Source organism: Sphingomonas sp. BLHR8 (assembly GCF_056821725.1).
Window position 1 is genome coordinate 167,180 of record NZ_JBPDIM010000002.1, and the last position, 56,720, is coordinate 223,899.

The 56,720-nt window shown below is 70.0% G+C and carries 53 protein-coding genes and 1 pseudogene (2 of these 54 running past the window's edge); 30 read left to right on the plus strand and 24 right to left on the minus strand.

Going from position 1 to position 56,720, the window contains the following annotated elements:
* The 4 genes in view from holA to ACRYJK_RS10830 are tightly spaced (at most 18 nt apart) and all read right to left on the minus strand, a layout consistent with a single transcriptional unit that may run on beyond the window.
* Positions 1-956, minus strand: the 5' portion of a protein-coding gene (holA, locus tag ACRYJK_RS10815; RefSeq protein ID WP_482667595.1) for a DNA polymerase III subunit delta. Its footprint begins 64 nt before the window's first position; only the first 956 of its 1,020 coding nucleotides appear in the window; it begins with the start codon at positions 954-956; its stop codon lies off the left edge, out of view.
* 8 nt (positions 957-964) lie between these two features.
* Positions 965-1,486 carry an LPS assembly lipoprotein LptE gene (gene lptE, locus ACRYJK_RS10820; protein WP_482667596.1) on the minus strand — a complete coding sequence of 174 codons (522 nt, stop codon included), beginning with the start codon at positions 1,484-1,486 and terminating at the stop codon, positions 965-967.
* Positions 1,483-4,080, minus strand: coding sequence for a leucine--tRNA ligase (gene leuS, locus ACRYJK_RS10825; protein WP_482667597.1), 2,598 nt, complete (start codon positions 4,078-4,080; stop codon positions 1,483-1,485). Before leuS ends, lptE begins: the two co-directional genes overlap by 4 nt.
* A gap of 18 nt (positions 4,081-4,098) precedes the next feature.
* On the minus strand, positions 4,099-4,545 hold the full coding sequence (locus tag ACRYJK_RS10830; RefSeq protein ID WP_482667598.1) for a DUF3576 domain-containing protein: 447 nt from the start codon (positions 4,543-4,545) through the stop codon (positions 4,099-4,101).
* A 263-nt stretch (positions 4,546-4,808) separates the two neighbouring features.
* Between ACRYJK_RS10830 and ACRYJK_RS10835 the strand changes: the two genes are divergently transcribed.
* Complete coding sequence (locus ACRYJK_RS10835) at positions 4,809-5,522, plus strand: hypothetical protein (protein ID WP_482667599.1); 714 nt, start codon at positions 4,809-4,811, stop codon at positions 5,520-5,522.
* A 57-nt stretch (positions 5,523-5,579) separates the two neighbouring features.
* Here ACRYJK_RS10835 and ACRYJK_RS10840 read toward each other — a convergent pair whose 3' ends face one another.
* The 5 genes from ACRYJK_RS10840 to ACRYJK_RS10860 are packed head-to-tail and all read right to left on the minus strand — an operon-like array spanning position 5,580 to position 9,854.
* Positions 5,580-6,104 (minus strand): DUF4402 domain-containing protein, encoded by a 525-nt coding sequence (locus tag ACRYJK_RS10840; protein ID WP_482667600.1) that lies wholly within the window; start codon positions 6,102-6,104, stop codon positions 5,580-5,582.
* 34 nt (positions 6,105-6,138) lie between these two features.
* Positions 6,139-6,558, minus strand: a complete 420-nt coding sequence (rbfA, locus tag ACRYJK_RS10845; RefSeq protein WP_482667601.1) for a 30S ribosome-binding factor RbfA — start codon at positions 6,556-6,558, stop codon at positions 6,139-6,141.
* Positions 6,555-7,436, minus strand: a complete 882-nt coding sequence (gene nudC, locus ACRYJK_RS10850; protein WP_482667602.1) for an NAD(+) diphosphatase — start codon at positions 7,434-7,436, stop codon at positions 6,555-6,557. Before nudC ends, rbfA begins: the two co-directional genes overlap by 4 nt.
* Before the next feature lie 5 nt (positions 7,437-7,441).
* Positions 7,442-8,797 carry a serine hydrolase domain-containing protein gene (locus tag ACRYJK_RS10855; protein ID WP_482667603.1) on the minus strand — a complete coding sequence of 452 codons (1,356 nt, stop codon included), beginning with the start codon at positions 8,795-8,797 and terminating at the stop codon, positions 7,442-7,444.
* Positions 8,790-9,854, minus strand: coding sequence for an A/G-specific adenine glycosylase (locus ACRYJK_RS10860; RefSeq protein ID WP_482667604.1), 1,065 nt, complete (start codon positions 9,852-9,854; stop codon positions 8,790-8,792). Before ACRYJK_RS10860 ends, ACRYJK_RS10855 begins: the two co-directional genes overlap by 8 nt.
* A 26-nt stretch (positions 9,855-9,880) precedes the next feature.
* On the opposite strand from ACRYJK_RS10860, the gene ACRYJK_RS10865 reads away from it, so the two are divergent.
* From ACRYJK_RS10865 to ACRYJK_RS10880, 4 genes are read left to right on the plus strand one after another with little or no spacing between them, the layout of a single operon-like run.
* Positions 9,881-10,471, plus strand: coding sequence for a DUF721 domain-containing protein (locus tag ACRYJK_RS10865; protein WP_482667605.1), 591 nt, complete (start codon positions 9,881-9,883; stop codon positions 10,469-10,471).
* A gap of 2 nt (positions 10,472-10,473) precedes the next feature.
* Positions 10,474-11,193 (plus strand): DsbA family protein, encoded by a 720-nt coding sequence (locus ACRYJK_RS10870; RefSeq protein ID WP_482667606.1) that lies wholly within the window; start codon positions 10,474-10,476, stop codon positions 11,191-11,193.
* 30 nt (positions 11,194-11,223) lie between these two features.
* Positions 11,224-11,973: a thioredoxin domain-containing protein gene (locus tag ACRYJK_RS10875; RefSeq protein WP_482667607.1), complete on the plus strand. Its 750-nt coding sequence runs from the start codon at positions 11,224-11,226 to the stop codon at positions 11,971-11,973.
* Positions 11,974-12,014: 41 nt separating this feature from the next.
* Positions 12,015-15,452, plus strand: a complete 3,438-nt coding sequence (locus ACRYJK_RS10880; protein WP_482667608.1) for a chromosome segregation SMC family protein — start codon at positions 12,015-12,017, stop codon at positions 15,450-15,452.
* Positions 15,453-15,637: 185 nt separating this feature from the next.
* Here ACRYJK_RS10880 and pnp read toward each other — a convergent pair whose 3' ends face one another.
* The 7 genes from pnp to ACRYJK_RS10915 form a co-directional block, all read right to left on the minus strand.
* Positions 15,638-18,052, minus strand: a complete 2,415-nt coding sequence (pnp, locus tag ACRYJK_RS10885; protein ID WP_482667609.1) for a polyribonucleotide nucleotidyltransferase — start codon at positions 18,050-18,052, stop codon at positions 15,638-15,640.
* A gap of 191 nt (positions 18,053-18,243) precedes the next feature.
* A complete protein-coding gene (gene rpsO, locus ACRYJK_RS10890) occupies positions 18,244-18,513 on the minus strand; it encodes a 30S ribosomal protein S15 (RefSeq protein WP_482667610.1) in 270 nt (89 codons plus the stop codon).
* A gap of 21 nt (positions 18,514-18,534) precedes the next feature.
* A complete protein-coding gene (gene truB / locus ACRYJK_RS10895) occupies positions 18,535-19,551 on the minus strand; it encodes a tRNA pseudouridine(55) synthase TruB (RefSeq protein WP_482667611.1) in 1,017 nt (338 codons plus the stop codon).
* Positions 19,548-20,084 (minus strand): GNAT family N-acetyltransferase, encoded by a 537-nt coding sequence (locus tag ACRYJK_RS10900; protein ID WP_482667612.1) that lies wholly within the window; start codon positions 20,082-20,084, stop codon positions 19,548-19,550. Before ACRYJK_RS10900 ends, truB begins: the two co-directional genes overlap by 4 nt.
* Entirely contained in the window at positions 20,074-20,652 is a 579-nt protein-coding gene (locus ACRYJK_RS10905) for a thymidine kinase (RefSeq protein WP_482667613.1), read from the minus strand. Before ACRYJK_RS10905 ends, ACRYJK_RS10900 begins: the two co-directional genes overlap by 11 nt.
* Before the next feature lie 63 nt (positions 20,653-20,715).
* Positions 20,716-21,249: an inorganic diphosphatase gene (ppa, locus tag ACRYJK_RS10910; protein ID WP_482667614.1), complete on the minus strand. Its 534-nt coding sequence runs from the start codon at positions 21,247-21,249 to the stop codon at positions 20,716-20,718.
* A 55-nt stretch (positions 21,250-21,304) separates the two neighbouring features.
* Positions 21,305-23,314 (minus strand): M61 family metallopeptidase, encoded by a 2,010-nt coding sequence (locus ACRYJK_RS10915; protein WP_482667615.1) that lies wholly within the window; start codon positions 23,312-23,314, stop codon positions 21,305-21,307.
* Between the two features lie 84 nt (positions 23,315-23,398).
* Here ACRYJK_RS10915 and hisS point away from each other — a divergent pair, with 84 nt between their 5' ends.
* From hisS to ACRYJK_RS10950, 7 genes and pseudogenes are all read left to right on the plus strand, one after another.
* Positions 23,399-24,628 carry a histidine--tRNA ligase gene (gene hisS, locus ACRYJK_RS10920; protein WP_482667616.1) on the plus strand — a complete coding sequence of 410 codons (1,230 nt, stop codon included), beginning with the start codon at positions 23,399-23,401 and terminating at the stop codon, positions 24,626-24,628.
* A 6-nt stretch (positions 24,629-24,634) separates the two neighbouring features.
* Positions 24,635-24,727 (plus strand): annotated as a pseudogene (locus tag ACRYJK_RS10925) (type II toxin-antitoxin system HicA family toxin); the annotation flags it as partial.
* A 96-nt stretch (positions 24,728-24,823) separates the two neighbouring features.
* Positions 24,824-25,225 (plus strand): type II toxin-antitoxin system HicB family antitoxin, encoded by a 402-nt coding sequence (locus ACRYJK_RS10930; protein ID WP_482667752.1) that lies wholly within the window; start codon positions 24,824-24,826, stop codon positions 25,223-25,225.
* Positions 25,222-26,295, plus strand: a complete 1,074-nt coding sequence (prfA, locus tag ACRYJK_RS10935; RefSeq protein WP_482667617.1) for a peptide chain release factor 1 — start codon at positions 25,222-25,224, stop codon at positions 26,293-26,295. The genes ACRYJK_RS10930 and prfA overlap by 4 nt, the downstream gene beginning before the upstream one ends.
* Positions 26,292-27,122, plus strand: a complete 831-nt coding sequence (prmC, locus tag ACRYJK_RS10940; RefSeq protein WP_482667618.1) for a peptide chain release factor N(5)-glutamine methyltransferase — start codon at positions 26,292-26,294, stop codon at positions 27,120-27,122. Before prfA ends, prmC begins: the two co-directional genes overlap by 4 nt.
* 304 nt (positions 27,123-27,426) lie before the next feature.
* Positions 27,427-28,362 (plus strand): DUF4167 domain-containing protein, encoded by a 936-nt coding sequence (locus ACRYJK_RS10945; protein ID WP_482667619.1) that lies wholly within the window; start codon positions 27,427-27,429, stop codon positions 28,360-28,362.
* A 119-nt stretch (positions 28,363-28,481) separates the two neighbouring features.
* Positions 28,482-29,732, plus strand: a complete 1,251-nt coding sequence (locus tag ACRYJK_RS10950; protein WP_482667620.1) for a GumC domain-containing protein — start codon at positions 28,482-28,484, stop codon at positions 29,730-29,732.
* Here the strand turns inward: ACRYJK_RS10950 and ACRYJK_RS10955 are convergent.
* Positions 29,642-30,319: a TetR/AcrR family transcriptional regulator gene (locus tag ACRYJK_RS10955; RefSeq protein ID WP_482667621.1), complete on the minus strand. Its 678-nt coding sequence runs from the start codon at positions 30,317-30,319 to the stop codon at positions 29,642-29,644. The genes ACRYJK_RS10950 and ACRYJK_RS10955 overlap by 91 nt on opposite strands.
* 135 nt (positions 30,320-30,454) lie before the next feature.
* On the opposite strand from ACRYJK_RS10955, the gene ACRYJK_RS10960 reads away from it, so the two are divergent.
* A complete protein-coding gene (locus ACRYJK_RS10960; RefSeq protein ID WP_482667622.1) occupies positions 30,455-32,818 on the plus strand; it encodes a TonB-dependent receptor in 2,364 nt (787 codons plus the stop codon).
* A gap of 159 nt (positions 32,819-32,977) precedes the next feature.
* Here ACRYJK_RS10960 and ACRYJK_RS10965 read toward each other — a convergent pair whose 3' ends face one another.
* Complete coding sequence (locus ACRYJK_RS10965; RefSeq protein ID WP_482667753.1) at positions 32,978-34,537, minus strand: peptide chain release factor 3; 1,560 nt, start codon at positions 34,535-34,537, stop codon at positions 32,978-32,980.
* A gap of 240 nt (positions 34,538-34,777) precedes the next feature.
* On the opposite strand from ACRYJK_RS10965, the gene ACRYJK_RS10970 reads away from it, so the two are divergent.
* From ACRYJK_RS10970 to ACRYJK_RS11010, 9 genes are all read left to right on the plus strand, one after another.
* Entirely contained in the window at positions 34,778-35,608 is an 831-nt protein-coding gene (locus ACRYJK_RS10970) for a shikimate dehydrogenase family protein (RefSeq protein ID WP_482667623.1), read from the plus strand.
* Positions 35,605-36,225: a dephospho-CoA kinase gene (gene coaE / locus ACRYJK_RS10975; protein WP_482667624.1), complete on the plus strand. Its 621-nt coding sequence runs from the start codon at positions 35,605-35,607 to the stop codon at positions 36,223-36,225. The genes ACRYJK_RS10970 and coaE overlap by 4 nt, the downstream gene beginning before the upstream one ends.
* 11 nt (positions 36,226-36,236) lie before the next feature.
* Positions 36,237-36,926, plus strand: coding sequence for a DNA polymerase III subunit epsilon (gene dnaQ / locus ACRYJK_RS10980; RefSeq protein WP_482667625.1), 690 nt, complete (start codon positions 36,237-36,239; stop codon positions 36,924-36,926).
* Positions 36,927-36,998: 72 nt separating this feature from the next.
* Positions 36,999-37,577, plus strand: coding sequence for a ribosome hibernation-promoting factor, HPF/YfiA family (gene hpf / locus ACRYJK_RS10985; protein ID WP_482667626.1), 579 nt, complete (start codon positions 36,999-37,001; stop codon positions 37,575-37,577).
* 141 nt (positions 37,578-37,718) lie between these two features.
* Positions 37,719-38,186: a PTS sugar transporter subunit IIA gene (locus tag ACRYJK_RS10990; RefSeq protein WP_482667627.1), complete on the plus strand. Its 468-nt coding sequence runs from the start codon at positions 37,719-37,721 to the stop codon at positions 38,184-38,186.
* 15 nt (positions 38,187-38,201) lie between these two features.
* Entirely contained in the window at positions 38,202-38,663 is a 462-nt protein-coding gene (locus tag ACRYJK_RS10995; RefSeq protein WP_482667628.1) for a PaaI family thioesterase, read from the plus strand.
* Positions 38,660-39,004, plus strand: coding sequence for a DUF1491 family protein (locus ACRYJK_RS11000; protein ID WP_482667629.1), 345 nt, complete (start codon positions 38,660-38,662; stop codon positions 39,002-39,004). The genes ACRYJK_RS10995 and ACRYJK_RS11000 overlap by 4 nt, the downstream gene beginning before the upstream one ends.
* Positions 39,005-39,289: 285 nt before the next feature.
* Positions 39,290-39,943, plus strand: a complete 654-nt coding sequence (locus tag ACRYJK_RS11005) for a cell wall hydrolase (protein WP_482667630.1) — start codon at positions 39,290-39,292, stop codon at positions 39,941-39,943.
* 76 nt (positions 39,944-40,019) lie between these two features.
* A complete protein-coding gene (locus ACRYJK_RS11010; RefSeq protein WP_482667631.1) occupies positions 40,020-40,529 on the plus strand; it encodes an MmcB family DNA repair protein in 510 nt (169 codons plus the stop codon).
* A gap of 30 nt (positions 40,530-40,559) precedes the next feature.
* Here the strand turns inward: ACRYJK_RS11010 and ACRYJK_RS11015 are convergent, their stop codons facing one another.
* Positions 40,560-41,186, minus strand: a complete 627-nt coding sequence (locus ACRYJK_RS11015; protein WP_482667632.1) for an ankyrin repeat domain-containing protein — start codon at positions 41,184-41,186, stop codon at positions 40,560-40,562.
* Positions 41,187-41,263: 77 nt separating this feature from the next.
* On the opposite strand from ACRYJK_RS11015, the gene ACRYJK_RS11020 reads away from it, so the two are divergent.
* From ACRYJK_RS11020 to ACRYJK_RS11030, 3 genes are read left to right on the plus strand one after another with little or no spacing between them, the layout of a single operon-like run.
* Entirely contained in the window at positions 41,264-41,893 is a 630-nt protein-coding gene (locus ACRYJK_RS11020; RefSeq protein ID WP_482667633.1) for an SCO family protein, read from the plus strand.
* A gap of 11 nt (positions 41,894-41,904) precedes the next feature.
* The gene (locus ACRYJK_RS11025) at positions 41,905-42,351 is read left to right on the plus strand and encodes a YcgN family cysteine cluster protein (RefSeq protein ID WP_482667634.1); all 447 of its coding nucleotides are present in this window, start codon (positions 41,905-41,907) and stop codon (positions 42,349-42,351) included.
* Positions 42,348-43,061 (plus strand): M48 family metallopeptidase, encoded by a 714-nt coding sequence (locus ACRYJK_RS11030; RefSeq protein ID WP_482667635.1) that lies wholly within the window; start codon positions 42,348-42,350, stop codon positions 43,059-43,061. The genes ACRYJK_RS11025 and ACRYJK_RS11030 overlap by 4 nt, the downstream gene beginning before the upstream one ends.
* 330 nt (positions 43,062-43,391) lie before the next feature.
* On the opposite strand, the gene ACRYJK_RS11035 is transcribed toward ACRYJK_RS11030, so the two are convergent.
* Together ACRYJK_RS11035 and msrB are read right to left on the minus strand one after the other, a co-directional pair.
* On the minus strand, positions 43,392-45,560 hold the full coding sequence (locus tag ACRYJK_RS11035) for a transglycosylase domain-containing protein (RefSeq protein ID WP_482667636.1): 2,169 nt from the start codon (positions 45,558-45,560) through the stop codon (positions 43,392-43,394).
* A 13-nt stretch (positions 45,561-45,573) separates the two neighbouring features.
* Positions 45,574-45,996 carry a peptide-methionine (R)-S-oxide reductase MsrB gene (gene msrB, locus ACRYJK_RS11040; RefSeq protein WP_482667637.1) on the minus strand — a complete coding sequence of 141 codons (423 nt, stop codon included), beginning with the start codon at positions 45,994-45,996 and terminating at the stop codon, positions 45,574-45,576.
* Positions 45,997-46,142: 146 nt separating this feature from the next.
* Here msrB and ACRYJK_RS11045 point away from each other — a divergent pair, with 146 nt between their 5' ends.
* Both ACRYJK_RS11045 and ACRYJK_RS11050 read left to right on the plus strand, forming a co-directional pair.
* Positions 46,143-47,324: an acetyl-CoA C-acyltransferase gene (locus ACRYJK_RS11045; protein WP_482667638.1), complete on the plus strand. Its 1,182-nt coding sequence runs from the start codon at positions 46,143-46,145 to the stop codon at positions 47,322-47,324.
* A 367-nt stretch (positions 47,325-47,691) separates the two neighbouring features.
* Positions 47,692-48,984: an adenylosuccinate synthase gene (locus ACRYJK_RS11050; RefSeq protein WP_482667754.1), complete on the plus strand. Its 1,293-nt coding sequence runs from the start codon at positions 47,692-47,694 to the stop codon at positions 48,982-48,984.
* Here the strand turns inward: ACRYJK_RS11050 and ACRYJK_RS11055 are convergent.
* Together ACRYJK_RS11055 and trmB are read right to left on the minus strand one after the other, a co-directional pair.
* Positions 48,981-50,291 carry a spinster family MFS transporter gene (locus tag ACRYJK_RS11055; RefSeq protein WP_482667639.1) on the minus strand — a complete coding sequence of 437 codons (1,311 nt, stop codon included), beginning with the start codon at positions 50,289-50,291 and terminating at the stop codon, positions 48,981-48,983. The genes ACRYJK_RS11050 and ACRYJK_RS11055 overlap by 4 nt on opposite strands.
* Positions 50,292-50,360: 69 nt before the next feature.
* Positions 50,361-51,092, minus strand: coding sequence for a tRNA (guanine(46)-N(7))-methyltransferase TrmB (trmB, locus tag ACRYJK_RS11060; RefSeq protein ID WP_482667640.1), 732 nt, complete (start codon positions 51,090-51,092; stop codon positions 50,361-50,363).
* Positions 51,093-51,219: 127 nt separating this feature from the next.
* Here trmB and ACRYJK_RS11065 point away from each other — a divergent pair, with 127 nt between their 5' ends.
* The 3 genes from ACRYJK_RS11065 to ACRYJK_RS11075 all read left to right on the plus strand — a co-directional run bounded on the left by ACRYJK_RS11065 (position 51,220) and on the right by ACRYJK_RS11075 (position 55,713).
* The gene (locus ACRYJK_RS11065) at positions 51,220-53,478 is read left to right on the plus strand and encodes a catalase (protein WP_482667641.1); all 2,259 of its coding nucleotides are present in this window, start codon (positions 51,220-51,222) and stop codon (positions 53,476-53,478) included.
* A 101-nt stretch (positions 53,479-53,579) separates the two neighbouring features.
* On the plus strand, positions 53,580-54,551 hold the full coding sequence (locus ACRYJK_RS11070; RefSeq protein WP_482667642.1) for an NAD(P)/FAD-dependent oxidoreductase: 972 nt from the start codon (positions 53,580-53,582) through the stop codon (positions 54,549-54,551).
* Positions 54,552-54,936: 385 nt separating this feature from the next.
* A complete protein-coding gene (locus ACRYJK_RS11075; RefSeq protein ID WP_482667643.1) occupies positions 54,937-55,713 on the plus strand; it encodes a hypothetical protein in 777 nt (258 codons plus the stop codon).
* Positions 55,714-55,812: 99 nt separating this feature from the next.
* Here ACRYJK_RS11075 and ACRYJK_RS11080 read toward each other — a convergent pair whose 3' ends face one another.
* A protein-coding gene (locus ACRYJK_RS11080) for a beta-ketoacyl-ACP synthase III (RefSeq protein ID WP_482667644.1) crosses the window boundary here: on the minus strand, positions 55,813-56,720 show its 3' portion. It continues 232 nt past the right edge of the window; only the last 908 of its 1,140 coding nucleotides appear in the window; its start codon lies off the right edge, out of view; its stop codon occupies positions 55,813-55,815.

Sequence of the window (56,720 nt, forward strand, 5' to 3'; positions counted from 1 at the left end):
AGGCGGCTGTCGGCTTTCATCGCATGTTCGGTATCGAGCACTCGCTCGACCAGCCGGGCCAGCGACGCCGCGTCCCAGCGACCGATCTGGCGTTCGAGCCCGCGTTTCATCGCCGGGGGCAGGCGGATGTCGCGCACCGCGCGTTCGGGGTCGGCGCCGCGCTCGACCGCCACGCGCGCCTCCGCCAACAGCATCGCGCGTCGCCCGAGCGCGCGCAGCAGGCCGATGCCGAGCTCCCCCGTCGCGTCGGCGGCGGCGAGCGCGGCGGGGAGGCGCTTGACCTCACCGCCCATCACCGCGTCGACCAGCGCATCCCCCGCCGCGCCGGGCGTCTCCGCACCGATCGCCTCCCAGTCGGCGAGCGTCACCTCGCCGCCGTCGCCGAGATACAGCGCCACTTTCTCGAGCTCGCGCGCCATCACGTCGCGGTCGCCGCGGCTCGCCGCGATCAACGCCTGCGCGACGCCGGAGCCGAGTCGCACGCCGCAGTCGCGCGCCACATCGTCGAGCGCGCGGCGGGCGTTGCCGCCTTCGGGCACGAAGCTGATGATCGCCAGCGCTGCCGGATGCGCGTCGGCGAGCTTCACCAGTGCCGATTTGGCGGTCAGCCCGCCGCCCACGACCATCACCGGATGCTCCGCCGCGGGCAGTTCGAGGAGCGCGGTCGCCGCCGCCACCAGATCATCGCCCCCGCCAGAGGTGAGGTGCACGCGGATCCAGCGCGGGCCGCCGCCGAACAGCGACAGCGCGGCTGCCTCGTCGCCAAGTCGCGCCGGGTCGTCCTTGAGCTGCGCCGGCGACAGGTCGACGCACTCCGCCCCGTCGCCGAGCGCGGCGACGCGCGTCGCCATGAGCTTGCGAGACCCCGCTTCGTCGGGGCCGGCGAAGACATAGAGCCGCACCTTGGGGTCGGGGCGGGTCAGCTGATCCTTGAGCTCGTAGGATTTGAGCGCCACGCCGCGCCTCAGCGGGCCGGTGTGGCCGCGGCGTAGGCGGCGACGCGCGCCACCACCTGTCCGGCGAGCACCTCCGCCAGCCGTTCGAGCGCCGTGCGTTCGGCAGCGATGGTGGCATATTCGCTGCCGACCACGTCGATGCCCGCGTCCGACCCGCTTGTCGCATCGAGCAACGTTTCGCCGGTCGCCGCGTCGACCAGTTGGTAGCGCGCGCGCAGCGTGCGGCGTTCACGGCTGACCGTGTCGTCGAGCCGGACGCCGAAGCCGGTGATGCGGTCGTCGAGCCGCACGACGAGGCGATATTGCGCGCCGCTGTCGCGCACCCCCGCCCCCGCCGCGGCGAGCCGCTGGCGCAGCGCATCGCGCACGATCCACCCGGATTCGCCCTCGATCGGATCGACCGAAATGCTCCGCAGCGTCGACGCGATCCGCCCGCCCGTGCCGCCCGCATAAAGCGGCGTCAGCCCGCACCCACCCAGCGGCAGCGCGGGGATCGCGAAAGCAAGGACGAGGGCGAAACGGCGGGTCACAGGACGATGTTCACCAGGCGGCCGGGGACAGCGATGACCCGCTGCGGCACCTTGCCCTCGAGCAGGCGCTGCACCTTCTCCGACGCAAGCGCCGCCGCTTCCATCGCTGCCTTGTCGGCGTCGCGCGGGAGGGCAATCGTGTCCCTGAGCTTGCCCATCACCTGCACCGCGATCGTCACCTGATCGTCGACCAGCAGCGCGGGGTCGTAAGTTGGCCAAAAAGCGTCGGCGATCAGCCCTTCGCCGCCGAGCAGTTCCCACCCGGCTTCAGCAAGGTGCGGCGCCATCGGCGCGACCAGCGGCAGCATCGCGCGCACCGCAGCGGCCTTGGCCGGGCCGTCGGGCGCCTTCTCGACGCGATTGGCGAGGTCGTGGAGGCGGGCGATCGCCTTGTTGAACGACAACGCCTCGATGTCCTCGGCGACGCCATGGGTGGCGCGCGCGATGGCCTTGGCGAGATCGACGTCGGCAATGTCGGTCGCGCCGGGGTGCGCCGCTGCGCCCTCGATCAGCCGCCACAGCCGCCGCATGAAGCGGCCTGCGCCCTCGATTCCCGCCTCCGACCAGACGAGGTCGCGTTCGGGGGGCGAATCGCTCAGCACGAACCAGCGCACCGCGTCGGCGCCATAGCGGGTGATGATCGCGTCCGGGTCGACGACATTCTTCTTCGACTTGGACATTTTGACGACGCGGCCGACCTCGACCGGGGCGCCGGTTTCGCGATGCGTCGCGCTGCTGCCGGTCCGCTCGACTTCCTCGGGCGACAGCCACAGCGGCAGCGCATCGGGGCTCTCCCGCAGCGCGTAGGTCTCGTGGGTGACCATCCCCTGCGTGAACAGCTGGCGGAACGGCTCCTTGAGCTCGATCCGGCCGACGCGGGCGAGCGCGCGGGTCCAGAAGCGCGCGTAGAGGAGGTGGAGGATCGCATGCTCCACCCCGCCGATATATTGATCGACGGGCAGCCAACGCGCGATTTCCGCCGGGTCGAACGGCTTGTCCGCGGGCTGGCTGGCAAAGCGCAGGAAATACCAGGACGAATCGACGAAGGTGTCGAGCGTGTCGGTCTCGCGACTCGCGGCCGCGCCGCATGTCGGGCAATCGACGTCGCGCCAGGTCGGATGGCGGTCGAGCGGGTTGCCCGGGCGGTCGAAACTGACGTCCTCGGGCAGCACCACGGGCAGCGATTCGCGCGGCACCGGCACGATGCCGCAGCGTTCGCAGCGGATCATCGGGATCGGCGTGCCCCAATAACGCTGGCGCGAAACGCCCCAGTCGCGCAGCCGCCAGACGGTGCGCCCTTCGCCCCAGCCCTCGGCCTCCGCCTTGGCGATGACCGCGGCCTTGGCGCCGTCGATGCTCATCCCGTCGAGGAAGCGCGAGTTGACGATGACGCCCCCGCCGGTGAACGCCTCGTCCCCGTCGAAGCGGGCGGCGGTCTCGTCACCATCGGCGACCACGCGCACCACCGGCAGTTCGTAGGCGCGCGCGAAATCGAGGTCGCGCTGGTCGTGCGCCGGGCAGCCAAAGATCGCGCCGGTGCCGTAATCCATCAGCACATAGTTGACGACCCAGACCGGCAGATGATGGTCGGGGTCGAGCGGATGCTGAACGGTGAGGCCGGTATCGAACCCGCGCTTCTCCGCCGTATCGAGCTCCGCCTGCGCGGTCCCCATCGCGCGGCATTCGGCGATGAAGTCGGCGAGCCGCGGCGAGTTCGCCGCCATCGCCTCGGCAATCGGATGATCGGGCGCCACCGCGACGAAGCTTGCGCCGAACAGCGTGTCGGGGCGCGTCGTGAACACCGCCACGCCATCCTCGCCCGCAATCGGCGCCGAGCCGGCGGGGAAGGCGAAGCGGAATTCGAGTCCCTGGCTCTTGCCGATCCAGTTTTCCTGCATCAGCCGCACCTTGTCCGGCCAATGCTCGAGGCTACCCAGCCCCTCCAGCAGCTCGTCGGCGAAATCGGTGATCTTGAGGAACCACTGGCTGAGCTTGCGCCGCTCGACCGGCGCGCCCGAGCGCCAGCCCTTGCCATCGATCACCTGCTCGTTGGCGAGCACGGTCATGTCGACGGGGTCCCAGTTGACGTAGCTTTCGCGCCGCGTGACCAGCCCCGCCTCATAGAGGTCGAGGAACAGCGCCTGTTCGTGCCCGTAATATTCAGGCTCGCAGGTGGCGAACTCGCGGCTCCAGTCGATCGCGAGACCGAGCCGTTTGAGCTGCGCGCGCATCGCCGCGATATTGTCGCGGGTCCAGCCGCCGGGGTGAACGCCCTTTTCCATCGCCGCGTTTTCGGCGGGCATGCCGAACGCGTCCCAGCCCATCGGGTGCAGCACCGCGTGGCCGCTCGCCGCCTTGTAGCGCGCGAGCACGTCGCCCATCGCATAGTTGCGGACGTGGCCGACGTGGATGCGCCCCGATGGGTAGGGGAACATCTCGAGGATATAGGCCTTGGGCCGGTCGGGGTGGCGGTCGGCGTTGAAGCAGTCCGCTGCGGCCCACTTGGCCTGCGCCGCGGCGTCGATGCGCGCGGGGTCGAAGCCGGACGCGGCGTGGCTGGCGCCGCCGTCCGCGCTCATGTCAGCGCTGGTCATGGCGGAGGGGCTCCCGCGTCAGCGACCGGTGCCGGCGACGCGACGCAGGTCGCGCGCCTTGGTGAGGATGATCTCCTCCACCCGCTGCACCGTCGCCGCGGCGAGCGGGGCATCGACCCACGCGCCATTCTGCGCCACCTGCCGCGCCCCCGACACGCGCAGCGCATCCGCGCGCAAATCGCGGTCGAGGATGGCGACGGTCAGCTTGACGCGCTCGCCCGGGTTGGCGGGGTTGGCATACCAGTCGGTGACGATCACGCCGCCGTTGGCATCGGCCTGCACCAACGGCGCAAACGACAGCGCATCGAGGCTCGCGCGCCAGAGATAGGCGTTGACGCCGATCGTGGTCACCTGGCTCGCGGCGAGGTCGGCGCGCGACGGGCCGCGGCGTCCGGCGCAACCGGGCAGGACGGCCAGCGAAACCGCGGCGAGCGTGAGCGAAAGGGCCGGGATCGGACGGGTCATGGACATCCTCGAAAAATCGGCGATCAGTTCAATCGAAGCGCCGCTTTAGGAGCGAGTGAGGAGGCGGGCAAGCCGACGCGAAACCGCCATGCGCGCTATCGTCTGCGCGTCGCGGCGACCGCTGCCGATGCAAGCGCGCAACAGTGGCGGGCTAAACGACTCTGGCACGCTGGAAAAAGGGGTCGAAAGCGCGATATGACGTGCATCGAAATTCGGAGTCGGAGCGTTCCCGCCGCATGATTTCTGCCCGTGCCTGGACCTTGATGGGTGCGACCGCCCTGACGGCCGCGGCGCTGGTGGTCGTGCCGGCCGCCGCTGCCGGCGCCAGCGCGCGCGATTCGATCAGCCGGGACGCGGCCATCGCAGCGCTCGCCGGGCGCTTCACGCCGGCCAAGGGCGAGCCGGCCCTGCTCGCGCGCTATGCCGCCATCTCCAACGAAGCGCGGCGCAGTTTCAGCTTCACGCCGGCGCTGTCGCGCGTTCCCAATCGCGAAGTGACGCTGGTCAGCCGCGCCATCCCGATGCGGTCGGCGGCAAGCACGATGCCCGCCGTCGCCGCGACCGCGCGCGTTACCGCCCCGTCCTCCCCGGCGATCAACATCGCGCCGGTCAGCTATCGTCTCGGCAGCGCGGTCGGCTTCACCCGCTTCACCGCGCCGGACATCGACCGCACGACCAACGTCGACATCGCGACCCTGCCGCAGGTGCGCCGCCCGGTCGATCCGACGCAGCGCCCGTCGCGCTTCGGTGGCGATCTCGACGTGACGCAGCCCGCCGCAACGCGCTCGCGGCCCGGTCGCACGCTCGACGCCGAGCGCCCCGTCGAGGTGGACGTCACCGGCAGCTATCGCCTGACGCGCAACATCGACCTTACCGCCGGGGTCCGTCTGCGGCGCGAGGATGAGCGGCTGGCGCCGATTACCGACACCCGCCAGGACAGCCAGGCGGTGTTCGTGGGGACGCAGTTCCGCTTCTGACACCAGCGCACGGGTGGCGCCGCGCCGTCATTGCTCCGGCCAATCGGCGCTCGCCCGCTATTCGTAGCTGACGTTGATGCGGATGTTGCCGCGAAACGCGCCTTCGACCCCCGGTTCGATACGCAGTCGGCCGCCTAGCGCGAAATCGAGCCGCCCGTCCGAGCCGAGTCGCGTCACCAGCGGCACCGATGAAGCGAGCTCGCTCACTTCCGCCTCGCGTCCGCTGGGGGATCGCAGCGCGATGCGTTCGGGGAGTTCGATGCGGACGATCCGCCCCGGCGTTCCGCTGACCGCCACCCGCGCGGTGAAGCCCCCCGCTCCGATCGGGCGCACGTCGCCCTCCACCGTGCCGCCGCCGTCTGCGCGCAGGTGCAGCGCCCCGCCGCGCCCCGCCGCCAGCACGCGGGCAAAGTCGAGGTCGGTGACTATGTCGATCCGCAGCGGCTGCTCGCGCCGCTCTTCGCGCGCGTCTCCATCGCCCCCCGCCCGCGGCGCCGCGCAGAGCAGGCACGTGTTCGCCTGTGCCTCGGCACGACCGCCGAGCAACACGAGCAGGAGGGCGAAGAGCGCGCGGTAAGCCACGCTCCCGCCTTAACCCGTCATGGTAAATCGCGCGTTAGCGTTCGCCGGCCTCGTCCGTTTCGTCGGCATCGTGCGCCAGATCCTGCGCGACGTGCGGCGCGCGCAGCAGCGTGTCGATATGCCCGGCCTCATCGAAACTTTCGTCGACGAGGAATTTGAGCTTGGCCGCATATTTCTGCCGCACGCGGTGCGCGACCTCGCGTTGGAGGAAGGCGGTGTTTTGCCTCAGCGCGGTCAGTACCTCGCCCTCGTCGCGGCCGAGCAGCGATTTGACGAACACCGTTGCGTGGCGGAGGTCGGGCGACATGCGCACTTCGGTCACGCTCACCGGGTGGCTGGCGAGCACCGGGTCGTGCACCTCGCCGCGCTGCAACAGTTCGGCGAGCACGTGGCGCACCTGTTCGCCCACGCGCAGCAGCCGCACCGACGGGCCTTCATTCTTGTGCCTGTTCAATCGTCTTCGCCCGTCCAGTGGATCAGCAGATGATGCGCGATGGCCATCGGCGGCGGGGCGATGAAGCGCGCGGTTGCCTCCCCCGCCAGCGCCGCCCGCACATCGTCGCGCGTCACCCACATAGCATGTTCGAGCTCGGTCGTGTCGATGGTCAGCTCGCGCGCGTCCACCTCGGCCATGCAGGCGATCATCAGTTGCGAGGGGAAGGGCCAGGGCTGGCTCGCGACGTAACGCACGCTGCTGGCGCGCACCCCCGCTTCTTCGAACAGCTCGCGCGCGACCGCGTCCTCGATCGATTCGCCCGGCTCGACGTATCCGGCGAGCGCCGAATAACGCCCGCGCGGCCAGCCCGGCTGGCGCCCGACCAGCACCGCATCGCCATGCTGCGCGAGCATGATCACCACCGGGTCGGTGCGGGGGAAATGCTGCGCCGCGCAGGCCGTGCAGTCACGCTGCCAGCCGCCCTTCGCGAGCTGCGTCGGCCCGCCGCACATGGCGCAGTGACGGTGCCGCGCGTGCCAGTCGACCAGGCTGCGCGCGGTGGCGTAGGTCGCGGCCTGACCGGGGGCGAGCGCGGCGAGCGTGGTCATTGCCATGCGCGATCGCGCATCGACCGGCACCCCCGCGGGCGGCACCGCGACGAAGCGCGGCTTGCCATCCTCCAGCCCTAGAAAGATGAGCTCGGCGCCGGGCTCGGCCTCCGCCAGCGACCCCCACGCGAGCGCGCCGAAGCCGTCGTCGACCGGATCGAGGAAGTGTTCGAGCCGCAGCAGCCGCGCCGACAGCGACGCCATCGCCTCGTCCAATCGCGCAGGGTCGGTGCGCCACGGGTCTGCGCGGTCGATGCGCGACCCGGTCAGCGCGGCGGGCGGAGCCATGACGCTCAGCGGCGCGCCGCAGCGGCCGGCGTCGCGACCGGGCGTCCGGCGAGGTCGGCGAGCAGCATCTCCGGCGCGCGGCGCTGGAAATCATAGGCTTCGGCGGGGAGATAGTTGGCGTAGGCGCCGAACCGCAGCCCGCGGTTGGGATCGACAAAGGCGATCGTTCCCGCCGCGCCGGCCCAGCCGAACACGCCCGCCCCCTCCGGCGCGCCCGCCCGGCTGACGCGTCCGCCCGCGCCAAAGCCTTGCCCCGCAACGAAGGTCGCGCGCGTGTCGGTGCCTTCGGCCAGCAGGTCGGACATGGCCAGCCGCGCGGTACGGTCGCTGAGGATGCGCGTGCGACCGATTGCGCCGTGCCCCGCCAGCATCATCAGGAAACGGTCATAGTCGCGTGCGCTCGACACCAGCCCCGCCCCGCCAAAGGGGAAGGACGGCGCGTCCGAATAGATACTGTCGCTCGCCGGATCGACCGGCATCAGCACGCCGCCGAGCGGGGCATAGGCGGTGACGAATCGCGCACGGTCAGCGGGCGCGACGCGGAACGACGTGCTGCGCATGCCCAGTGGGCCAAAGATTTCGTCGGCGAGGAAGCGGTCGAACGCGCGCCCGCTCACCACCTCGATCACCCGCCCGAGCAGGTCGAGCGAGGCGGAATAGCTCCACCGCGTGCCGGGCTGCGCCAGCAGCGGCAGCTTCGCGACCTCATCCGCCCAGCGCGCCAGCGGGCCGATGGTGCGGATATTGGGCCGCCCCGGCAGGCTGAGCTTCGACACCTGCGCCGGCACGAGCCCACGCTCCTGCCAGGCGCGATCGATCGGCCGCGCGCCCGCAATGCCGTAGCCAAGCCCGGCGGTGTGGGTGAGGAGATGGCGCACCGTGATCGGCCGAGCCAGCGGGACCGTCCGGTCGAGCGGCGCATCCGCGCTCGCCAGCACGCGCATGTCGCGAAACGCCGGCAGGACGTCCGCGATCGGCGTGTCCAGAGTGAGCCGCCCGCGGTCGATCAACATCATCGCAGCGATGCCGGTAACCGGCTTCGTCATCGAATACAGCCGCCACAGCGTGTCGCCATCGACGGCCACGCGGCTGTCCATCGCGGCGCGCCCGTGCGCGAGGATGCGCGGCGGCGCGACCCCTGCGCCGATGCTCGCGACGACGCCCGGCAAGCGGTTGGAGCGCACGAACTGCGCCAGAAATTGATCGAGGTTGGGGAAGCTCGCCGGCAGCGGCAGCGCTTGCGATGCGCGCGGCGCTTCGGTCATCGCCGCCGCGCAGCCGGGCAGCAGGCCGACCGCGCCGCCCGCCAGCGCCATCTGCAGGAAACGGCGGCGATCGGCGATGAGTGCTGCGTCAGGCATCGGGGGAATCTCCATGGCGCAGGGCGAGCGCCACCGCCCGGCGATAGAGCGTCGGCAGCCCGGCCGCGTCAAGCTCCGCGAGCGGCCACCACACCCCCTCGCCCGGCGGCGGCGCGTCCACCCCGACGATGTGGAGGTCGAGCGCGATGTGCGTGAACAGATGCGTCACCACCCCCAGCGGCCGCGCTTCGGCAGGGAGCGCCGGCATCGTCGCCTCCCACCCGCTCCCCGGCAGCGCGCGCATGCCGCCGAGCAAGCCCTTCTCCGGACGCGTGACCAGCCACAGCGCATCGTCCCGCAATGCCACCGCGGCCCAGCCGGTCAGCACGCGACGGGGGCGCTTGGCGGGCTTCACCGGCAGCTGTTCGGCCACGCCCAGCGCGGCGGCGCGGCAGCCGGGCCGCAGCGGGCAGAGGAGGCAACGGGGGCCACGCACGGTGCAGATCTGCGAGCCCACGTCCATCAGCGCCTGCGCCACGTCGCCGCCCCGTGCCGCCGGCCACCAGCGCGCATAGCCTTCGCGGATGACGCGCATCGCGCCGGGCATCGGCTCCGCGATCACGTCGAGCCGCGCGCCGACGCGGGCGAGGTTGGCGTCGAGCGGGATCGCTCCCGGCGCCTCGAAGGCGATCGCCGCGATCGCCGCTGCGGTGTAGTCGCCCAAGCCCGGCAGCGCGCGCAGGCTCGCATAGTCCTGCGGGAATGCGCCGCCATGTTCCGCCACCACCGCCCGCGCGCAGGCGATGAGGTTGCGCGCCCGCGCATAATAGCCGAGCCCCGCCCATTCGGAGAGCACGTCGGCCTCGTCCGCCGCGGCGAGATCGGCGAGCGTCGGCCAGCGCGCCAGGAACCGCTCGAAGCGCGGCCGCACCGCCGCGACCGTCGTCTGCTGCAGCATCACCTCCGACAGCCACACGGCGTAGGGGTCGGGATGCGCGCCCCCGCCGGGTGCGGCGCGCCAGGGCAGCGCGCGGGCATGCGCGTCATACCAGTCGAGCAGCGCCTGCGCGCGGTCGAACGCCGCGGCGTCGGAGTCATGAAGCGGCTCGACGGCCATCGCCGCGCTATGGCATGGGAGCCGCCGTGCGCAAGCTCGATACGCCTCCCCCCGCGACCCCGCGCCGCCGCGCCCCGCGCAAGCGCGCCGATGCGGCCGCGGCGCCCCCGCCCGAACGCCCGCGCGGCGGCGAGGCGCGCGCGATCGTCGACCTGCTTCCCGCGGTCAGCGGCACCGCCTTTCGCAAGTTCGGCTTCGTCCAGAGCGCGCTCGTCACCCGCTGGGACGAGATCGTCGGCGCCCGCCTCGCCCGCGTCACCCGCCCGCAATCGCTGCGCTTCCCGGTGGGGGAGAAGCGCGACGGTACGCTGACGCTGGCGGTGATGGGGGCGCACGGCCCGATGGTCCAGCATCTCCTCCCCGACATCGTCGATCGGGCCAACCGCTTTTTCGGCTATGCCGCCGTCGCGCGGGTCAAGATCGTCGCCGCAGCGCACCTCCCCGCCGGGGCCGCCCCGCAGCGCGCCGCGCCGCCCGCGCCCCGCACCACCGCCGCTCCGGCGCCGAGCGCGCCCAAGCCCGAACTTTCGCGCATCGCCGACCCCGAACTGCGCGCCGTGCTGGAGGCGTTGGGGGCGAGCCTTGCCAAGCGCGCCGACGTACCTAAAATCCGCTGACGATGAGCAAGCTGTCCTCCTCCATCCTCTACGCCGCAGCGGCAGCGCTCGGGTCGAGCGCACCCGCCGCGGCGCAGGCCCCCGCCAGCGCGCCGACCGCGAGCGCGCCGTCGCTGCCCGCGCACCTCCCCGGCCACCGGCAGGGCCGTGCGGAGGCGCCGGTCACGCTGACCGAATATGTCAGCTACACCTGCGGGCACTGCCAGATGTTCGCGCGCGAAACGTCGCCGCTCATCAAATCGGGCTATGTGACGCCCGGTCGCGTCGCGGTCGAGGTGCAGCATGTGGTGCGCGATCCGGTCGATTTCGCGATGGTCATCGCCACCAACTGCGGCCCGCCGACCGGCTTTGCCGCACGCCACGAAGCGATGATGGGGGAGGCGCCGGCGGTGCTCACCCGCCTGCGCGCGCTGCCCGCGGCGACGCTCGAGGCCTGGCGCGCGACGCCGGCCGAAGCGCGGCTGAAGCGCATCGCCGACGACACCGGCATCACCGCCTGGCTGCGCGCGCGGGGGACACCCCCGGCGGCGATCGAGCGCTGCTATGCCGACCGCGCCTTTCAGGAACGCGTCGTCGCGCTGTCGGCGGCGACCGCGGACGCGGGCGTCACCTCGACGCCGATGTTTGCGATCAATCGCAGCGTCCTTCCCGGCGTGCATGACTGGAGCGCGTTGCGCCCAGCGCTCGACCGCACGCTCGCCGCGCCCGAACGTCGCCGCTGACGCCACGCATTTTCCATCGAAAGGTTATCTGTGAACCGCACCGCCGCCACCCTCTCGCTCATCGCCGCCACCTTCGCGCTGACCGCGTGCAAGGAGGGGGCGAGCAACACGACGACAACCAGCACCACCACCGCAAACGTCAACGGCGGCGCGGCGGCTGCGCCCGCAGGTAATGCGCTGTCGTCGCGTGTGACGGCGACTCGCGACGGGTTCCTGATTGGCGATCCCAACGCGCGACTAAAGGTGGTGGAATTTGCGTCGCCGACGTGCAGCCACTGCGCGGAGTTCTCGATGCAGGGCTCGGAGCCGTTTAAGCGCGAATTCATCGACACCGGCAAGGCCAGTTGGGAAATTCGGCCGTTCGCGCTGAACGGCCCGGACATGCTGATCGCTACCGTCGTCGACTGCGTGGGTCCGCAACGCGGCGTGGCACTGCTCGAGAACATCTTTGCCTCGCAAGGGGAGCTGATCGAGGGGCTGCAGGCGGGCGGAGCCAATGCGCAGGCGGCGATGGCCCGGCCCGAGGGCGAGCGGATGGCGGCGCTCGCCAGTGCGCTCGGCATCGACCGATTCTTTGCGGCACGCGGCATCCCGGCGCAGCAAGTCAACCAGTGCCTCAGCGATCAGGCCAAGGTCGAACGCTGGCAGGAAGCGACCAGCCGCGGTGCCCAGCAGTATCAGATTCAGGGTACGCCGACGTTCGTCCTCGACGGCGAGACGCTGCAAGGCGTCGGCACCTGGGACAAGCTGCGCGAGGCGCTCGTCGCCGCGTCGAGCTGACCGTCGCGACGGCGGGCGCATAGCGGGCGGGGCGGGCGTCGATGCGGATCGAACGCCTGCGCCTAGCGGGCTTCAAGAGCTTCGTCGAACCCGTCGAGCTGCTGATCGAACCGGGGTTGACCGGCATCGTCGGCCCCAACGGCTGCGGCAAATCCAACCTCACCGAAGCGCTGCGCTGGGTGATGGGGGAGGGGAGCGCCAAGTCGCTGCGCGGCGGCGGCATGGACGATGTCATCTTCGCCGGTACCGACCGCCGCCCGGCGCGCGACTTCGCCGAAGTGACGCTGTCGGGCGATAGCGAAGGCGCGCGCATTCCCGGCACCGACGACATCGGCGCGCTGGAGGTCGTCCGCCGGATCGGGCGCGGCGCGGGGAGCGCCTATCGCCTCAACGGTCGCGACGTGCGCGCGCGCGACGTGGCGCTGCTGTTCGCGGACGCCGCCACCGGCGCGCACAGCCCGGCGATGGTCGGCCAGGGCCGCGTCGCCGCCATCGTCAACGCCAAGCCCGCCGAACGCCGCGCGCTGCTCGAGGAAGCGGCGGGCATCGCCGGGCTGCACGTCCGCCGGCGCGAGGCGGAGATCAAGCTGCGCGCCACCGCCGCCAACCTCGATCGTCTGCGTGAGGTGGCGGGCGATCTCGACCGTCGTGCGCAGGCGCTGCGGCGTCAGGCGCGCGCCGCCGAACGCTACCGCACGCTCTCCAACGCGATCCGGCAGGCGGAGGCGGTGATGCTCTACGCCCGCTGGCGCGACGCCGCGGTTGAAGCGGACGCGACTCAGGCGACCGCCCGCGACGCCGAGGCCCGGGTGACGGAGACACAGGCGACGCTCGAAGCCGCAGTCGCTGCGCAGGGTGAGGCGGCGGGCGACAGCGCGGCGGCGCGCGACCGGCTGGCAACGCTCCGCGCCGAGGAGCAGGGTCATGCATTGGCGCTCACCCGGCTGCGCAGCGAGCGCGAGGCGCTGGCGCGGCAGCTCGACGCACTGACGGCGGAGGCGGGGCGCATCGCTGCCGAACGCGCCGCGGAAGATGCGTTGACGCAGGAGGCCGCGAGCGCGCTCGCGCGGCTCGATCCCGCCATCGCGCAGGAGGAACGCGCGCTGGCCGATCATCGCACCGCGCTCGCCCCGGCGCAGGCGGCGGTGCAGACGAGCGTGGAGGCGCAGCGGGCGGCGGAGCTGCGGCTTGCCGAGGCGCGCGCCGCCGCGGCGCAGATCGACGCCGACCAGCGCATTGCCGACGCTGCAATCGCCGCCGCCCGCACCGAGCACGACCGCATCGCCCGCGAACGCGCGTCGCTCGCCGATACGCTTGCGGCGCTGCCCGACCCGGCGCGGGTCGCAGTCGAAGCGCGGGGGGCCCGCGATGCGCTCGAAGCCGCGCAGCGTGACGCGACCGATTGCGAAGCTGCGCTGCAACAGGCGGATGCGGCGGCCGACGCGGCGGCACTCGTTCATGCGGAGGCGGCTCAGTCCGAAGCCGCAATCCGCGCGACGCTCGCCGCGCTGGAGGCTGAGGCGCAGACGCTGGCGCAGGCGGATCGCGGCCCCGCACGCGCCGCGCCGCCGATCAGCGCCGCGCTGCGCGTCGACGCGGGCTATGAGCGTGCGCTGGCGGCGGCGCTCGGTTCCGATCTCGACACGCCGGCCGCGGCGGGGGAGGGCGATGGCTGGCACGGCGCCGCGCCCCGCCCGGGTGACCCCGCGCTCCCGCCCGGCGCCACCCCGCTCGCCAACCATGCGCGCGGGGCGAAGGCGCTGGCGCGACGGCTGGCACAGATCGGACTGGTCGACCGCCACGACGATACCCCGCTCGCGCCGGGGCAGATGCTCGTCACCCGCCATGGGCGCGTGCGGCGATGGGACGGGCTGGTGCGCGGGGCGGGCAGCGCCGCCGCCGCAACCGCCGCCGCGCTGCAACGCGCACGGCGCCGCGATGAACTCGGCGGCGAGGTGGAACGCGTACGCCGCGACCGCGATGCTGCCAGGCAGACGCTCGGCGAAACGCGCGCGAGTGAACAGGCGGCGCAGGATGCGCGTCGCCTCGCGCGCGCGGCGATGGCAGGCGCGGGCGATACGCTGCGCGCCGCGCAACGCGCGCTCGATCGCGCGGAGGGGGAGGCCGAGCGGGCAGACGCGCGGCGCCGCGACGATGCCGCACGGCTCGACGCCCTGACACAGCGCGCGGCACAGGCCGAAGCGGCGCTGGCCGAGGCGGAGCAGGCGCGCGCTGCGCTCGCGCCGGCGGACGATGCCCGCGCGGCGCTCTACGACGCCGAGCGCGCGGCCGAAGCGGCGCGCGGCGACGCGGTCCGCGCCCACGATGCGCTTGCGGCGGTTGAGCGCGAGGGCGCGGCGGCGCGCGAACGACTCGCCACCGCGAAGGCAGAGAGGAGCGGCTGGCAATCCCGCGCGGGGGAGGCCGCGCGCCGGCTCGCAGCGGCTGCGGCGCGCTCCAGCGCCATCGCCGACGAACGCGCCCAGCTAGCCGAGCGCCCGATCGCACTCGACACCGCCATCGCCCAAGCCGAGGGCGCGGGCGGCACGACCGCTGCGGCGTTGGCGGAGGCCATCGCCGCCGAACGCGATGCCGCCGCTCGGCTCGCCGCCGCGGACCGCGCGCGTGAGCAGGCGGGGGAAGCGATGTCGGCAGCCCGCGAGGCGCGCGCGGGCGCGGTCGCGCGCGCGGAAGCGGCGGAGGCGCGGCGCATCGAAACCTCGCGCATTGCCGGCGAACGGTTCCAGGCACCGCCACCACTGCTCCCGACCAAGTTCGCGTTCGAGGAGGCCCGCGTCGGCACCGCGGCGGAGGCATCGGCGGCGCACGACCGCCTGCTTGGCGAGCGCGAGCGGCTCGGCCCCGTCAACCTGATCGCCGCGGCCGAGCTTGAGGAGGTTGTCGCCGAACACGCCCGGCTGGTGAGCGAGGTCGACGAGCTCGACACCGCGGTCGCCAAGCTGCGCGGTTCGATCGGCCATCTCAACCGCGAGGGGCGCGCGCGGCTGTTGAGCGCGTTCGAAGAGGTCGACCGCCACTTCCGCGCGCTGTTCGCGCGATTGTTCGAGGGCGGCGCCGCGCATCTCGCGCTCACCGAAAGCGACGATCCGCTCGAGGCGGGGCTGGAGATCATGGCGCAGCCGCCAGGCAAGAAGCTCGCGTCGTTGAGCCTGTTGTCGGGGGGCGAACAGGCATTGACCGCGCTGGCGCTGGTGTTCGCGCTGTTCCTCACCGCGCCGGCACCGATCTGCGTGCTGGACGAGGTCGACGCCCCGCTCGACGACGCCAATGTCGAACGCTTCTGCGACCTCCTCGACGCGATGAGCGCGGAGACCGCGACCCGCTACCTTATCGTCACCCACAACGCGGTGACGATGAGCCGCATGCACCGCCTGTTCGGCGTCACCATGATCGAGCGCGGGGTCAGCCGGCTGGTGTCGGTCGACCTGCAAACCGCGGAGAGTTACGCGGCGGCGTAGGGCCGCACTCCCGACCGCTCATTTCGTCACCCTGAACTTGTTCAGGGTCCATGCGGCGCGTGCCACCTCTAGATGCTGCAACGAGTTCAGTATAACCGGGAGGGGGACGAGGACCGGACGGCGCGGATGCGAAAAGGGCAGCGGGTTGCCCCGCCGCCCTCGTCATTTCAGCCTGCGCTGGAGCGTCACTCGCCGGTGATGAAGCCCGGCAGCGCGTCGCCGCCGGTGGGTTCGCCACCGTCGCGGTCTTCGCGCGGGCGACGTTCACCACGCTCGCCGCCGCGATCCCCACCACGATCATCGTCGCGGTCGCGGCGCGGGCCGCGGTCGCCACCGCGATCACCACGCTCGCCACCCCGGTCCGAGCCCGGACGGCGGCGCGGGCCGCGGTCGTCGCGGTCGCGGCCGCCACGGTCGCCGCGACCTTCACCACGGTCGCCGCGCGGGCCCCGGTCGCCGCCTTCACGCGGTTCGCGCGGGGGGCGGGTGTCGGGCAGCTCTTCGCCGGTTTCCTGGTCGACCACGCGCATCGACAGCCGCACCTTGCCGCGCGGATCGATCTCGAGCACCTTGACCTTCACGTCCTGGCCTTCGCTGACGACGTCGGCTACCTTCTCGACGCGCTCGTTGCGCATTTCCGAGACGTGGACGAGCCCGTCCTTGCCGCCCATGAAGTTCACGAACGCGCCGAAGTCGACGATGTTGACAACCTTGCCGTTGTAGATCTTGCCGATCTCCGGCTCCTCGACGATGCCCTTGATCCAGTTCATCGCCGCTTCGATCTGTTTGAGATCGGACGAGGAGACCTTGATCAGACCTTCATCGTCGATGTCGACCTTGGCGCCGGTCTGCGCGACGATTTCGCGGATGACCTTCCCGCCGGTGCCGATCACGTCGCGAATCTTCGACTTGTCGATCTGCATCGTTTCGATGCGCGGGGCGTGCGCCGACAGTTCGGTGCGTGCTTCGCCCAGCGCCTTGGCCATTTCGCCGAGGATATGGGCGCGGCCTTCCTTCGCCTGGTCGAGCGCCTGGCGCATGATGGCTTCGGTGATGCCCGCGACCTTGATGTCCATCTGCAGCGAGGTGATGCCCTCGCTGGTGCCGGCCACCTTGAAATCCATGTCGCCGAGGTGATCCTCGTCGCCGAGGATGTCGCTGAGCACGGTGAACTCCTCGCCCTCGAGGATCAGGCCCATGGCGATGCCCGACACCGGGCGCGCGATCGGCACGCCGGCGTCCATCATGCTGAGGCAGCCGCCGCACACCGTCGCCATCGACGACGAACCGTTCGACTCGGTGATGTCGGACAGGACGCGGATGGTGTAGGGAAACTCGTCATGCGTCGGCAGCACGGGGTTGAGCGCGCGCCACGCGAGCTTGCCGTGGCCGACCTCACGCCGACCCGGCGCACCGAAGCGGCCCACTTCACCGACCGAATAGGGCGGGAAGTTATAGTGCAGCATGAAGCGCGAGTAGCTGAGCCCGTCGAGGCCATCGATCATCTGCTCGGCGTCCTTGGTGCCGAGCGTGGTGGTGCAGATCGCCTGCGTTTCGCCGCGGGTGAACAGCGACGAACCGTGGGTGCGCGGCAGGAAGCCGACCATCGCTTCGATCGGGCGCACCTGCGTCGTCGAACGCCCATCGATGCGCTGGCCGTCCTTGAGGATCGCCTTGCGCACGATGTCGCTCTCGAGCGTCTTCACGAGCTTCAGCTTGCCGAGATACTCGCTCGGATTTTCCGCCTGCAGCGTCGCATAATGCTCGCGCGCTTTGGTGCGCGCAGCGTTGATCGCGTTCTGCCGCTCCGACTTGTTGGTAAGGCGGTAGGCCGCGGCGATGTCGTCGCCGATGACGCCGCGCAGCTCGTCGAGCGCCGCCGACTTGTCCGCGACCGGGGCGAGCTCCCACGGGTCCTTCGCGGCCTGCTCCGCGAGGTCGATGATCGCGCCGATGACCTTGCGGATCTCGTTGTGCGCGAACATCACGCCGCCGAGCATTTCCTCTTCGGTCAGCTCCTTGGCCTCGGACTCGACCATCATCACCGCGTCCTGCGTAGCGGCGACGACGAGGTCGAGGCGGCCGTCGGCGACTTCGCTGAGCGACGGGTTGAGCTGGTACTCACCGTCCTTGAAGCCGACGCGCGCGGCACCGATCGGGCCCATGAACGGCACGCCCGAGATGGTCAGCGCAGCCGAAGCGGCGATCATCGCGACGATGTCGGGCTCGGTCTCACCGTCATAGCTCATCACTTGGGCGATGACGTTGATCTCGTTGTAGAAACCTTCCGGGAACAGCGGGCGCACCGGACGGTCGATCAGGCGGCTGGTCAGCGTTTCCTTTTCGGTCGCGCCGCGCTCACGCTTGAAAAAGCCGCCGGGGATGCGCCCCGCGGCCGAGAATTTTTCCTGATAGTGGACGGTCAGCGGAAAGAAGTCCTGCCCTTCCTTGACCGAGCGCGCGGCGGTCACCGCGCACAGCACCACCGTCTCGCCATAAGTGGCGAGCACCGCGCCGTCGGCCTGGCGGGCGACGCGGCCCGTTTCCAGCGTCAGCGTCTTGCCGCCCCATTCGATCGAGACGGTCTTGGTGTCGAACATGCTCATATAATGTCACCCGGCCGCCCTATTGCGATGCCGGGGCCTCTTCTTGGTCGCGGGCAAGCCGGCCCGCGGCGGTTCGGGGCCTGATGGGTGCCCCTTGGCCCCGCCGCCGGATGCGGTCGGATGCCGGTCATGCGCGCGTTGGCGCCATGCAAATCGGCGCCCGCGAGGGGCGCCGACGTGAACTCTTACTTGCGGAGGCCGAGCTTGGCGATCAGCGCCTGGTAGCGGCCTTCGTCCTTCTTGCGGAGGTAGTCGAGCAACGCGCGACGCTTGTTGACCATCATCAGGAGGCCACGGCGCGAGTGGTTGTCCTTGTGGTGCAGCTTGAAATGCTCGGTCAGCGTGTTGATGCGATCGGTGAGGATCGCGACCTGCACCTCGGGCGAGCCCGTATCGTTGCTGGCGCGCGCATTGTCCTGGATCAGCTCGGCCTTGCGTTCGGCGGTAATCGACATGTCATTTCCCACGGTATCGCGTCACAGATTGAACCCGCGGAGCACCGACATCATGCCGGCGCGGACCTCGATCAGCGCGACCGGCACGCGGCCGTCCGTCGCCAGATAGGTTCCGTCGTCCACGGATTGCCCGGAGAGCGTCCGCCCCTGGCGAACAAGCCTTGCCTCGTCGGGCGCGAGAGAGAGAGCCGGGATACCGTCCAGCCCTGCCTCCAACGGCAAAACTACCTCTTCAAGGCTGCGCGCCATAGCGGCATCGGCCAATTTGTCCAGTGAAATCGCCTGCGTGAGCCTGAACGGTCCCGCCCGCGTGCGCCGCAGCATGGTGACATGCCCGACCGTGCCGAGCGCATAGGCGATGTCGCGCGCGAGGCTGCGGATGTAGGTGCCTTTGGACACCGCGGCGGAGAGGGTGATGCGGGCTAGGTCCTCCCCGGCACGGGGAGGGGGACCATCCGCAGGATGGTGGAGGGGTTGAGGCCCTTGGAAGGAGCGGGCAGCGTGGGTCGAGAGGCCGATCACCCCTCCCCCAGCTTCGCTGGTCCCCCTCCCCGTGCCGGGGAGGATCGCGAGCGCGAACACCTCAACTGACCGCGGCGCCAGTTCGACCGCCTCGCCTCGCCGGGCGAGGTCGTAGGCGCGCTGGCCGTCGACTTTCAGTGCGGAATAAGCCGGCGGCACCTGCTCGATCGGTCCGGTGAAGCGCGGCAGGACCGCCTCGACCTCAGCCAGCATCGGGCGCACGTCGCTCTCCGCGACCACCTCGCCCTCCGCATCGAGGCCGGCGGTTTCGGTCCCAAAGGTAAGCTCGAAATCATAGGCCTTGCGCGCATCGAGCATCCGCCCGGCGAGCTTGGTCGCCTCGCCCAGCGCGATCGGCAGCACGCCCGACGCCAGCGGGTCGAGCGTGCCCCCGTGGCCGACCTTGACCTTGGCATAGCCGCCCGCCCGCAACGCGCGCTTGACCGCGCTGACCACCTGCGTCGAACCGATCCCGACCGGCTTGTCGATCACCAGCCAGCCGTGGAGCGCCTTCATCCGCGCCATTCCTCCGCGAGGATCGAGAACAGCCCCGTGTCGCGCACGTCGCCGGTCCACGTCACCCGCTCGGCGCGCAGCACGCCTTCCTTCATCGCGCCGAGCTTGACCACCGCCGCCTGGCTGCGGGAGTTCCGCTCGTCGATGCGGAACTCGACGCGCCGGATGCCGCAGCCGAACGCGCGGTTGAGCAGCAGATTCTTGACCCGGCGGTTGAACGGCGTTCCTCGCAGCGCCGGGATGATGTACGTGCCGCCGACTTCCACCGTCTGTCGCTGCTCGGAATAGTTGAGGTAGCCCGACATGCCGACCACCTCGCCGTCGAGCAGCAGCACGAACGGCCAGCGCAGGTCGCTCGCCAGCACGGCGTCAAAGCAGGCGTCAAAATCGCCCGCCCAGTCGGACGGGTAGATCGCCCAGATTGCGGGGTCGGCGGCACAGGCGGCACGCAGGCCTTCGCGCCAGGCGGGGGCAAAGGGTTCGAGGCGGAGGTCGCCGTCGGCCATCGGCGCGGTGAGTTGCTCAAGACGCATCGCGCAGCCGCTCCATGAAGTGGCGCCGGCAGAGCGCGATGTAGCGGTCGTTGCCGCCGATGTCGGTCTGCGCGCCTTCGCCGACCGCGCGTCCTTCCGCGTCGACGCGCAGGTTCATCGTCGCCTTGCGGCCGCATTCGCAGACGGCCTTCAGCTCGACCAGCGCATCGGCAAGGCCGAGCAGCGCCGCCGAGCCGGGGAACAGCTCGCCCTGAAAATCGGTGCGCAGGCCATAGCAGAGCACGGGGATCGACAGCTCGTCCGCCACTCGCGCGAGGTCGCACACCTGTTGCCGCGTCAGGAATTGCGCTTCGTCCACCAGCACGCAGGCGAGACCGTCGCGCTCCCCGCCGACCGCGGCGAACAGGTCGGTATCACGCGCGAAGCTGTGGGCGGGCGCCTTCAGCCCGATGCGGCTGGCGATGCGCCCGTCGCCCGAGCGGGTGTCGACCCCGGCCGTCCACAGCATCGTCCGCATCCCCCGCTCGGCATAGTTGAACGCCGCCTGGAGGAGGTTGGTCGATTTCCCCGCGTTCATCGACGCATAGTAGAAATAGAGCTTGGCCATGCGTCGCGTGTCGGCGGGGGCGGGGGCGGGGGCAGGGGGCCGCTACGCCCCGGGCTCCACCAATCAGCCCCTGGCCTCAGCCATCTCGATCGAGCGCAGCACCATGGCGCGCGCCTCGTCGGCGTTGCCCCACTTGCCGACGCGGACCCACTTCTCCGGCTCCAAGTCCTTGTAGTGCGTAAAGAAATGCTCAATCTGCGAGAACACGATGTCGGGCAGATCCTCGCGTTCGCGCACGTTGGTGTAGTATGGGAACGTCTTGGTGTCGGGGACGCAGATCAGCTTTTCATCGCCGCCATGCTCGTCCTCCAGATGGAGGAGCGCGATCGGGCGCACCCGCACCACGCAGCCGGCGAGGAACGGCGAACGCGCGATCACCAGCGCGTCGAGCGGGTCACCATCGTCGCACAGCGTGTGCGGCACGAAACCGTAGTTTGCCGGGTAACGCATCGGCGTGTGCAGGATGCGATCGACGAACAACGCCCCCGACCCCTTGTCGAACTCATATTTGACCGGCTCGCCGCCCGCCGGGACTTCGATGATGACGTTGACGTTGTTCGGCACGTTGCTGCCGATCTCGATCTTGGAAATGTCCATGGGAGAGTGACGAAGCCTTCTTTCGCGAGGGTCTTTTCGTGGTGGACGGTGATGCTCAGCGCGCAGCCCGGCGCGGTTCGAGCAGGCGGTCGATCCCCGACGGGCCGGTACCGACCTTTTCAAGGTGCGGGTAGCGCAGGCCCCCCGTGTAATCGAGCCGCACCGTGCGGACGCGGTCGCCCCGCTGCACGATCAACTCGACCGGCCGGTTGCGGTCGGTCGCGGCGGTGACCGCGGCCTTCATCCGGTCAGCCGAGTAGCTGCGCCCGTTCACGGCGACGATCTTGTTGGTCGCGGTGAGGCCCGAGCGCATCGCCGGGCTGTCGAACTGCACGCTCGAAATCGTGCCGTCGCGGTCGATGGACATGCCCGGCCCAAACAGCAGGTCGAGGTTGGTGCCGAGCCGCATGCGCTCCGCATCGAACGCGTTGGGTTCGGCGCGATAGACCAGGCGATATCCGCCCGCCTCGATCCCGCCCAGCGGCGCCGGCGCGCCCGGCGTGCGGAACCGCTGCGTCAGGAAGGTGGACCAGTCGTAGGGCGCGACCGCGTTCAGCGTGCGCACGACCTCGTCGAAGTCGTAGGTGACCGTGCCCCAGTCGCCGTTGCGAATGCCGAAGAACAGCTTCGCGAAATCGTCGAGCCCGCGCTGGCCGCCGGTCAGCCGCCGGATCTGCTGATCGACATCGAGCCACTGCAGCGAGCTTTCGTTGTAATAATCCTCGCCGCGGCTGTAGCTCGCCCAGGCGCGCGGGCGGCGGGCGGAGATGACTGGCTCGAACGTCGTATCCTCGACGCTGCGCCACGCGCGGCCCGGCTGGTTCTGGTAGGTCGCGGCATAACGCGCCCATTCGCCGAGCGCATATTCCTTAGATTGGAGGCCCGACCGTGCGCCGAGCACGATGTCCCAGAAGCTCGTCTGCCCCTCGTACACCCACAGAAGGTTGCCTTCCATCGGCACCGAATAGTCGGGGGTCCACAGCCCCACCGGACGGCGGAACTTGCCGTTCCAGCTGTGGATCATCTCGTGCGGCAGCAGCCCGCGCTGGCTCGCGCGGCGGTCCCATTCGCTGAAGGTTTCGGGGGCGAGACTGTTCTCGCTAGAGCGCTGATGCTCGAGCCCGATGCCGCCCATCTCGTCGGTCAGCGCGAGGAGGAAGGTGTAGCGGTCAAAGTGCTTGGAGCCGAACAGCGCCAGCGCCTCCGACACCAGCGCGCGGTGCATGTTGATGTGCGCGTCGGTCGCCGCGGCGATGTTGGCCGCATCGTCGGCGACGACGGCGAGGCGCACGTCATTGCCGAGGTCCCACATCTTGGCATGCTGGCCGGCGAACATCGGCGAATCAACGAGGGTCTCGTAGTCGGTTTCGGCATAGTCGAGGCGGTTGGTACCGCTGCCGCGCCGTGCGCCGTCGAGCGCGGTGTAACCGGTCCAGCCCGCGGGCAGCAGTACCGACGGCGTCACCCGGATGTTCCGCGTGGCGTAGTGTGCGGGGTAGAGCGACAGCTTTTCCCACTGGATGTTGCTCATCGCCGGGGTCATCACCACCCGGCCTTCCGCACTGCGCGTCGGCGTCAGCGCATCGAAGCGGGCGGTGACGCTGCGCGCGTTCTGCGGCAGCGCAATGCGATAGGCGAACACGTCGCGCGGATCGCGCGTCCAGCTGAGCGTCCGACCGCCGCTTTCGAAGCGTACCCCGGCGATGGTCTCGATCGAGCCGCGCGGGGCGTGGTTGCCGGGCAGCCACTGCGGCAGGCGGAGCACCATCTCGCCGCCGCGCTCGACCACGGGGATGGTCTGCGTGACGGAGATGACGCCGGTTTCGGGCTTGGTCGCATCCACCAGCAGCGTCATCACGCCCGCGCGGCGCGCGTCGCCGTTGGGGAAGCGCGGGGCGTCGCGCGGGTCGATCGGTGGGCGGCTCTTTCCATCGACCACGACATGGCCGACCGCCTGCGCCACCGCCTGAATGGCATCCTGCGCAAAGCCGGGGGTCGCAATCCCCGCCGCCAGTGCGAGAGCGCCTGCGCTCGCGAGCCCCAGTCCGATCCGCTTGCCCGTCATCAATTCGTCCCTCTCGCCGCACATTTGGTCTTATGCCGCCCCGCCTAGCGAAAAGGCGACGGCTGGCCTAGTGGGCGCGACGCGATGGCCAAGAACCCCACCCCCCAACCCGTCCGCGGCACGCAGGACATGATCGGCGACACCGCCGATCGCTTTCAGCACGTCGTCGATACCTTCGAAAAAGTGCGCCGCCTCTATGGTTTCCGCCGGATCGAAGTGCCGGTCATCGAGCCCACCGCGGTGTTCGCCCGCAGCCTCGGCGAGACCACCGATGTCGTCTCCAAGGAGATGTATTCGTTCGAGGACCGGGGCGGAGACTCGATCACGCTGCGCCCCGAGTTCACCGCGGGAATCGCGCGCGCCTATCTGACCGACGGCTGGCAGCGGTTCGCGCCGGTGAAGGTCGCGACGCACGGCCCGCTGTTCCGCTACGAACGCCCGCAAAAGGGGCGCTACCGCCAGTTTCATCAGCTCGATGCGGAGGTGATCGGCTCCGCCTCGCCGCTGGCGGACGTGGAGCTGCTGGCATTCGCCGACCAGCTGCTGCGCGAGCTCAAGATCGAGGGCGCCACGCTCACGCTCAACACGCTCGGCGACGCCGCCACGCGCGAGGCGTGGCGCTCGGCGTTGATCGCGCACTTCGCCGAGCGCCGCGACGAACTGAGCGAGGACAGCGTCGCCCGCCTCGACCGCAACCCGCTGCGCATCCTCGACAGCAAGGACCCGCGCGACCGCCCCGCCGCCGACAGCGCGCCGGAAATCGACGCCTACCTCTCCGACGAGGCCGGGCGCTTTTTCGAGGACGTCATCGCCGGGCTCGATGCCGCTGGCGTCGCGTGGACGCGCAACAGCCGGCTCGTGCGCGGGCTCGACTATTACCGTCACACCGCGTTCGAGTTCATCACCGACCGTCTGGGAGCGCAAGGCACCGTGCTCGGCGGCGGCCGCTACGATGGGCTGATCGAAAATCTCGGCGGCCCCGCCACCCCCGCGGTCGGCTGGGCGGCGGGCATCGAGCGACTTGCGATGCTGACGGAGGCGCCCGCCGCCCCGATCGCCGACGTCGCGCTGGTGGTCGAAAACGACGCCCGCATCCCCGACGCGCTCGCCCGCGCCACCGCACTGCGTCGCGCGGGGCTGGCGGTGGAGATGGTCGCCGAAGGCTCCGCGCGCAAACGCTTCGACAAGGCCGTCAAACTCGCCACCCCCGCCGTCCTCGCCCTCGACCTGCGCGACGGCGAGCCGACCGAACGTCTGCGCTGCGAGGATGGGGCGCTGCAGGGGCGGGTTGAAACGGCTGGCGTGTGTAGATAAATACACATGGAAAGGGATAGTCGGCGGATCGTCAAGCGCCTCCTTCGCGAAGGCTTTGTCGAAGTGTCGTCGCGTGGCTCACACCACAAGTTCGTGCTTGGAGGTCGGGGGGTGATCGTGCCCCATCCCAAAAAGGACCTGCCGACCGGCACCGCGCGCGGTCGCCAAGGCTGCAGGTTGGCTGGAATGAGGACGATGGCAATGCGCTACTACCATGCTGTGGTGCACAAGGAGGAAGGCAGCGCTTTCGGCGTGCATTTCCCCGACCTCCCGGGCTGCTTTTCGGCGGCCGATCGGGTGGAGGACGTGATCCCCAATGCCGTCGAAGCCTTGGCCCTGTGGTTCGAGGACGGGGAGGTCAGCGCCGAGCCGCGCCCGATCGAGGCCATCCAGCGCGAAGTCGCGGACGACCTTGCCGAGGGGGCGTTCCTGGTGATGGTTCCTTGGATCGGTCGCAGCGCAGGCCCTGCGCGCGTGAACATTTCAATCGATCGAGCGATGCTCGCGGCAATCGACAGCGCTGCCGCCCTGCGCCGGTTGACCCGTTCGGCGTTCCTCGCCGAGGCCGCGCGTAACGAGATTGAGGGGCGGCGTTGACCCGCATCGCGGATGATCGCATCGCGCAGATCCTGGCGCGGCGGGAGGAGTTGGGGGCTCGGCTGGCGTCGGGGCAGCTCGACGGGGCGGCGTTTGTGGCGGCGTCGAAGGATTATGCGGAGCTGGAGGGGGTCGCCTCCGCCGCGGAGGAGGTGACCGCGCTGCGGCGGGAGGCGGCGGAAATCGACGCGATGATCGCCGGCGACGATGCCGAGATGCGCGCGCTGGCGGAGGCGGAGCGGCACGAGCTGCACGAACGCCTCGACGATGCCGAACGTGCGCTGGCGCTGGCCCTGCTGCCCCGTGACGAGGCGGACGAACGCTCCGCCATGCTGGAAATCCGCGCCGGGGTGGGCGGCGATGAAAGCGCGCTGTTCGCGGGCGACCTCCTGCGCATGTATCAGCGCTTCGCCGATGCGCGCGGCTGGGGGGTGGAGATCGTCTCCGCCAACGCTGCGGAAGTCGGCGGGTTCAAGGAGGTGATCGCCACCGTCACCGGGCGCGGCGTGTTCGCGGCGCTCAAATATGAGAGCGGTGTCCACCGCGTGCAGCGCGTGCCGGTGACCGAAGCGGGCGGGCGCATCCACACCAGCGCGGCGACCGTTGCGGTGCTGCCCGAAGCGACCGAGGTCGACGTCGCGATCGAGGACAAGGACCTCAAGATCGACATTTACCGCTCGTCGGGCGCGGGCGGGCAGCACGTCAACACCACCGACAGCGCCATCCGCATCACGCACCTCCCCAGCGGCATCGTCGTCACCCAGCAGGACGAGCGCAGCCAGCACAAGAACCGCGCCAAGGCGATGCAGGTGCTGCGCACGCGGCTCTACGAACTGGAGCGCGAGAAACTGCACAGCGCGCGGGCGGGGGAGCGGCGGGCGATGGTCGGATCGGGCGACCGGTCGGAGCGCATCCGCACTTATAATTTCCCGCAGGGGCGCATCACCGACCACCGCATCGGGCTAACGCTCCATCGGCTGACCGAGACGCTCGAGGGCGACCTCGCGCCGTTGGTCGATGCGCTGACCGCCGAGGACCAGGCCGCGCGGCTGGCGGCGCAGGGCGAGTGAGCCTGCGCAGCGCGCTCGCGGAAGCGGCGGCTGCGCTGACGAGCGTCGCCGACGACCCGCGCTACGAGGCGGAACTGTTGCTGGCGGCCGCATTGGGGGTGGAGCGCGGCGCCTTGCTCCTCGCTCCGCCGGAAAAGGTGCCGGATCGTTTCGCCGAACTCATTGCGCGTCGCGCAACCGGCGAGCCGCTCGCCTACGTCCTCGGCCATGCCGATTTCTGGACGATCCGCCTCGCCGTAGGTCCCGGCGCGCTCATTCCGCGCAGCGACAGCGAGACGCTGCTGCGTGGGGTGACCGCTGCGCGCCCCGACTGGAGTCCGCAGCGCGTGCTCGACCTCGGCACCGGGCCGGGCACGCTGCTGTTCGCCGCGCTCGATCAATGGCGCGAGGCGGCGGGGGTGGGGCTCGAACGCTCGCCGCAAGCGCGCGCTTGGGCGGAGCGCAACCGTGCGGCGCTGGGGCTGACCGAGCGCGCCGAGATCGTCGCCGGCGACTGGCACAATGCGCCCACGCTGGCAGGGCTCGGGCAGTTCGACCTCATGCTCGCCAACCCGCCCTACATTGCGGAGGGCGAGGCGGACGCGGCGCCGAGCCTGTCGCATGAACCCGCCGAGGCGCTGTGGGCGGGCGCCGACGGGCTCGCCGACTATCGCGTCATCCTGCCGGCGCTGCCTTCGCTGCTGACCGCTGACGGCATCGCCGCAGTGGAGATCGGGCATCGCCAGGCGGCCGCCGTCACCGCGCTGGCGCAGGAGGCCGGGCTGGCGGTGATCGACGTCGCACAGGACCTTGGCGGGCGCGACCGGGCGCTGCTGCTGACACGATAGGGGTTGATTTGGCGCCGCTGGCTGCTAACGCTGGGGCGCGAAAGAAAGGGTCTGGCTCGTGTGGCCGGCCTCGATTTCATCCGCTCCATGGACGCGATTGTCTTCATGGTTCCGGCGCAACGGCGGCGGGGACATGACATGACAACATGCGTTGCTTGACGGAGCGGCGGGCAGCACCGCCAAGGATATGGCGGCTTTGCGGGGGGCTCGCGCGATGCCGGACGGGCCGGCTCGCCCACCTCGCCAGAGGGATCCGACAGGACCGCATTTCCTTGGCACTTGAACGCTTGGAACGCATAACCGCATGAACAATCGCCAGAACGGCCGCCGTCGCGGTCGCAACAATCCGCGGCCGCAGGGCGGCAATCGCGGGGGTTTCGATTCCGGCAATCGCATCGACAGCCGGGCGCGCGGCAACGCGGCGCAGCTGCTCGAGAAATACAAGAATATGGCGCGCGACGCACAGATGTCGGGCGACCGCGTGCTGACCGAATATTACCTCCAGTTTGCGGACCATTATTTCCGCGTCCTGTCCGACGCGCGCAGCCGGCAGGAGGAACAGCGCGCCCGGTTCCAGGATCGCGACGATGATTCGCGCGAGGAGCCGGAAGCCGAGGCCGAGGAGGACGAATTCGACGCGATCGATTCGATCGGCCGTGCCCCGCGCCAGCGCCCGCAGGAGCGCGGCGAACGTGCGCCGGACCGCTCGGAGCGTTCGGGTGAGCGCGGCGATCGGGGGGACCGCGCAGAGCGTGGCGGCGACCGCTACCGTCGCGAAGGCTATGACGCAGACCGTCCGGCGCGGCGCAACGGCTATGACGCGCGCCCGCAGGATGGCAGCGAAAACGATGGTCGCGCGGATCGTGGCCGTGGCCGCGACGACGCCGAGCGGGACGAGGGCGGCTACAACCGGCGCGAGCGGGGCGGCGACGAACGCCGTGCGCCGCGCGGACGCGGGGCGCGCGAGGATCGCGGTTCGGCGATGAACGCCGCTCCTGCCGACTTCGACGATGCGCCGGCCGCAATCGACATCGCTGTGCTGCCGCCCGCGATCGGCGCGATGGACGCGATCCCGATGCGCGACGATTTCGACCTCGCTCCGGTCGAAACGGCGTCGGTGGACAGCGAAACGGCGCTGCCCTCGGCGCAGCCCGAAGACGCCGAGGCCGCGCCTGCGCCGCGCCGTCGCGGGCGCCCGCGCAAGGTGGTTGCGACCGAAGGCGACGACGCGGCGGCCTGATCCCGCCGACCGCGCTGCGCCTTCCCTCGCGGGCCTGATCGTCGATGTCCGCCACGCCGCCGGTGGAGGCTGATGCGCCGCACACAGCCGCTGATCGGCGGTCGCGTCGGTGGCTGCCTGTGCTGGGAGCCCTGATCGGCGCGCTCGCCGGTGTCGGCGTTGCGACCCTGCTCCCGCGCGCCTACCGTGCGACCGCGGAGTTGCGGGTCGTCGCGCCGGTGCCGCCATCCGCGCCGTCGGCGCGTGGCGGCGCACCGGCACAGCGCGCTCAGCCGGCCATGGCGGCCTCCGCCGCGTCGGTCTTTGCCAACACCCAGCGAGCGCTCGCCACGAGCCGCGCCATCCTGGCGCCGCTGTTGCCGCCCGGCGCGGGCAGCGGGCGGTTCGATGCGCTGCACACGCACCTCGATGTGCGCACCACGCAGCGACCGGCCGGGCTGCGCCTGACGGTCAGCAGTCGTTCGCCGGGCGCCGCCGCGCTGTTCGCCAACCGCTGGGCGGAGGGGCTGCTCGCCGCGCAGGTCGACCGCAGCCGGTCGAACCTCGCACCCACGCTCGCGGCGCTCGACGCGCGTATCGCCGACAGCGAGCTGCGGGTGTCGCGCATCGCCGAGGCGATGGCCGACGCGCCCGTCGCCGATGCCACGCGCGCCGAGGTGGATGTCGCGCGCCTGACGCTGGCGGCGCTCACGGAGAGGAGCGCCGCCGCTTCCAGCGCGCTCGAGGAAGGGCAAGTCGAGGCGGAGGTGCTGCCCGACGCGCTGCGCGCTGCCCGCGCGAACGCGGCGGCGGATCTCGCCCGGTGGCAGGCGCAATATGGCGCGGACTATCCGGCCGCCCGTGCCGCCCGCGCCGAACGCGACCGGCTCGATGCGCAGGCGCAGCAACTGCTACGCGAGCGGCGCGAAACGCTGACCGATGCCGAGCGCGAGGCGAAGGCGGCTGAGGCGACCGCGCGCGAACGGGTGCGCACCCTTGAGGCGAACCTTGCCCAGCTGGAGACGTCCGCGGACGTCGGCGGCGGCGAGGACATCAACCTCCCGGCGGACCCGGCGGCTCGCGCGCGACGGCTGGACGAGGAGCGCGAGCGGCTGGCGCGGTGGAAGGCGGAGCGGCTGGCGCTCGAGACGCGCGCGCTGGTGCAGCCGCGCCTGCGCCTCGCCGAGCGCGCGGCTGTCCCGTCGCGTCCCGCGCGACCGATCGTGGCCGCATGGGTCGCGCTCGGCGCGGCGCTTGGGGCCATCGTCGGGGCGTTGAGCCTGATGCTGCGGACCCGCGCTCAGCGGCGGCGGGCGATGCCTTCGGCGAGCAGCCGGTTCGCGCGCGCGGCGATCTCCGCGACGTCGGCGTCGCGCTCCCATCGGCCGTAGCGCAGGCCCAGGAACACGTTCATTCCCATATAGGCCCAGGCCTCGACCTCCCCCAGATCGTCGCGCAGCGTGCCTTCGTCGCCGCCGCGGCGCAGGCGTTCGGCGATGCGCGCGGCGGTCGCGTCATAATGGCGCCGGAAGCTCTCCGGATCGACGAACTCTGCCTCGTCGACGATGCGGTAGAGCTCGTCATGGTCACGGGCGAAGGCGAGGAAGGCTTCGAGCGCGCGGCGTTCGCGGTCGATCGCGTCATCGCCCTGCGCAATGGCCGGGGCGACATGATCGCGCACCCGCGCCGACATATCGCTGACGAGCGCGCGGAAGATGCCCGCCTTGGTCGCGAAATAGGTGTAGAAACTGCCGAGCGCGACCCCGGCCCGCGCGGTGATCCCGCTGATCGAACCTTCGTGGAAACCTTTCTCGCCGAACTCGCGCGCGGCGGCGTCGAGCAGGCGGCGGCGGGTGCGCTCACCACGCGCGGTGCGCGGGGGCGGCGGGTCGGCGGGCAGATCGGTCGGCGCCGCAGCGGTTACCGGCGCGCGCTGGCGAGCGGCGGCAGTGGCGCGCGGGCCACGCTCCTCATCCATGTGCGATCCCCCTTCGCTTCAGAGTTGAAACCTGGTTCACCTTTCAGTACGGAGGCGGAGAGTTGGACGCAAGGGGGGCGTCGGTCACGCGCAGCAAGCGGCGGACCCATGCCTCCCCGATCGGGGAGAGTGAGCATGAACATGAGCGCGAAAGCGGTGTGGCTGGCAGGTTCGGCGATCGCCGCAGTGGCGGTGAGCGCCCCGGCAGCGGCCCAGACGACCTCGACCGGCGACGCGCCGGGTGATGAGGTCGCCTCCACGCAAGCGACCATCGCCGACCCCGCCACCGACATCGTCGTCACCGCGCGCCGCCGCGAGGAACGGCTGCTCGACGTGCCGGTGGCGATCACCGCCTATTCGGGCGAAGCGCTCGAAGCCGCGGGCGCGATCGACATCACCGACCTCTCCCAGACCACGCCCAACGTCACGCTCGAAACATCGCGCGGGACCAATTCGACGCTCACCGCCTTCATCCGCGGCGTCGGCCAGCAGGACCCGGTGGCGGGGTTCGAATCGGGCGTCGGGCTGTATCTCGACGACGTGTATCTCAACCGCCCGCAGGCGGCGGTGCTCGACATCTACGACGTGGAACGGATCGAGGTGCTGCGCGGGCCGCAGGGCACGCTCTACGGCCGCAACACCATCGGCGGCGCGGTCAAATATGTGACGCGGCGGCTCGATGACGATGCCTTCCTGCGCGTGCGGGCGACCTACGGCAGCTATAACCAGGCCGACGGCGTGGTGAGCTTCGGCCTGCCGACCTCGAGCGGGGTGCTGCGCTTCGGCGGGTCGCTCGCGCGGCTGTCGCGTGGCGGCTTCGGCACCAACCTCACCACCGGTGACGAGAATTACAACAGGGATGTGTGGGCAGGGCGCCTCAGCGCCGAAGTGCACGGCAGCGGCATCTTCGTGCGGCTGTCGGGCGATTATACCGACGACCGCTCCAACCCGCGCGGCGGGCACCGGCTGATCCCCGGCCTCGTCAGCGGGACGCCGGTGCTGAGCGACGTCTATGACAGCCGCGGGGCGCTCGTGTCGCCGCGTCAGCGGGTCGAGGCATGGGGCGTGTCGCTTTTCGCCGAAGCCGAATTGAGCGACGCCATCACCGTCCGCTCGATCACTGCCTGGCGCAAGGACGACAGCGCAACGCCGATCGATTTCGACGCGCTCGCCGCGGTCGATGTCGACGTTCCCGCATTCTACAACAATGATCAGGTGTCGCAGGAACTGCAGCTGCTGTTCCGCACCGGCGCGCTGTCGGGGCTGATCGGCGGTTACTACCTCAACGCGCGCGCGGCGACGGTGTTCGACGTGCGCCTGCCCGGCAACGTTACCGCGCTGACGCAGGGGGATGTGCGGACCGACACCGGCGCGGTCTTCGGCGATGTGACCTACGACATCACGCCCGCGCTCAGCCTGTCGGTGGGCGGGCGCTACACCTGGGACAACCGCAATTCGCAGGTGGTGCGCAACCTCTACATCGGTGCGTCGCCGGCGTTCGGTGGCACGAGCAATCCGCTGGTGCGCCAGACCGATTTCCGCGGCAGCGCCGATTTCGAACGGTTTACGCCGCGCGCGTCGATCAGCTTCAAGCCGGCCGAGGACCACCTCCTCTACGCCAGCTGGTCGGAAGGGTTCAAAGGCGGCGGTTTCGATCCGCGCGGCGTCGGCACCGCCGCCCCCGACCTCAACGGCAACGGCCGAACCGGCGCGCAGGGCGACCAGGAGGACATCTACAACTTCCTCTCGTTCGATCCCGAAACCGTCACCAGCTATGAAATCGGCTACAAGGGCGCGCTGTTCGACCGCGCGCTGACGCTGGCGGTGGCGGCGTTCAACGCCGACTATACCGACGTGCAGATCCCGGGTTCGATCGGCGCGACGGTGGGCGGCGTGCAGACCTTCATCGGCATCACCACCAACGCCGCATCGGCGCGCATCCGCGGGATTGAGGTCGAATCGACCTTCACCGCGCGCGATTTCGGGATGAGCGGCGGGCGCCTCTCCCTGGGCCTCACCGGCGGCTATATCGACGCCAAATATCGCCGCTTCATCGACGCGCGCGGAATCGACGTCGCCGACCGCCGCGCGTTCCAGAACACGCCCGAGTTCACCGGCAGCGCGACGCTCGGCTATTATGCGCCGATCGGCGGCGGCGGGCTGACCGCATCGACCACGCTCTCCTACCGTAGCGACAGCCAGCAGTTCGAGCTTGCCAACCCGCTGCTCGACCAGCCGGCCTATGCGCTGTGGGACGCGAACCTCGTCTGGAATGCGCCGGGCGATCGCTGGTCGATCGGCCTCCACGCGCGCAACATCACCGACAAGCGCTACATCGTGTCGGGCTACAGCTTCCTGCGGCAGAACCCGGACACCGCCGCGTTCGTGCTGGCGAACGGCCAGCCGGGGTTCAGCTCGACGCTCGGCAACGACGGCGTGCTCACCGCCTATTACGGCTCGCCGCGGCAGGTGTTCGGCACGGTGACGGTGCGATTCTGAGCACTGTTCTTCCCCCTCCCCCTTGTGGGGAGGGGTAGGGGCCCGCTCGCGTCTGCGAGCGGAAGAGATTATCGCGGCGTCGCGCTACCATATTTCACGAGCCGCAGACGCGGCTCGGCACCCACCCTGCCCTCGCCACAAGGTGGAGGGTTTGGTTTCTCAGCGCTCGCGCGTGGCGGCGAAGGTTAGCTCGGGGTGGCGTTCCGCCTGGTAGCTGACGTCCCACGCCGACTGCGCGAGGAACACCGGGTTGCCGTCGCGGTCGCGGGCAAGCTTGTCGCGGTGGAACCCTGCGAACGCATCGAGCGCCGCCTGCGGCCCCGACAGCCAGCGCGCGGTGTCGAACGGCGCGGGTTCGAGCTTCGCCTCGACCTTATACTCCGCCGCCAGCCGCGCGATCAGCACGTCGAGCTGGAGCTGGCCGACCACGCCGACGATCATCGTCGCGCCGATTTCCGGCGTGAACACCTGAATGACGCCCTCCTCGGCGAGGTCGGAGAGTGCCTTCCTGAGCTGCTTGGACTTGGTCGGATCGACCAGCGCCACGCGGCGCAGGATCTCGGGCGCGAAGTTGGGGAGACCGGTGAAGCGCACCATATTCTTTTCGCTGAGCGTATCCCCCACCCGCAGCGCGCCGTGGTTGGGGATGCCGATGATGTCGCCCGGCTCGGCGGTGTCGGCAATCTCACGGTCCTGCGCGAAGAACAGGATCGGCGAATGCACCGCGAGGGGCTTGCCGAGCCCCGACGGCGTGAGCTTCATGCCGCGTTTGAACTGTCCCGACACCACGCGCATGAAGGCGATGCGGTCGCGATGCTGCGGGTCCATGTTCGCCTGGATCTTGAAGACGAACCCGGTGACTTCCGTGCCCTCGGGGGCGATCGGCGCGGGCTCGGCCGGCTGCGCGCGCGGTCCCGGCGCATGCTCCGCAAGCCCCGCCAGCAGCGGCGCGATGCCGAAACGCTTCAGCGCCGAGCCAAACCACACGGGGGTGAGGTCGCCCGCGCGATAGGCTTCGGCGTCGAATTCCGGATAGCCCGCGCGCGCCAGTTCCGCCTCCGCCGCCAGCCGTGCCGCGCCCGCCGGGGTCAGCTTGTCGGCGAGGCTCGCTGCATCGGGGGAGGCGTGGTGCGAGACATCCTCGCCGCCGATGCGCGATTCGCCTGCGGGGCGCATCAGCTCGCCGGTGGTGAAGTCGTATAGCCCCTCGAACTCGCCGCCCATGCCGACCGGCCAGTTCATCGGGCACACGTCGAGCGCCAGCACGTCGGCGATCTCGTCGAGCAGCGCGAAGGCGTCGCGGCCTTCGCGGTCGACCTTGTTGATGAAGGTCGCGATCGGCACCGAGCGCAGGCGGCACACCTCGAACAGCTTGCGCGTCTGGCTCTCGATGCCCTTGGCGGCGTCGATGACCATCACCGCGCTGTCGACCGCGGTCAGCGTGCGATAGGTGTCCTCGCCGAAATCCTCGTGTCCGGGTGTGTCGAGAAGGTTGAACACCAGCCCCTCGCGCTCGAAGGTCATCACCGAACTGGTGACCGAAATCCCGCGCTGCTGTTCGATCGCCATCCAGTCCGACCGCGCCCGCCGCGCCGCCCCGCGCGCCTTGACCTCACCCGCAAGGTGCACCGCCCCCGCGGAAAGCAGCAGCTGTTCGGTGAGCGTGGTCTTGCCCGCGTCGGGATGGGCGATGATCGCAAAGGTGCGCCGGTTGAGCATCGCGCGGGCGGTAAGGGCGGCGCGGCGCGGGATCAAGGCGGGCGGGGCAGGTAGGGCAGGCGGGGCAGGCGCTTACCACTTCCCCCTGTCATGCTGAATTTGTTTCAGCATCCATGAGTCGCGCCCCGCCGCGTGGACCCTGAAACAAGTTCCGGGTGACGGTCGGGGGTGAGGCGGGGACCGCGCCGGCCTGCCCCTCGCCCGGTTGCCACCGTCGCGGTTGGCGGCGAAAGGAGGGGCATGGCCAGCATCACCCCCGCCGCCCGCCCCTATGCCGAAGTGGTCGGCGACCCCGTCGCGCACTCGCTCTCGCCCGCGATCCACGGCTTCTGGCTGGAGCGGCTGGGGATCGAGGCCGACTATCGCGCGACGCGGGTGGTCGCGGAGGAACTCGGCGCCTTCATCGCCGGGCGGCGCGACGATCCTTCGTGGCGCGGCTGCAACGTCACGCTGCCGCACAAGGTCGCGGTGCTCGATCATGTCGCCGACCCGGGCGAGCTTGCGGCGACCATCGGCGCCGCCAACACGATCGTCCGCGGCGACGACGGCGCGCTGGTCGCGGCCAACACCGACGTCGCGGGCTTCGCCGCGCCGCTCGACGGGGTGCCGCTGGAGGGCGCGCACGCGGTCGTCGTCGGCGCCGGCGGGGCGGCGCGCGCGGTGCTCTACGCGCTGGCGCGGCTGGGCGTGGGGGAGGTGACCCTGCTCGCCCGCCGCCCGCTGGTCGCGGCGGGGCTGCTGGCGAAGTTCGGGGTGAAGGGCCGGGTGCAGCCGCTCGACGCGCGCCTTCCGAAAGCACAGCTCCTCGTCAACGCGAGCCCGCTCGGGATGAAGGGGCAGGAGCCGCTCGAGCTCGACCTCGCTCCGCTTGCCGACGACGCGCTGGTGTATGACCTCGTCTATGCGCCGCAGGACACGCCGCTGCTGCTCGCGGCGGATGGGCGCGGGCTGGAGACGATCGGCGGGCTCGCCATGTTGATCGGGCAGGCGGCGGTGGCGTTCGAGCTGTTCTTCGGCGCCGCCCCGCCGCGCGACGAGGACGAGGCGCTGCTCGAACGGCTGGCGCTGTGAGCGTCGCGGCGGAGGGGCGCCGCCCGCTGGTAGTCGGGCTGACGGGCTCGATCGGCATGGGCAAGACCACCGTCGCGGGGATGCTGCGCGAGCTTGGCGTGCCGGTGTTCGACGCGGATGCGGAGGTGCATCGGTTGCAGGGCCCCGGCGGCGCGCTGCTGCCGGCGATCGAGGACGCCTTCCCCGGCACCACCGGACCCGAGGGCGTCGACCGGGTGCGCTTGCGGGATGCGGTGATGGGCGACGATGCTGCGCTCAAACGACTGGAGGGCATCGTCCACCCCGCCGTCGCGCAGGGCCAGCGCGCCTTCCTCGATGCAAACGCGAACGCGGCCGTGGTGGTGCTCGACATCCCGCTGCTGTTCGAAAAGGGCGGCCACGCGCTGGTCGACCGCATCGTCACCGTGTCCGCCCCCGCCGACGTGCAGCGCGCCCGCGTGCTGGCTCGCGCGGGTATGACGGACGCAGCGTTCGAGGCGATCCTCGCCCGCCAGACCCCCGACGCCGACAAGCGCGCGCGCAGCCATCATGTCATCGACACCGGCGCACCGATCGCCGAAACGCGCGCCGCCGTAGCGTCGCTGGTCGCTTGCCTGACCGCGGAGGCGGGCGCATAGTCGCCCGGACCATGCGAGAGATTGTCTTCGATACCGAAACCACCGGCGTTGATCCCCTGTCGGGCGACCGCATTGTCGAAATCGGCTGCATCGAACTGATCGACGGGGTGGAGACGGGGGTCAGCTGGCATCGCTACATCAACCCCGAACGCTCCATGCCGGCCGAAGCGTTCGCGGTGCATGGCCTCTCCGACAGCTTCCTCGCTGACAAGCCGCGCTTTGCCGATCTGGTCGAGGAGTTTCTCGAATTCGTCGGCGACGACGCGCGGCTGATCGCCCACAACGCCGCGTTCGATTTCGGCTTCCTCGATGCCGAGCTCAACCGCTGCCGCCGCGATCCGCTGTGCCGCACGCGCATGGTCGACACGATGGCCATCGCCCGTGCGCGGCATCCGGGCGCCAAGCACAGCCTCGATGCGCTGTGCGTGCGTTACGGCATCGACCGCAGCCACCGCGTCAAGCACGGCGCGCTGCTCGACGCCGAACTGCTGGCGCAGGTCTATATCGAACTCAACGGCGGGCGGCAGATCGGGCTGGCGCTGGGCGCGCTCGATGCGCTGGCGGGGGACGATATGATCCGCATCGCCCCGCGCGAGCGCCCCTATCGCACGCCTCGCCCGCATGCGGCGAGTGCGGCGGAACTTGCCGCGCACGCAGCGTTCATTGCGAAGATGCCGAACGCCATTTGGCTGCAGGCGTAACGGGGAGGGAAGGACCGGTTTCGATACTTTGCGCGGGGGCGCACCAACATCATCAACGAAGGAGACGGTGACATGGATATCAGGATCTCGGGGCATCAGATCGCGACTGGCGAAGCGCTCCAGGATCACGTCACCGATCGAATGACGGGGATTGCCGACAAATATTTCGCGCGCGCGCTGTCGGCGCAGGCGACCTTTGGCCGCGGGCCGCATGATTCGGTCACCTGCGACATCGTCAGCCACGTCATGCAGGGCGTCGTCCTGAAGGCGCAGCATCAAGCGCAGGACGCCCACGTCGCGTTCGAAGGCGCGGCGGAAAAGATCGAGAAGCAGCTGCGCCGCTACATGCGCCGGCTGAAGGATCGGTCGTCGGCCAACGGCGGGGCGAGCGCGAGCGGCATCGACCTCGACGCGGGCTACACCGTGTTCGACCCGGGCCAGCCCGACGCCGAAGACGCGGGCGATTCCCCGGCCATCATCGCCGAAACGCGGGTGGATGTGCCGACTGCGTCGGTCAGCGATGCGGTGATGATGATGGACCTCAGGAACACCACCGCGCTGCTGTTCGTGAACGCGGCGACCGATCGCCACAACATGGTCTATCGCCGCCCCGATGGCGCGATCGGCTGGGTGGAGCCGCAGCGAAGCTGAACTTTCGCGCCCGATTTGCGCCGGGCGCGACGCGGCGTTAAGGGGCGGCGCCGCGCATCGCTCGGCACATGTCGGCGCAGTCCCGCCCTTTCACGAAGCGGGCAGCCGATCATCATCCAAGGCAGCCAGTCGATCCTCCCCATGATCCAGCTCTCCGACCTGTTCTATCCGGCGACCGTGCGCGCCGGCGTCCCGATCGAATCCAAGCGTCAGTTCTTCGACGTGGCGGGTCAGCTCGCGGCGAGCGCGCTCGGCCTCGACGCCAGCGAAGTGTCGGAGGCGCTGCTCGAACGCGAGCGTCTGGGCTCGACCGCGTTCGGGCGCGGGCTCGCGCTGCCGCACGCGCGCATCGCGGGCATATCGGGCGTGCGCGCGCTGCTGATCCAGTTTGGGCGGCCAATCGATTTCGACGCGATCGACGCCCTGCCGGTGGACCTGGCGGTGGTGCTGATCTCCCCCGTCGATGCGGGCGCCGACCATCTGAAGGCGCTGGCGCAGGTTTCGCGGTTCCTGCGCGACGATGCGGCCGTTGCCCGGTTGCGCGGCGCGGGCAGCAACGAAGCGCTCTACGCGGTGATCGACCGCGAACCGACGCGCGACGCGGCCTGACGGGCGGCGGCGGGGGTGAGCGAGGGCGATGGCCCGGCCAACGGTGCCGAACATTTCCGCGGGCTCGAACGGCTCTACGCCGCTGCGCCGATCAACCGCAGCTTTCCATCGACGCTGCACATTCCCGGGGCCGGACGCAGCGAGATTCGTTTCGAGGTGACGCCCGACCACTGCCATGCCGCAGGGGCGAGCCACGGCACGCTCTATTTCAAGATGCTCGACGACGCGGCCTTTTACGCGGCGAACAGCCTGGTTTCCGACCGTTTCCTGCTGACGACGGCGTTCAACCTGTTCTTCACCAAACCGCTCCGTCCCGGGCCCGTCACCGCGCATGGCCGCTGGGTGAGCGGGCGGCGGCGGGTGTTCGTCGCGGAAGCGACGCTGGTCGACGCCGAAGGCGATGAAGCCGGACGCGGCACCGGCACCTTCATGCGCTCGAACTTCGCGCTGTCCTCGCTCGCGGGCTACTCGGCTTGACCGATGCGCCGCCCCGGCTCGCGGCGGGGGTGCTGGTGTCGGCGCTGTTGCGACGCGCCAGTGCTGAAGGCGGGTTCGGAGTGGTGCTTCGGCGGGGCGACGATCGCGCCGGGGGAATCGTCATCGAAACCGCACACGCGGGCCGGGCCGGAGCCATTCTGGAGCGCGGGACCGACCTCGACGGGCGCGAGAGCTGGCGAATCGTGGGGGACGGCGCAGACGCGGAAGCGACAAATATCGCGCGGGTCAAACGACTTCGCGCGGATCCCGATGCCTGGGTGATCGAACTCGACATCGCGGATGCAGAACGGTTCGCCGCAGAAACACTCGCGGCGAATTGACGCTGTCACCCGACTAAAACAGGGGCGTGCGCCAGCAACCCCGCGAAGGTTGCCGCCCGTGCCGACAGGCGATCCGCGTATTCTCCTAGCGGAACGAACCTCCGGCCTACCGCATCGGTTCCATGATGGACCGGGCGGGGGCGGTTAACACGCAGTCGGGTCCGCTGCCGACGGATCGGCCCATCCTCTGGACGGGTACAGGCATCCGGGACGAGCGACGGTCCTGCACATGAAAATGACTTGATGTTCCGCATGTTTTCGATCGCCTCCACGGTGGCGATTTCCATGTCTGCTTTGACCGCGGTCGCCATGACCGCCCCCGGTTTCGCCAGCGAAGCGATGCCGACGACCCGGACTCCCGCCCCCGTCATCCTGCCGATGACCCCTGCGCCGGTTGAGTCCACTCCCAGTTTCCGTTCCGAAGCCGTCGTCCAGACGCTGCCGGTGCGCGTGTCGGCCGACGATGATGCCGACGAAACGCGCTCCGCCCAGCGGGGCGACGATGCCGCCGACCGTGCGCGCCTGCGCCGGGCCGGTTCGCTCGCTGCGACGGTCGCTGCGGCCGATGGCGACGTGCTCGACGCGCAGCACCGCTGCCTCGCGCAGGGCGTTTATTATGAATCGAAGGGCGAGCCGCTCGAAGGCCAGCTCGCCGTCGCCGAAGTGATCATCAACCGCGCGCGCAGCGGCCGTTTCGCCAACAGCGTGTGCGGCGTGCTGACGCAGCGCGGCCAGTTCAGCTTCGTGCGCGGCGGGGTCATTCCGCAGCCGGCGGGCGGCGCCCAGTGGCGCACCGCGGTCGCGATCGCGCGCGTCGCGCTCGACGATGCCTGGGACAGCCGCGCGTCCAACGCGCTGTTCTTTCACGCGACGCGGGTCAGCCCCGGCTGGAACCGTGCGCGCGTGGCGAGCATCGGCAACCACGTCTTCTATCGCTGATCGCACGACCCCTTCCCGCGCCTGAGCGTGGGAGGGGGTCTTGCTTTGTTCACCCCGCTCGCGCTAGCGCCGGGGGATGGCGACGCTCCCGCATCCGCTGCCCGGTGAGGCCGGTTTCTGCGCGTCCGACGTGGCGCGTGGGCTTGCGCGGCTGTTCCATCGGCGCGGAGCGATGACGCTGTGCGAAGTGCCGCTGCCCAACGGGCGGCGCGCCGACATCGTCGCTCTGGACGCCAAGGGGCGCATTCACATCGTCGAGATCAAGGTCGCGCGCGGCGACCTGCTCGGCGATGCAAAATGGCCCGACTATCTCGAATATTGCGACCGGTTTTTCTGGGCGCTGCCGCCGGGGCTCGACCCCGCGCCCTGCCATGACCAGACCCGGCTGCCCGATCGCTGCGGGCTGATCGTCGCCGACCGCTACGACGCCGAAGTCGTGCGCGAGGCGGCGGAGCACCCCCTCGCCCCAGCGCGGCGCAAGGCGGAGCATCTCCGCATCGCGCGCATCGCCATGCGCCGGTCGATGGTGGCGATCGATCCCGACCTGATGATCGGCGACAGCGACCTGCCCGGCTGGCGGCGCTGACCCGCCGCTGACGCGAGCGGCTCGCGCGACCTAGCGGGGACCCTGCACCGGCGCGGTCGAACGCTGCGCGGGACGGGCGGTCATCAGCGTCACCACGCCCGCCAGCCGCGGGTCGCGCTGCGCATATTCGAGCGGACTCAGCCCCGCGACGCGATCCTGCAGCCGGGGGTCCGCCCCCGCACCCATTAGCAGCCGCACCATCGCCGGATCGCCGCGCTGCACCGCGATGTGGAGCGCGCTCTCGCCGCGATTGTTGACCTGATTGATCCGCGCCCCCTGCCCGAGCAGGAGCGTCGCGCCGTCGGCAAAGCCGAGCAGCGTCGCGGTCATCAGCGGCGTCGTCCCGTCGCGCGTGCCGATGTTGGCGTCCGCCCGCCGCGCGAGGAAAAACCGCATCCAGCTGAGGTCGCGGCGCGCCGTCGCGATCGCCAGCGGAGTTTCGCCACTGTTGGCATCGCGCGTGTTGACCAGCGTGCCGCTGCCGTCGCGGAGCAGGTTGGTCGCCTTGTCCCCGTCGCGCTGGCGGGTCGCCTGGAGGAGCTGATAGCCCGCGCTGGTGAGCGACGACTGCGCCGCCGCGGGTGCGCTGGCGGTACCGACCAGCGACGCGGCCAGGATGGCGCCAGCGAGGGCGAATGGGGCGAAGATCGAGCGCATGGTGATCGCTTTCGTCAGGTCGAGGTGTCGGTCGCGAGTTGCATTAGCCGCCGTGCCAACGCAAGGCTGAGCGCGCCATGAACCTCGCTCGTTTCTCGCTCCTCGCCGCCGCCACGCTGATGCTGGGCGCCTGCAATTCGGGTGCGCCGACCACGGCCGCGCCCGCCTCGCGCCCGCTCGATGGAGCGCGCGTCGGCGGACCGTTCAGCCTGACCGCGGCGGACGGTCGCACCGTCACCGACCGCGACTTCGCCGGCAAATACCGGCTGATGTATTTCGGCTACAGCTTTTGCCCCGACGTCTGCCCGGTCGACCTCAACTATCTGATGTTGGGGCTGAAAGAGTTCGAGCGGCAGGACCCGGCGCGGGCCGCGCGGATCCAGCCGATCTTCATCACCATCGATCCCGAGCGCGATACGCAGGAGGTCGTCGGGCGGTTCGCGGCGCAGTTCCACCCGCGCCTCATCGGCCTGACCGGCACGCCGCAGCAGATCGCCGACGTCGCGAAAGCGTTTCTCATCACCTACCGCAAGCAGCCGGGGTCGGCGCCCGACCGCTACCTCGTCGCGCATACGCAGCTCGCCTATCTGATGGGGCCGGGAGGGGAGCCGGTGGCGCTGATCCCGATCGACGATGTGTCGACGCCCGACGTCAACGAAGGCAAGCCCGAGCTCGTCGCCGCCGAACTCGCGCGCTGGGTGCGCTGACGCGCGGCGACGTGGCGCAAGACCGCTTCTGGGAGCGTCCGCTCGACAGCCTCGACCGCGCCGAGTGGGAGGCGTTGTGCGACGGCTGCGGCAAATGCTGCCTGCACAAGGTCGAGGAGGAGACCGACGACGGCTCGCCGGGGCCGGTGTGGCCGACCAACGTCGCCTGCCGTCTGCTCGACTGCGACAAGGCGCGCTGCACCGCCTATCCGCAGCGCAAACGCTACGTCCCCGACTGCCTGACGCTGACCAAGGAGAATGTGCGGCAGATCGCCTGGCTGCCGCGCACCTGCGCCTATCGCCTGCGCGCGGCTGGTCGGCCGCTGCCGCGCTGGCACTACCTCGTCTGCGGCGATCGCGAAGCGGTGCATCGCGTCGGCGAGTCGGTGCGCGGCTGGGTGGTGAGCGAAACGCTCGCCGGGCCGATCGAGCACCACATCGTCGAACGCGAGCTGTGAGCGCGGGCGAGGGGTTTGCGGTCGAGGTCGGCGATGCGTTGCTGCCGGTGCGCGTGCGGCGGCACCCCGCGGCGCGGCGGCTGCGGCTGCGCTGGGACGCGGGGCGCGGCGAACTCAAACTGACGCTGCCGCCGCGGTCGAGCCTCGCCCGCGCGCGCGACTGGGTGGCGGGTCACGGCGACTGGATCGCGCGCGCCGCCGCCGCCGCTCCGGCGCGGGTGCTGGTTCGCGCCGGCGCGACGCTGCCGTGGGGGGAGGGGGCGCTGACGCTCGCGCATTCCCCCGCCGCGCCGCGCACGCCGCGGGTCGAGGGCGCGCGGCTGATCGTGGGGGGACCGGCGGAGGGGCTGGGGCGCCGTGTGGCGCGCTGGCTGGCCGTTCAGGCGCGCGCCGATTTCACCGCACGCTGCGAGGCGCTGGCGGCCACGGCGGGGGTGCGCGTGGCGAGCGTGGCGGTGGGCGACCCGCGCAGCCGCTGGGGCAGCTGCTCCAGCCGGGGCACGTTGCGCTTCTCGTGGCGGCTGATGATGGCGCCCGACCGGGTGCGCCAGGCAATCGCCGCGCATGAGGTCGCGCATCTGCTCCACCTCGACCACAGCCCCGAGTTCCGCGCGGCGGAGCAGCGGCTGGCCGGCGCCGGCGAGCCCGAACGCGCGCGCGCCTGGCTGCGCGCGAACGGCGCGGCGTTGCAGCGAGTCGATTTCGGCTGAGGGCGGCACGGGCTGTTGCGCACGGCGGTTCAAAGCTGCGCCGCCGCCGCCGCGGGGCGCCACCGCCGCCCCCCCCTTCGTCACCCTGAACTTGTTTCAGGGTCCGCGCGCCGCGCCTCGGCCCTGGATGCTGAAACAAGTTCGGCATGACGGGTGGGGGTGAGGGCGGCTTGCCCGCCCGCCTGCCTACCCGCCTGCCAGCCATCCGCTCGCCCGCTCGCCTTCACGCCTGCGCTCCCTCAGCCGGCCCGCTGGCCCGCTCCCCCGCTCCCCTTCCCGCCTGCGCTCCTGCCGCCGGCGCGGACGCCGGCCGCCGCGTCGCGCGCCTCGTCAGAACTCGTTGCTGACCTTCACCCCCTCGTTGGTGGAGGGGGGCGGGGCTCGGGGGGCGGGGGGTGGCGGGGGCGGCGTTGGCGCGCGGCGGCCGGTCTGTTCGTCGATCCACTTCTGGTCGAGCCGGGGGCCGTCGGGCTCGGGCGCCGGCTTGGCGGGCGCGACGCCGCCGCTGTCGGGCTCGATCACCGGGGCGTTGAAGTCGGGGTCGGCGGGGACCACCGTCGGCTCGCCGAAGCCGTCGTCGGGCAGCGGCTCGCCCATATAGGCTTCGTCGTCGCTTTCGAGCTGCCATTGCGGCAGTTCGACCTCGGTCTTGAACGGCACGACCGGCCGGTCGGCCACCGCGACTCGCATGAAATCGGCAAAGGCGCGGGCGGGTGCGGTGCCGCCCTGCAATCCGCCGACCGCGCGCGCGTCGTCGCGACCCATCCACACACCGGTCGTCAGCCCGCTCGAAAAGCCGAGGAACCAGCCGTCCTTGTTGCTGCTGGTGGTGCCGGTCTTGCCCGCGACGGGGCGTCCGATCTGTGCGGCGCGGCCGGTGCCCGTGTTGACCGCGGTCTGGAGGAGGTCGGTGATCCCCGCCGCCACCCACGGGTCGACCAGCACGCTCGCCTCGCGCACCGGGCGTTCGTAGAGGATCTCGCCCCCCGCGGTCGCGACGCGGGTGATGCCATAGGGCTGCACCGAGCGGCCTTCGGCGGACACCGCGGCAAAGGCGGCGGTCATGTCGATGACGCGCACCTCGCTCGTCCCCAGCACCATCGACGGGTGGGTGTTGATGGGGGAGGTGATGCCGAAGCGCCGGGCTATCGACGCAATCGCGCTGGTCCCGACCGCCTGGCCGAGCTTTGCCGCGACGGTGTTGACCGAATAGGCAAATGCGGTGCGCAGGTCGATCGCGCCGCTGTAGCGCCCCGAACTGTTGCGCGGGCGCCAGCCATTGATGGTCACGGGTTCGTCAATTACGCGGTCGCCGACCTGCTGCCCCGCCTCCAGCGCGGCCATATACACGAACAGCTTCCACGCCGAACCCGGCTGGCGGCGTGCGACGGTCGCGCGGTTGTAGTTGGAGGTGACGTAATCGCGCCCGCCGACCATCGCCCGCACCGCGCCGTCGTTCTCTAGGCTGACGAGCGCCCCCTGCGCCCCTGCCGGGGTGTTCGACTGCACCGCCGCAGTCGCTGCGCGCTGCAGGCCGAGGTCGAGCGTCGTGTAGACGTCGATCGCCTCGCTGGTCGGGTCGATCAGCGTATCGAGCTGGAGCAGCGCCCAGTCGGTGAAATAACGCGCGCTGTTCTGGTTGGGCTCGGCGGTCAGCGTCACGTCGGCGGGCCGCGCGCGGCGGCGCTGCATCGGGCTGATCACCCCGGCGTCGAGCATGGTATCGAGCACCACCCCCGCGCGGCCGATCGCCGCCTGGGCGTCGGCGGTCGGCGAATAGCTCGACGGCGCCTTCACGAGGCCGGCGATCACCGCCGCTTCGTTGAGGTCGAGGCTGGTCGCGCTGTGCCCGAAAAAGCGCCGGCTGGCAGCGTCGATGCCGTAGCTGCCGCCGCCGAAATAGACCTTGTTGAGGTAGAGTTCGAGGATCTGGTCCTTGGTGAACTTGCTCTCGAGCGCGAGCGCCAGGATCGCCTCGCGCATCTTGCGGCTGAGGCTGTAGCTGTTGGTGAGGAAAATGTTGCGGGCGAGCTGCTGGGTGATGGTCGACGCGCCCTGCCAGCGACGCTCGGTGCCGCGGTTATCGTACGCGACCTTCACCGACCGCGCCATGCCGACAGGGTCGAGCCCGATGTGGCTGCGGAAACGGCGGTCCTCCACCGCGATCATCGCATCGCGCATCACGCGCGGCGTTTCGGACAGGCGCAGCCAGCGGCCGTAGGTCGGGCCCATCGACACGATGATCGCCCCGCTGGCGTCGTGGAAGCGGATCGTCTGCCCCGTCGTGGTGCGTTTCAGCGCCTCGAACGAGGGAAGGTTCTGCCGTGCGAGGGCAACCGCGATGCCCACCGCAAGCAGCGCCGCCAACGTGAGCGCGAGCAGCGTCCACGCGATGCGCTTGAACCATCGTCGGCCCCGGCCCGGGGGCGGCGGGGTGCGACCGTTGGATCGTGGAGCGCTGGACCGGCGCCGCGCGCCGGACGGTCGGGCGGTGGCCATCGCGGCGGTGCGCTCAGCCCTGGTCTTCGGCGAAGTCGAGCGCGGCGCTGTTCAGGCAGAAGCGCATGCCCGTCGGCTGCGGCCCGTCGGGGAAGACGTGGCCGAGGTGCCCTTCGCAGCGGGCGCAGCGCACTTCGTCGCGGATCATGCCGTGGCTGGTGTCGCGCACCACGGTCACTGCGGCGGGATCGATCGCCTGGTAGAAGCTCGGCCAGCCCGAACCGCTGTCATATTTGGTCGCGCTGTCGAACAGCGGCGCGCCGCAGCCGTTGCAGACATAGGTGCCGTCCGCCTTGTGCGCGTTGAAACGGCCGGTGAAGGCGCGTTCGGTGCCATGTTCGCGCAACACATGATAGGCTTCGGGCGACAGCCGCTCGCGCCATTCGGCATCGCTGAGCGCGGCGGGATCGGCGGATGCGGGGTCGCGGTCGGTCATGCGGCGCAACGTGGCGGCATGACGCGCGAAACTCAAGACGCGACGCGCACGCACGGGGCGAAGGGCAGGCGCTTGCGCGGGGAGCGGCTTCCCGGCACAACCTCGCCCATCTTTCTCCCCCAACTCCCCCAACCAAGGAACCGCCCATGAGCCGCGACGCCGTTATCGTCTCCACCGCCCGCACGCCGATCGGCCGCGCCTATCGCGGCGCGTTCAACGCGACGCCGGGCGCGACGCTGGGTGCGCTGTCGCTCGGCGAAGCGGTAAAGCGCGCCGGGATCGAGGGCGCGGAGGTCGACGACGTGCTGTGGGGCAGCGCGCTGCAGCAGGGCGCGCAAGCGGGCAATCTCGCGCGGCAGGTGGCGCTGCGCGGCGGCCTCCCGGTGACCGTGTCGGGCATGACGATGGACCGCCAGTGCAGCTCGGGGCTGATGAGCATCGCCACCGCCGCCAAGCAGATCGTCATGGACCGCATGGATGTGGTCGTCGCGGGGGGTCAGGAATCGATCAGCCTCGTCCAGACCAAGGACATGCGCGTGCAGCCCGATCCGTCGCTCCTCGCGATGCACCAGTCGATCTACATGCCGATGTTGCAGACCGCCGAAGTGGTGGCCAAGCGCTACAACATCAGCCGCGACGCGATGGACGAATATGCGCTCCAGTCGCAGCAGCGCACCGCCGCGGCGCAGGAAGCGGGCAAGTTCGACGACGAGATCGTCGCGGTCGACGTGACCATGAACGTGACCGACAAGGCGACCGGCGAGACCAGCCAGAAGGACCTGCGGGTCACCAAGGACGAGGGCAACCGCCCCGAAACGACGCTGGAGGGGCTGCGCGCGCTGCAGCCGGTGATGGGCCCTGACGCGACGATCACCGCGGGTAACGCCAGCCAGCTTTCCGACGGCAGCTCGGCGAGCGTGCTGATGGAGGCCGGCGTCGCGGCGCGCAAGGGGCTGACCCCGCTCGGCCGCTACGTCGGCATGGCGGTGGCGGGCACCGAGCCCGACGAAATGGGCATCGGCCCAGTCTATGCAATCCCGAAGCTGCTGGAGCGGTTCGGGGTCAAGATGGACGACATCGGGCTGTGGGAGCTCAATGAAGCGTTCGCGGTGCAGGTGCTCTACTGCCGCGACAAGCTCGGCATTCCGAACGAGCTGCTCAACGTCAACGGCGGCTCGATCTCGATTGGTCACCCCTACGGCATGACCGGCGCCCGCTGCGTCGGCCACGCCCTGATCGAAGGCAAGCGCCGCGGCGCACGCTACGTCGTCGTCACCATGTGCGTCGGCGGCGGCATGGGCGCCGCGGGGTTGTTGGAGGTTCTCTGACAAGGCGAGGCGGATAGCAGCGCTATCCGCCGGTCGGCGAAGCCGACGCCGAAGGCCGGCCGACAGGCGGCGGAGCCGACCTGATCGACGTCATGGGATTTACTCCCGTGACGGCCCCGCCTGGACGGTGGCTCCGCCAACGATAACGCGGGACCCCGGATCAAGTCCGGGGTGACGATCTTTGGTTTGGTGTGGTGTGCCGTGGTGCGATGCGGTGTGGTGAGGTCGCATGGCCCCCCCCCGCCCGCCGCCCACCCACACCGCACCGCCCGCGCCGTACCTCACCGCGCTGACCAGCCCCCCCCTCATTGCCCTCCCCGTCCGCCCCGCCTATCGGGCGGCGACGCAGCTTTATGAGGACGCGAGCGTGGCGAATGTGGCGGTGGTTGGCGCCCAGTGGGGTGACGAGGGCAAGGGCAAGATCGTCGACTGGCTGGCGAGCCGCGCCGATGCGGTGGTGCGCTTTCAGGGCGGCCACAACGCCGGGCACACGCTGGTGGTCGACGGCGCGGTCTATAAACTGTCGCTGCTGCCGTCGGGGATCGTCACCGGTACGCTGTCGCTGATCGGCAATGGCGTGGTGCTCGACCCCTGGGCGCTCAAGGACGAAATCGAGCGGCTTCGCGCGCAGGGGGTGGAGATCACCCCCGACAATTTCGCGCTCGCCGACACCTGCCCGCTGATCCTGCCGCTGCACCGCGACCTCGACGGGCTGCGCGAGGCGGCCGCGGGCTCAGGCAAGATCGGCACCACCGGGCGGGGCATCGGCCCGGCCTATGAGGACAAGGTCGGCCGCCGCGCAATCCGGGTTTGCGACCTGATCGATCCGGACGCGCTCGACACGCAGCTCGACCGGCTGTGCGCGCACCATGATGCGCTGCGTGCGGGCTTCGGCCAGCCGCCGGTCGATCGCGCCGCGCTGGTCTCCGAGCTCGAGGGGATCGCGCCGTTCGTGCTCGAATTCGCGCAGCCGGTGTGGAGCCGCCTCAACGCCGTCAGGAAGGCGGGCAAGCGCATCCTGTTCGAGGGCGCGCAGGGGGTGCTGCTCGACGTCGACCACGGCACCTATCCCTTCGTCACCAGCAGCAACACCGTCAGCGGCACGGCGGCGAGCGGGTCGGGGCTGGGGCCGGGGGCGGTCGGGTTCGTACTCGGCATCGCCAAAGCTTACACCACGCGCGTCGGCAGCGGGCCGTTCCCGACCGAGCTCGATGACGCCACCGGGCAGCGGCTGGGCGAGCGAGGGCGCGAGTTCGGCACCGTTACCGGGCGCAAGCGGCGCTGCGGCTGGTTCGATGCGGTGCTGGTGCGCCAGGCGTGCGCGGTGAGCGGCGTGACCGGCATCGCGCTGACCAAATTGGACGTGCTCGACGGGTTCGAAACGGTGCGGATCTGCACCGGTTATCGCCTGCCGGGCGGGGGGACGATCGACCACTACCCCGCGCGCACCGCGGACCAGCTGGCGGTGGAGCCGATGTACGAGGAGATGCCCGGCTGGTCGGAATCGACCGCGGGCGCGCGGCGCTTCGCCGACCTCCCCGCCAATGCGGTCAAATATGTCCAGCGGCTGCAGGAGCTGATCGAAACGCCGATCGCGCTCGTGTCGACCAGCCCGGAGCGTGACGACACGATTCTGATCCGCGACCCGTTCGAGGACTAGGCCTCGCTGAGGTCGCGGGCGAGTCGCCGCCGGGCGAGCCAGTAGAACAGCGCGGGGATCAGCCCCAGCCACGCCGCGGCGTAGAGCACGTAGCGCACGCTATCTTGGCCGTAGGCGGGCTGGAGCGCGTCGCTGAGCGCGCCGAACAGGAACGGGCCGAGGCCGAGGCCGATGAGGTTCTGCCCGAACAGCATCAGCGACGCCGCGACCGAACGCTGCTCGGCGGGCACCAGCCCCTGCACCAGCGCGTAGGTCGGGCCGTAGTAGAGGCTGTTGAGGATCGTCGGCACGATCAGCATGGCGAGCGCGAGGCGCCAGTCGGCAAGCCAGTAGCCGAGGAACAGCAGCGGCGCGGCGATCAGCATCCCGACCGCGGGGCCGGTCAGGATGTGGCGCGGATCGCGCTTGCCCCAGCGGTCGGCGAGCTGCCCGCCGAGCCAGGTGCCGAACATCCCCGCCAGCCCCAGCACCACCGCCCCGGCGATGCCCACCTGAGTTGTCGACAGGCCGTGCGTGCGGATGAAAAAACTGAGCGTCCACAAACCCTTGCCGTAAGCGAGGAAGGCGGTGAAGCTCGCCGCAAACCAGAGGAGGAGGAAGCTCCGGTTGGCGAACACCGCGCGGATGGCGCGGCCCATCGGCGGCGGGGGCGGCGCGGCGGCGGCGGCGGCCTCGCGCGCGGCGACGCTCTGCGCCATGCGCGGGTCGCGGATCAGTCGCGGCACCAGCAGCGCCAGCAGCACGCCGGGGAGGCCGACCAGCATCAGCGCGGGGCGCCAACCCCATTGGTCGTTGACGACGCCGCCGATGACGAGGCCGAGCAGCGTCCCGATCGGCACGCCCATGCCGTAAAATGCAATGGCGCGGTTGCGGCGTTCCTTGGGCACGCTGTCGGCGATCAGCGAATGCGCGGCGGGGGTGCAGCCCGCCTCGCCCACGCCGACGCCAATGCGCGCGAGGAGGAGCTGCCAGAAATTCTGCGCCAGCCCGCACAGCGCGGTCATCCCCGACCAGATGGCGAGCGACCAGGCAACCAGTCGCGAACGGTTGGTCGAAGGCTTGTCGGCAAGCCGCGCGATCGGGATGCCGAGCAGCGCGTAGAACACCGCAAACGCCGGCCCCGCGAGCAGCCCGAGCAGCGTGTCCGAAATCTGCAGGTCACGCTTGATCGGTTCGGCGAGGATGTTGACGATTTGCCGGTCGAGAAAATTGAGAATGTAGATGACGAGCAGCGTCCACAGCGTGAAACGCAGCGCCCGCGCGTCGGGTCGCGGCCTGTGCGCCGTGGATGCCGGTGCCGTCGTCATTACCGCTCTCTCCCGCCGGCGCGGTGGTCCGCGCTCTAGCCGCCAGTGGAGCGGACGCGGACGCCGCTGTCAAAAAGGTCGGCGGCGGTAGCGGAAATACCAGATCTCGTGGCCCATGCGGCGGGCCTTGGCTTCGTAGCGGGTGGGGCTCCAGCCCACCGGCCGCTCAAGCATCTGCGCGGCGTCGTCGATCGTCCAGGCAAAGGCGTCGCGGTGGCGCTGCATCACCATCAGCGCGTGCTCGACGTAAATCGGGTGGTCGCTCGAAAAGCGGAATTCGCCGCCGGGCTTGAGCTTCGCCGCGATCAGCTCGAGCGGACCGTCGTTCATCATCCGCCGCTTGGCGTGGCGCGCCTTGGGCCAGGGGTCGGGGTGGAGGAGATAGACGAACGACAGCGCGCCGTCGGGCACGCGCTCCAGCACCTCGATCGCGTCGCCATGGCGGAGGCGGACGTTGGCGAGCGCGGGGCGGTCGGCGGTGGGCTCCAGATGCGCGAGCGTGGAGGCGACGCCGTTGAGGAACGGTTCGGCGCCGATGAAGCCGTGGTCGGGAAGCAGGTCCGCCCGCGCGGCAAGATGCTCGCCGCCGCCGAAGCCGATCTCGAAATGGAGCGGGCGATCGTCGCCGAACAGCGCCGCGCTGGTGACCGGGCCGTCATCGGGGACCGCCACCACCGGCAGCAGCCGCTCGATCCGCTCGACCTGCTGCGGGCGCAGCGGCTTGCCCTTGGCGCGGCCGTAGAGGCGGCGAAAGCGCTGGGCTTGGGGCTGGGGCGGGGGCTGATCGTCGCGGTCGTCCACGCGCCCGGCCGATAGGGACGCGACCGCCGAGTTTCAAATCACAAATATTGTGCGGATTTGTTGGCGCGGGCGGGAGCAATGGCAGGGCATGTTCGTTCGGATGACAAGTTTGCTGAAAGGTGCCCTGATGCCCAAGACCGAAGCCCCCTCGTCCAATAAAAACGCTCCCGCCGCTGCCAAGCCAGGCAAGGCCGGCGGCCCTCGTCCCAAGGGCGGCATGCCGTTCGAGGAAAATCCGATGGGCGACCAGCTTCACGACATGGGCAACCGCAGTTCATCGCCGCAGCCGCCCAAGCCGCCGGTCGATCCGAGCGCGAACGCCCCCAAGCCAAGCGGCCCGCTCAACGACGCGGAGGTCGGCGATGCGGGCGAACTCCACCAGCGCGGCGGACCGGCGCTAACCGACAATCACGGCCATCCGATCAGCGACAACCAGAACAGCCTGAAGGCCGGCGCGCGCGGGCCGACGCTGCTCGAAGATTTCCTGCTGCGCGAGAAGATCTTCCACTTCGACCACGAGCGCATCCCTGAGCGCATCGTTCACGCGCGCGGCACCGCGGCGAAGGGCTTTTTCGAGGCGACCGCCGACATCAGCGCGATCTCCAAGGCGGCAGTGTTCAAGAAGGGCACGCGCACCGAAGCGATCACGCGCTTTTCGACCGTCGCCGGCGAACGTGGCAGCAAGGACACGCCCCGTGACGTGCGCGGCTTTGCCGTCAAGATGTACACGACCGAGGGCAATTGGGACCTCGTCGGCAACAACATGCCGGTGTTCTTCATTCAGGACGCGATCAAGTTTCCCGACCTCGTCCACAGCGTAAAGCCCGAGGCCGACCGAGCCTTTCCCCAGGCGGCGAGTGCGCACGATACCTTTTGGGACTTCATTTCGCTGATGCCCGAATCGAGTCACATGGTGATGTGGCTGATGTCGGACTTCTCGCTGCCGCGCTCCTACCGCACGATGCAGGGATTCGGCGTCCACACCTGGCGGCTGGTTAACGATGCGGGCGAAGGCACGCTCGTCAAGTTCCACTGGAAGCCGCGCGCCGGCACACAGTCGACCTGTTGGGACGAAGCGGTCAAGATTTCGGGCGCCGATCCCGACTATCACCGCCGCGATCTGTGGGAAGCGATCGAACGCGGCGATTATCCGCAGTGGGACCTAGGCATTCAGGTCATCGACCTCGAGTGGGCGGCGAAGCAGCCGTACGACATCCTCGATGCGACCAAGCTGATTCCCGAAGAGGAGGTGCCCGTCCAGCTGATCGGCACGCTGACGCTCGACCGCAACGTCGACAATTTCTTCGCGGAGACCGAGCAGGTCGCGTTTCTGCCGTCGAACGTGCCGCCAGGGATCGATTTCTCGAACGACCCGCTGCTGCAGGGGCGGCTGTTCTCCTACCTCGACACGCAGAAGTCGCGGCTGGGGACGACCAATTTCCACCAGATCCCGGTCAATGCGCCGCGCTGTCCGTTCAACAATTTCCAGCGCGACGGGCTGATGCAGACGCTCGTCCCCAAGGGCCGCGCCACCTACGAGCCCAACGGGCTGGGCGAGAATGGCGAGGATCCGGGGCCGCGGTCGGTGCCGAACGGGTTTCGGACCTTCCCCGAGAACGGCGAGGATAACGACCCGACGCTGAAGGTGCGGGTGCGGCCGGAGACGTTTGCCGATCACTACAGTCAGGCGCGGCTGTTCTACGCATCGCAGACGCCGATCGAGCAGGCGCATATCGCCTCGGCGCTCGTGTTCGAGCTGTCGAAATGCGAGATCGAGCGGGTGCGCGAGCGGACGATGGCCAACCTGCGCAACATCGACGAAAGCCTCGCCCAGCGCGTTGCCGACGGGCTGGCCATGCCGCTGCCGCCGGCGAGCGAAGCGGCGCGCCCGACGCTCGACATGCCGACCTCGGACGCGCTGTCGATCGTCAAGCAGGGCGACCCGGTGATGAAGGGCCGGCTGATCGGCATCCTGATCGCCGACGGGTCGGACAAGAAGGACGTCGATGCGCTCACCGCCGCGATCAAGGCCAAGGGCGGCACCCCGTTCCTGGTCGCGCCCAAGATCGGCGAGGTGAAGCTGAAGGGCGGAAGCCTCAAGGCGGACGGCCAGCTCGCCGGGTCGCCGTCGGTGCTGTTCGACGCCGTGGCGGTGGTGCTGAGCGAGGAGGGCGCGGCCATGCTCACCCGCGAAAGCGCCGCGGTGCAGTTCGTCATGGACGCCTTCGGCCACGTCAAGACGATCGGCCACAACGCGGGGGCGCAGGCGCTGCTCGACAAGGCCGGCGTCGAAGCCGACGCGGGCGTCACTGACCTCAACAGCTTCGCCGATGTCGCACCCAAGCGGCATTGGGATCGCGAACCAAGGGTGCGGATGCTGGCCTAGCCCCCCTATCCGGGTCAGCCCGCAGCTTTGGTGCCCCTGTCCGCGTCTCCGTTCGTGGGCAGGGGCAACCGCATTTTCAACGAAGGGGAGCACACCGCCACATGATTTACGATTCGCTGATCGTCGGCGCGGGGCCGGGCGGCCTGTCCGCGGCCCTCTACATGGCGCGATTTCGCCGCTCGACACTGGTGCTGCACGACGGCATGGCGCGCGCGCTGCGCATCCCGACGACGCACAACGCGCCGGGCTTCAACGAGGGGGTGGCGGGGCCCGACCTCATCGACCGGATGACCTGTCACGCCGAGCTTTACGGCGCGACGCTGCATGAGGCGCACATCGCGAGCGCGCGGCATGACGGCGAGCTGTTCACGCTGACCGATGACGCGGGCGCGACCTATCAGGGGCGGTCGCTGATCCTGGCAACCGGTATCCGGCTCAACCAGATCGACATGCCGCAGGACATTCACGAAGCGGCGATCCGCGCGGCGGTGCTGCGATACTGCCCGGTGTGCGACGGGTTCGAACATATCGACAAGCGCATCGGCGTGATCGGCTGCGACACCGGGGGCGCGGCGGAAGCGCTGTTCCTGCGCCAGTACAGTGCGGACATCACCGTCGTCCCGCACCGCTTTCACGAGATGACCGCGGACGAACGCGCGGCGATGGACCAGGCGGGGATCACGGTGATCGCGACGCCGGTCGACCACTATGTCGCGACCAGCGATTCGATGGAGGTTCACCTCAAAGGGCTGCCCGAACCTCTGGTGTTCGACGTGGTCTATCCGGCGCTGGGGGTGTCGCCGCGGACGCGGCTGGCGGGGGAGCTTGGCCTTGCGCTCAACGACCGCGAGGAGGTCGAGGCGGGGGCGGTGTTCGAGACCAAGGTGCCCGGGCTCTACTGCGTCGGGGATATCGTCGACGGGCTCGACCAGATCAGCGTCGCCATGGGCCACGGCGCCATCGCGGCGACGAAAGCGCACAACTGGCTGCGCGAGCAGGACGTCCAAACGCTCGATGCGCTGACCGAGGAGGTCACGGTGCACGAAGGCAACACCGGCGTCGGCGCGGCTTGACGGCGCGCGCTACGAATCGGGCGACGCGGGTGACCTCGCGGGCGGGTTCGCACCCGCCGTCACCCTGAACTTGTCTCAGGCTCCATGACGCGCCCTCGGCTGGGGATGCTGAAATTGTTCGGCATTATGTAGCAAACGCACCAAGGCGCGGGCAAATGTATAGCCTCGCATTGATGGGCATCATCGCCTGCGATGCAATGCGCCTTCCGACTCCACAGCACGGCCGGGATCGGGCAAATAAGAGAATATGCGGAGAATCCAAAAGACCGATCAGGCCGCCAAAACCGTCGAATCGTGGTGGGCCCTTCTGTTTGGGGAAGGCGGTTTGGGCCACTCACTTATGCGGTGGGGCTGGCCTGTGATCGGCGGGACCGTTGGAGCGGTTGTGGCATCGGCAACAAGCTGGATTTCCGCGTTCGGTGTCGCTGGTTGGGCAGGAGCGGCAATTACCGGCGCGCTCCTATTTTTATTAGTCGGAATCGGAATAGAAACCTACCGTTTGCAACGGTTGAGGCGGCATATGTTAGCCGATAGCGGGAAAGCTGATGGTGACATTCGCCAGATCGCGCCTCAAGATATCCCCGTTAGCGTTGACTATGACGCGATAAAGGCAAAGCTCGAAGAACTGTTGAACGCTCGCCTTGCGCTCAATAACGATCACCCAACACAAGTTCACACCCGGCAAGTTGAACAAGCTTATAGAGACGCAGTCGTCGCGACTGGCGCTTTGACGTTTCTGCCAGGTTGGCTCGATGAAGTGATTACGAACATTGCTGCCATTGACAATCAATGGAAGGAATTGGAACTTTTCATTCAGAACAACGGCAAGCAGGCATCCGATCCTCTGGAGCTTCATCGGCGAGAGACGAAGTTATGGATTCCATATGAGGCTGTAAGTTGCATTTCGGCCTCTACGCGGTTGGACTATTTTGAGCAAGAACTTAGGCCGAATGAGGTGCCTTATCCTTTCCGAGGAAATATTGAGAGCGACGCTTTATACGAGCAATACAGGAGCTTAGCAGTAAGGTTCACGCAACGCCGAATGTTAATGGCGCGCGTCAGAGATACGCTTCAACGGGCTCTTGACGGCGCTTTGGCAGCCCAAACAGCGCCGGCGTATCAAGGAAATCAATGGATGAGCTTAATTCGAAATACGAATTGAAGAGCTCCCGATTGCCTCTAAGCATTGGATCAGGAACACTGCGGTGAGTTCGCGCGGGCGTCGGGTTCGCGTGGGTGCGGCGATCGCAGGGGAGTCCCGTCAAACCTTGCGGATGGTGACGCAGCCGGCGGAGTAGCCGGCGCCGAAGGAACAGATGAGGCCGAGGTCGCCCGAGACGAGGTCGTCGCTGTTTAAATGGAAGGCGATGATCGACCCGGCGCTCGACGTATTGGCGTAGGTGCCGAGCACGGTCGGGCTTTCGTCTTCGCTGGCTTCGTGGCCGAACACCTTTTGCGCGATCAGGCGGTTCATGTTGGCATTGGCCTGATGCAGCCAGATGCGGCGCAACTGTTCGCCCTTCAGCCCCAGCCGTTCGAGTTCGTCGAGGATCATCGCGCCGACCATCGGCACGACTTCCTTGAACACCTTGCGCCCCTCCTGAACGAACAGCTTGTCCGCGTCGTCGCGGCGGTCGGGGTCGGTGCGGTTGAGGAAACCGAAATTGTTGCGAATATTGTTGGAAAATTGCGTTTTGAGGCGGGTGCCGAGCACCTCCCAGCCGCGACCTTCGGCGCGTTCGGCGCTTTCGACCAGCACTGCTGTGGCGACGTCGCCGAAGATGAAATGGCTGTCACGGTCGCGCCAGTTGAGGTGGCCGGAAGTGATTTCCGGGCTGACCACCAGCACGCTGTCCGCGCTGCCCGAACGGACCATGTCGGCGGCGGTCTGGATGCCGAAGGTGGCCGACGAGCAGGCGACGTTCATGTCGAAGGCGAAGCCGTCGCGCCCGCTGTCGGCGGCGCCGATGCCGAGCGCGTCCTGGATCTCCACCGCCATCGCCGGATAGGGGCGCTGCATGTTGGAGGCCGCGCACAGCACCGCGTCGACATCGGCGGCCGAGCGGCCGGCGCGGTCGAGCGCGTCGCGCGCGGCGGTGACGCCGATTTCCGCCATCACGCTCAATTCGTCGTTGCCGCGTTCGAGGGCGCGCGGGCGCATTGTGGCGG

Coding starts and splice junctions, on each gene's coding strand:
- leuS (WP_482667597.1), bottom strand. CDS start 4,080: ATGACCAGCGCTGACATGAGCGCGGACGGCGGCGCCAGCCACGCCGCG.
- ACRYJK_RS10830 (WP_482667598.1), bottom strand. CDS start 4,545: ATGACCCGTCCGATCCCGGCCCTTTCGCTCACGCTCGCCGCGGTTTCG.
- ACRYJK_RS10835 (WP_482667599.1), top strand. CDS start 4,809: ATGGGTGCGACCGCCCTGACGGCCGCGGCGCTGGTGGTCGTGCCGGCC.
- nudC (WP_482667602.1), bottom strand. CDS start 7,436: ATGGCTCCGCCCGCCGCGCTGACCGGGTCGCGCATCGACCGCGCAGAC.
- ACRYJK_RS10855 (WP_482667603.1), bottom strand. CDS start 8,797: ATGCCTGACGCAGCACTCATCGCCGATCGCCGCCGTTTCCTGCAGATG.
- ACRYJK_RS10860 (WP_482667604.1), bottom strand. CDS start 9,854: ATGGCCGTCGAGCCGCTTCATGACTCCGACGCCGCGGCGTTCGACCGC.
- ACRYJK_RS10870 (WP_482667606.1), top strand. CDS start 10,474: ATGAGCAAGCTGTCCTCCTCCATCCTCTACGCCGCAGCGGCAGCGCTC.
- ACRYJK_RS10880 (WP_482667608.1), top strand. CDS start 12,015: ATGCGGATCGAACGCCTGCGCCTAGCGGGCTTCAAGAGCTTCGTCGAA.
- pnp (WP_482667609.1), bottom strand. CDS start 18,052: ATGTTCGACACCAAGACCGTCTCGATCGAATGGGGCGGCAAGACGCTG.
- rpsO (WP_482667610.1), bottom strand. CDS start 18,513: ATGTCGATTACCGCCGAACGCAAGGCCGAGCTGATCCAGGACAATGCG.
- truB (WP_482667611.1), bottom strand. CDS start 19,551: ATGAAGGCGCTCCACGGCTGGCTGGTGATCGACAAGCCGGTCGGGATC.
- ACRYJK_RS10900 (WP_482667612.1), bottom strand. CDS start 20,084: ATGCGTCTTGAGCAACTCACCGCGCCGATGGCCGACGGCGACCTCCGC.
- ACRYJK_RS10905 (WP_482667613.1), bottom strand. CDS start 20,652: ATGGCCAAGCTCTATTTCTACTATGCGTCGATGAACGCGGGGAAATCG.
- ppa (WP_482667614.1), bottom strand. CDS start 21,249: ATGGACATTTCCAAGATCGAGATCGGCAGCAACGTGCCGAACAACGTC.
- ACRYJK_RS10915 (WP_482667615.1), bottom strand. CDS start 23,314: ATGACGGGCAAGCGGATCGGACTGGGGCTCGCGAGCGCAGGCGCTCTC.
- hisS (WP_482667616.1), top strand. CDS start 23,399: ATGGCCAAGAACCCCACCCCCCAACCCGTCCGCGGCACGCAGGACATG.
- ACRYJK_RS10930 (WP_482667752.1), top strand. CDS start 24,824: ATGGCAATGCGCTACTACCATGCTGTGGTGCACAAGGAGGAAGGCAGC.
- ACRYJK_RS10945 (WP_482667619.1), top strand. CDS start 27,427: ATGAACAATCGCCAGAACGGCCGCCGTCGCGGTCGCAACAATCCGCGG.
- ACRYJK_RS10955 (WP_482667621.1), bottom strand. CDS start 30,319: ATGGATGAGGAGCGTGGCCCGCGCGCCACTGCCGCCGCTCGCCAGCGC.
- ACRYJK_RS10960 (WP_482667622.1), top strand. CDS start 30,455: ATGAACATGAGCGCGAAAGCGGTGTGGCTGGCAGGTTCGGCGATCGCC.
- ACRYJK_RS10965 (WP_482667753.1), bottom strand. CDS start 34,537: ATGCTCAACCGGCGCACCTTTGCGATCATCGCCCATCCCGACGCGGGC.
- ACRYJK_RS10970 (WP_482667623.1), top strand. CDS start 34,778: ATGGCCAGCATCACCCCCGCCGCCCGCCCCTATGCCGAAGTGGTCGGC.
- dnaQ (WP_482667625.1), top strand. CDS start 36,237: ATGCGAGAGATTGTCTTCGATACCGAAACCACCGGCGTTGATCCCCTG.
- hpf (WP_482667626.1), top strand. CDS start 36,999: ATGGATATCAGGATCTCGGGGCATCAGATCGCGACTGGCGAAGCGCTC.
- ACRYJK_RS10990 (WP_482667627.1), top strand. CDS start 37,719: ATGATCCAGCTCTCCGACCTGTTCTATCCGGCGACCGTGCGCGCCGGC.
- ACRYJK_RS11005 (WP_482667630.1), top strand. CDS start 39,290: ATGTCTGCTTTGACCGCGGTCGCCATGACCGCCCCCGGTTTCGCCAGC.
- ACRYJK_RS11010 (WP_482667631.1), top strand. CDS start 40,020: ATGGCGACGCTCCCGCATCCGCTGCCCGGTGAGGCCGGTTTCTGCGCG.
- ACRYJK_RS11015 (WP_482667632.1), bottom strand. CDS start 41,186: ATGCGCTCGATCTTCGCCCCATTCGCCCTCGCTGGCGCCATCCTGGCC.
- ACRYJK_RS11020 (WP_482667633.1), top strand. CDS start 41,264: ATGAACCTCGCTCGTTTCTCGCTCCTCGCCGCCGCCACGCTGATGCTG.
- ACRYJK_RS11035 (WP_482667636.1), bottom strand. CDS start 45,560: ATGGCCACCGCCCGACCGTCCGGCGCGCGGCGCCGGTCCAGCGCTCCA.
- msrB (WP_482667637.1), bottom strand. CDS start 45,996: ATGACCGACCGCGACCCCGCATCCGCCGATCCCGCCGCGCTCAGCGAT.
- ACRYJK_RS11045 (WP_482667638.1), top strand. CDS start 46,143: ATGAGCCGCGACGCCGTTATCGTCTCCACCGCCCGCACGCCGATCGGC.
- ACRYJK_RS11055 (WP_482667639.1), bottom strand. CDS start 50,291: ATGACGACGGCACCGGCATCCACGGCGCACAGGCCGCGACCCGACGCG.
- ACRYJK_RS11065 (WP_482667641.1), top strand. CDS start 51,220: ATGCCCAAGACCGAAGCCCCCTCGTCCAATAAAAACGCTCCCGCCGCT.
- ACRYJK_RS11070 (WP_482667642.1), top strand. CDS start 53,580: ATGATTTACGATTCGCTGATCGTCGGCGCGGGGCCGGGCGGCCTGTCC.